Here is a 56,607-nt window from a genome sequence, read left to right on the forward strand (position 1 = left end):
CTTTGATGGGCAGAGCGTCGGGCACGGAGCCCACCACGTCGCCGGTGCGGCGGCTGGTGCTGCTCCGGCACGCGAAGGCGGAGCCGCCGTCGGAACTTCCCGACGAGCAGCGCCCGCTCGCGTTGCGTGGCCGGGACCAGGCGGTGAAGGTCGGTGCGGCGCTGGTCGCGTCCGGCCTCGTCCCCGACGCCGTCCTCGTCTCCGGGGCGGTGCGCACCCGTCAGACGTGGGACCTCGCACGCAAGCACCTGGGAGAGCCGCCGGTGGCGTTCACCGACGACCTGCTGGGAGCGATGCCGCGCGGAGTCCTGGCGCTGGTGCGCGAGCTGGACCCCGCCACCCGGACCGTGCTGGTGATCGGTCACGAGCCCGCCATGGCGGGCACCGCCGAGCTGCTGGCCGGACCGGGGTCGGAGGACGGCGCGCTCGCCCAGGTGCGCGTCGGCGTCCCGACGGCGACGTACTCGGTGCTGGAGGCCGACGAGGACTGGGCGAACTGGGACCGCAGGACGGCCCGCCTCACCGAGGTGACCCGCCCCGCCTGACCGAAACCTCGTCAAGCCTGCCCCGTTGAGTGCGGGCTATCTGTGGCCGGAGACGTCTCCGGACCGCAGATAGCCCGCACTCAACGTGTCAGAGGAGTGCCAGGACTCCGTCCAGGCGGCCCTCGATCGAGTGGGGCGCCTGCTCGCGCACCACGGGCTTGGCGTTGAACGCCACGCCGACGCCGGCGATCTCGATCATGCCGAGGTCGTTCGCGCCGTCGCCCACGGCGACGGTGTGCTCCAGCGGGATGTCCAGGGACGCGGCCCACTCGCGCAGCGTCGCGGCCTTGGCCGCACGGTCGATGACGGGGCCCACGGTGCGGCCGGTCAGCACGCCGTCCGCGACCTCCAGGCGGTTGGCGCGGAGCAGGTTGATCCCGAGCTCCTGGGCGACCGGTTCGACGATCTCGGCGAAACCACCGGACACCAGCCCGAACGCCCAGCCCCGGGCCTGACACTCGGCGACCAGCTCACGGGCGCCCGGCGTGAGCTCGACGGCGGCGCGCACCTTGTCCAGCGCGGCGACGGGCACGCCGGCCAGGGTCGCGACACGCTCGCGCAGGGACGCGGCGAAGTCGAGCTCGCCCCGCATCGCCCGCTCGGTCACCGCCGCGACCTCGTCCCGGGTGCCGGCATGTTCGGCGATGAGCTCGATGACCTCCTGGCGGAAGAAGGTCGAGTCCACGTCGGTCACGATGAGTCGCTTCACGGGACCAGTGTGCCGGAGCGGCGCGCTGTTCCGCCGTGCCGTCCACGTGCTGCGCACGACCGGCACCGCGGCCGCCGAGATGGCCGAACGTAGGGATAGCCGCACTCTGAGCGCTCAGAGTGCGGCTACCCCTACGTTCGGCGCCCCGTGCGGCGGGACGTCAGTCGACGATCGTGCCCTTCGGGACCACCGTCAGCCCCGACTCCGTGACCGTGAAGCCGCGCGCCCGGTCCTCGTCCGGGTCCACGCCGATGCGGGCCCGCTCGTTGATGATCACGTTCTTGTCGACGATCGCCCGGTGCACGTGCGCGTACCGGTGCACCTGGACGTCATCCATGAGCACGGAGTTGGACACGTTCGACCACGAGTGCAGGTGCACACCCGGGGAGAGCACGGATCCGGCGGCCTGCGCGCCCGAGATGAGCACGCCCGGCGACACGATCGACTCCGCCGCGTGCCCCATGCGCCCGGGGCCGGCGTGCACGAACTTCGCCGGGGGCAGCCCCGTGTAGCCCGTGTACAGCGGCCAGTCGTAGTTGTAGAGGTTGAAGATCGGGTGCACGGCGATGAGGTCGGTGTGCGCGTCGTAGAACGAGTCGATCGTCCCGACGTCGCGCCAGTACCCGCGGTCGCGCTCGGTCGAGCCCGGCACGTCGTTGCGGATGAAGTCGTACACGCCGGCCTCGCCGTCGGCCACGAAGGCCGGGATGATGTCGCCGCCCATGTCGTGCCGCGAGTCGGGGTTGGCAGCGTCCTTGGTGACGGCCTCGACCAGCGCGTCGGCGTCGAACACGTAGTTGCCCATCGAGGCGAGGATCTCGCCGGGGGAGTCGGGCAGGCCCGTGGGCTCCGTGGGCTTCTCCAGGAACTCGCGGATCTTCGTCGGGTCAGCGGGGTCGACGTCGATGACGCCGAACTGGTCGGCCATGCCGATCGGCTGCCGGATCGCGGCGACCGTCGCCCGCGCACCCGAGTCGATGTGCGCGTCCACCATCTGGGAGAAGTCCATGCGGTAGACGTGGTCGGCGCCGACCACGACGACGATGTCGGGCCGCTCGTCGTCGATGATGTTGAGGCACTGGTAGATCGCGTCGGCGCTGCCGAGATACCAGTGCTTGCCCACGCGCTGCTGCGCGGGGACGGGCGCCACGAAGTTGCCCAGCAGGGGCGACATGCGCCATGTCTTGGAGATGTGACGGTCCAGCGAGTGGGACTTGTACTGCGTCAGCACGACGACGTGCAGATAGCGCGAGTTGACGATGTTGGACAGAGCGAAATCCACCAGGCGGTAGATGCCGCCGAAGGGCACTGCGGGCTTGGCGCGGGCGGCGGTCAGCGGCATCAGCCGCTTTCCCTCGCCGCCGGCGAGGACGATCGCAAGGACGCGGGGGGCGGAAGCCATACGGGTGACATTAAGCCCTTTTGGCCTGGTCCGTCAGGTGACGCGCGGTGAGTTCACGCACGCTAGGTTGGCAGGGTGCCCGACGTCGCCGCAGCCCCAGGCTTTGCCCCCCGCTCACTTCCCGCTCCCGCGCCCCGTACCGGAGGTCGACCCGACGGCGGCCTCCGGGTCGACCTGCTGGCCCGCGAGTTCCCGCCCCACGTCTACGGCGGTGCGGGCGTCCACGTCGCCGAGCTGGCCGCAGTCCTGGCGCAGCACGCCGACGTGCGGGTGCGCTGCTTCGACGGTCCCCGGGACGCCGCGACGGAGGCGTCCGGCGTCACCGGCTACGTCACCCCGAAGGCGCTCGCGGGCGCGAACGCCGCGCTGGCCACCCTGGGCACGGACCTCGTCATGGCCGACGACGTCGCGGGCGCCGACCTGGTCCACTCGCACACCTGGTACGCCAACATGGCCGGCCACCTGGGCGGGCTGCTCCACGGCGTGCCGCACGTGGTCACCGCACACTCCCTGGAGCCGTTGCGGCCCTGGAAGGCGGAGCAGCTCGGCGGCGGGTACGCGCTGTCGTCGTGGGCCGAACGCACCGCCTACCTCGGCGCGGCCGGCGTCATCGCGGTGTCGGCGGGCATGCGGGCGGACATCCTGCGTGTCTACCCCGAGCTCGACCCGGAGCGCGTGCACGTGGTGCACAACGGCATCGACCTGTCGGGCTGGCGGCGCCCCGACCCCGACGACGCGGCGGCGCAGGCCGCGGCGGCCGCCACCGTACGCCGGTACGGGATCGACCCGGACCGGCCGGCGGTCGTGTTCGTCGGCCGGATCACCCGGCAGAAGGGCCTGCCGTACCTGCTGCGGGCGGCCGCCGAGCTGCCGCCGGAGGTGCAGCTCGTGCTGTGCGCCGGTGTGCCGGACACGCCGGAGATCATGGCCGAGGTGGTGGCCCTCACGGAGCGCCTGCGCGAGTCCCGGACCGGCGTCGTCTGGATCGAGGAGATGCTCCCGCGGCCCGACCTCGTGGCAGTCCTCGCGGCCTGCACGGTCTTCGTCTGCCCGAGCGTCTACGAGCCGCTCGGCATCGTGAACCTCGAGGCCATGGCCGTGGGCCTGCCCGTGGTCGGCACGGCCACCGGTGGCATCCCCGAGGTGGTCGACGACGGCGTGACGGGCCTGCTGGTCCCCATCGAGCAGGCCGACGACGGGACGGGCACGCCGCTGGACCCGGACCGGTTCGTCGCCGACCTGGCGGCCGCGCTGACCCGGGTAGCGACCGACCCGGAGGGCGCAGCCGCGATGGGTGCCGCGGGGCGGCGTCGGGCCGAGGAGCGCTTCACCTGGGCGGCGATCGGCGACCGCACGATGGAGGTCTACCGGCAGGTGCTCGCGCAGGCCTGAGGGCCGTGGTGGACCTCGCCTGACAGGTCTGGTCGGCCTGGCGGCCAGGGGAGGGCGGCCTGGCATCAGAGGGCGGCCAGGAACGCCCTCCGGTCCGCTCGGGTCCGGAGGCGGTGGTACGCCAGGTGCGCGTACTCCGGGTCCGACGCCGCCGCCGCGTACCTGACGCGCTTGTCCTCGTACGTGGTCCAGGCCCAGCGGATCACGGAGTCGTGCGCGAAGAGCGCGTCCCAGGGCTCGCGGTTCCCGTTCCACAGCTCCACCCGGCTCGCCGTCCGGCGGATCGTCCGCGTCACGAGGCGGCGCATCACGGTCGCACGCGACGGGTCCACGAAGACGAACGTGTCGGCCCGCTCCCGGATCAGGTCGGCGGCGCCCACCCCCGAGTAGTTCCCGTCGATCACCCAGGCGTCCTGGCCGACGGCGGACCCGACGTCGGCCAGGAACTCCTCGCGCGGCGTCCAGCCGGGGCCCCAGTAGAGCGCGTCGAGCTCGGTGTGCGGCAGGCCGAGCCGTCGGGCGAGCTCGCGGGCGAGCGTCGTCTTGCCCGACCCCGACGTGCCGACCACCCACACCCGCTGCACGGCGTCAGCGCACCTCGCCGTAGGTCGCCGCGCTCATCGCGTGCCGGGCCGTGCGGTCCACCTCGCGCAGTGCCGTCGACCGCTGGTCGACCTGGAAGACGTTCACCGCGCCGCCGTCGTCCACGGTGCCGAGTGCCACGATCGCCCGCAGGCGGTTGGCCAGGTCCAGCACGCGGGCGCGGCGGCCGTCCAGGTGCGGCACCGGCCAGGACGACGTGCTGGCGGACCGGATGCGCTCGATGGCGTCGGCGGCGTCGTCGCGCCAGCGGGCGACGTCGAGCTGGTCCAGGGCGTCGGTGGCGGTCATCAGGCTCGTGCGGAGCTCGCGCTCGGCGTCGGCGACCGAGCCGATGGCGCCGAGCACCAGCGTCGTCCACGCGGGCACCTCGAGCACCCGCCACGACACCATGTGCCCGGGTTCGATGTGGCTGCCGAAGGCCTGGACCCGTGGGACCGCCGCCCAGCTCCCGGCGGGCGTCGTGACCACCACGCACTCGCCCGCCTCCGTGGCCTCGAGGTTGGCGGCCGCCGGCACCCCCGCCGGATCACCCGGCGCGGGCAGGAGCGCGCACACCTCGCGCGGCCCCGTCGTCCAGGCCGTGAAGAGGGTGCCGAGGTCGGTTCCGTCGGCAAAGCCGGGCAACCCCTCCACGGTGTGCGGCTCGTCGTCGCCCACCACGGACTTCACAGCGTCCGAGGTGTCGCCTATGCCCTGCAGCCACAGGGCGAGCAGCACGCTCCGTGGGAGGTCCTGATCGGTGTCCACCGCAGCACTGTAAATGACTCCTCCTCGGGTAGTGTCGGGTCCCATGAGTTCCGTTCTCCACCTTGCGGGCGTCACCGTCCGACGCGGCACCTCGACCATCCTCGATTCCGTGGACTGGCAGGTGAACGAGGGAGAACGGTGGATCGTGCTCGGCCCCAACGGCGCCGGCAAGACAACTCTCCTCCAGATTGTCGCAGCACGCCTCCACCCGACGTCGGGCACGGCCACCGTGCTCGACTCGACCCTCGGCAAGGTCGACGTGTTCGAGCTGCGTCCCCGGATCGGCCTCTCGAGCGCGGCGCTCGCCGAGCGCCTGCCGACGGCGGAGACGGTGCGCGACGTCGTGCTGACCGCCGCCTACGGCGTCACCGGCCGCTGGCGCGAGACCTACGACGAGCTCGACGAGCAGCGCGCCAAGGATCTGCTGGCGGCCTTCGACGTCGACCACCTCGCCGACCGCACCTACGGCACCCTCTCCGAGGGCGAGCGCAAGCGCGTGCAGATCGCCCGCGCCCTCATGACCGACCCGGAGCTGCTGCTGCTCGACGAGCCGGGTGCGGGCCTCGACCTGGGCGGCCGCGAGGAGCTGGTCGCGGCGCTGTCCGGGCTCGCGAACGACCCCGCCTCGCCGGTCCTGGTGCACGTGACGCACCACGTCGAGGAGATCCCGCCGGGCTTCACGCACCTGCTGCTGATGAAGCAGGCGGGCATCCAGGCCGCCGGACCGATCGAGGAGGTCCTCACCGCGGACAACCTCTCGGCAGCATTCGGTATCCCGCTCATCGTGGCGCACGGCGGCGGGCGCTGGCTCGCTCGCGCCGCCCGCTGACCCGACGTCCATCGGCGCGCCGGCAACATGCGCGCACGTTGCCGAACCTGAAATACGCGGCACATTAAAGAGACCAAGTTGAAACACCGATCTCGCTACCGCAGTGTCAGTGGACCTTGGTAAAGTCCGGGCAAAGGTCCGAGGTGGCGGTAGATTCACCGCGAGGACCCGTCGACGGAGAGGTTCCGTCGGCGACCGGTCGCCAGCCGGAGTGGACGCTCGGAGGGAGCACCCATGGCCTGGTTGTGGTGGGTAGGCGCAGCGCTGATATTCGCGTTGATCGAACTGCTGTCACTGGATTTCGTCTTCATCATGTTTGCGGGTGGCGCGCTGGCCGCAGGCGTGGCGAACGCAGCCGGCGCCCCGTTGTGGGTTCAGGCGATCGTCTTCGTGGTGGCATCCGTGGTGCTGCTGGTGACGCTGCGACCCACGCTCATCCGCCATCTGCGCAACAACACGCCGAAGGCGCCCACCAACGCCGAGGCGAACGTGGGGCGTACGGCGTCGGTGGTCCAGGAGGTCAGCACCGCGTCGGGGCTGATCAAGCTGAGCGGAGAGGTGTGGAGCGCACGGGCCGTACCCGGCTCGCCTCTGCTGCCCGCCGGCACTAGCGTTCGTGTGGTCCAGATCGACGGCGCGACCGCCGTCGTCGAACCGGCATAGCAGCCTGGCGCCTGGGCGTGACTCGTGGAGCAGTCCCGGCGTGAAGCAGTCCCAGTCAGAAGCTTGAATTCGTCCGTGCGGGCCAAGGTGCCCGCGTAAGGAGACGTCGTGGAGTCATTCGGGCAAGTCCTGCTCTATCTGATCATTGCCCTGGTCGTGATCGTCGGCATCGTCGCGGTGATCCGCGCGGTGCGGATCGTCCCTCAGTCGGTGGCGCTCGTCGTCGAGCGCCTCGGTCGGTACTCGAAGACGCTCGACCCCGGCCTGCACGTGCTGGTGCCGTTCGTCGACCGGGTCCGAGCCGGTGTGGACCTGCGTGAGCAGGTCGTGTCGTTCCCGCCGCAGCCGGTGATCACCAGCGACAACCTGGTGGTCGAGATCGACACCGTCATCTACTTCCAGGTGACGGACGCCAAGTCCGCCGTCTACGAGATCGCCAACTACATCACGGCGATCGAGCAGCTGACCGTCACGACTCTGCGTAACGTCATCGGTTCGATGGACCTGGAGCAGACGCTCACCAGCCGTGACCAGATCAACGGCCAGCTCCGTGGTGTGCTGGACGAGGCCACCGGGCGCTGGGGCATCCGCGTCAACCGTGTCGAGCTCAAGTCGATCGAGCCGCCGCCCTCCATCCAGGGCGCGATGGAGCAGCAGATGCGCGCCGAGCGTGACCGCCGTGCCGCGATCCTGACCGCGGAGGGCATCAAGCAGTCCGCGATCCTCACCGCCGAGGGTGAGAAGCAGTCGGCGATCCTGACGGCCGAGGGTGACGCGCAGTCACAGATCCTGCGGGCCGAGGGTGAGTCGCGCGCGATCATCCAGGTCTTCGAGGCCATCCACCGCGGCAACGCCGACTCGAAGCTGCTGGCCTACCAGTACCTGCAGATGCTGCCGCAGATCGCGAAGGGCGACTCGAACACGACGTGGGTCATCCCCACGGAGTTCACCGCCGCACTGGGCAGCATCGCCAAGGGCTTCGGCGGCACGCCCGGCACGCCGGGCATCCCGGACGACAGCCCGCACGACGACGGCCCCTCGAGCGGCGGACCGCGCACGTCGGTCCTCGACAAGCCGCTGCTGCAGGACCCGGGCGAGGCTCTCGCCGAGGCGCAGCGCCAGGCGGAGGCCGCCGTGGCCGACGCGACGAGCGCGGGCACCCGGTCGGGCGAGCCGTTCGACCCGGGCCACGAGCGCGGGCAGCGGCCGGGCGGTGGCTCGACGCCGCCCCCGCCGGTGCCCCCGGCACCGCCGGCCGGCTGAGCCGGCCGCCCGCCGTAGCACCAGGGCGAGGTAGAACCGCAGCGAGATAGAACGAGGGTCGGAGCACTGATCGGTGCTCCGACCCTCGTTCTGTTGTGCCCTGGTCTTCTCGGGAATCCGCTCTGCGGATAAGAAGTTGCGGAGTGAGTGCTCACTCATTTACGGTCGCGGTATGGACATCGCACGACGGCGGGCAGCGCCGATGGCGCCGGAGGACCGCAAGGCGGCAATCATCGACTCGGTGCTCCCACTGGTCGGGGAGCGGGGGAACGACGTCACCTCGCGCGAGCTGGCGCAGGCCGCCGGTGTCGCGGAGGGCACCCTGTTCCGGGCGTTCGGCGACAAGACGGCGCTGGTCGGGGCCGTAGCGGTCGAAGGGCTGCACCGCGCGGCCGGGCCGGAGCAGACGCTGGCCGAGCTCACGGCGATCGACCCGGACCTCCCGCTGGAGCGGCGGCTGGCCCTCGTGATCGAGGCCGGCCGCGACCGGATGGCGGAGGTCATGCGGTGGATGTCGGTGCTGCGGCACCTGCGCGTCGCCATGCCCCCGGTGGACGACGACGCGACGCGAGAGCGCATGAGCGCGTTCCGCGACGAGCTCATGGCCCAGCGCGCGAGCCAGCACGAGGCCACCGTCGAGGGCATCACCGCGGTACTGGCGCCCGACCTGCACCGCCTGCGGGTGCCCGTCGAGGTCGCGATCTCGCTCGTGGAGTCAGCGATCGCGGGCACGCACTCCCGGTTCGACGACCTGTTCCCGGCGGTCCCCGCCGACGTGCTGGCCGACGCCCTCGTGAACGGGCTGGCCAACACCCTCACGGACGACCTCGCCAACACCCTGGTGGACGAGATCGCCGGCCACGAGATCGACGGCACCGGGAAAAAGCCTGGCCCCGACCGTCCGGATGCTGCAACCTCCAGTACCGCGGCGCCCAGCGCACCAACCCCTGGTTCTCCAACCCCCCGCCCCGAAGGGAACTCCCTGTAATGCTTGTCACGCTTGCCCGGAAATACTTGGGCCCGTACCGCTGGGCGGTGGTCGCGGTGCTCGTCCTGCAGCTGGTGCAGACGCTCGCGGCGCTCTACCTGCCCAGTCTGAACGCGGACATCATCGACGACGGCGTGGTGGCCGGCGACATCGGCCACATCTGGCGCACCGGCGGCTGGATGCTCGTCGTGTCGCTGGGCCAGGTCGCCGCCTCCGTGGTCGCCGTCTACTTCGGCGCGCAGGTCGCCACGGCCTTCGGCCGGGACATCCGCCGTGACCTGTTCCACACCGTGCAGACGTACTCGGCGCGGGAGATGGCGCAGTTCGGAGCGCCGACCCTGATCACGCGCGGCACCAACGACGTGCAGCAGGTCCAGATGACGGTGCTCATGACGTTCACCATCATGGTGATGGCGCCGATCATGCTGGTGGGCGGCGTGATCCTGGCGCTGGCCGAGGACGTCACGATGTCCGGCCTCCTGCTGGTCATCGTGCCGGTGCTGGCGGCCACGGCGGGCGTCATCGTGTGGCGCATGGTGCCGCACTTCCGGCGCATGCAGAAGCGCATCGACGCCATCAACAGCGTGCTCCGCGAGCAGATCACCGGCCTGCGGGTGGTCCGAGCGTTCGTGCGCGAGCACCGCGAGAAGGAGCGCTTCGGCACGGTGAACGAGGAGCTGTTCGACACCTCGCTGCGCGCCGGGCGCCTGATGGCGCTCACGTTCCCCGTGGTCATGCTCATCATGAACATGTCGTCGGTGGCGGTGCTGTGGTTCGGGGCGCGTGAGATCGAGGCGGGCGGCCTGCAGATCGGCTCCCTGACTGCGTTCCTCAGCTACCTCATGTACATCCTCATGGCCGTGATGATGTCGACGATGATCTTCATGATGATCCCGCGTGCCGCCGTCGCGGCCGAGCGGATCGGGGAGGTCCTGGAGACCACGTCGTCGGTCGTCGACCCGGAGTCGCCCGTGGAGCTGTCGGGTGTCTCGACAAGCTCGACCGACGGAGGAGGCCCGCGCGGTCGGGTCACCTTCGAGGACGTCGAGTTCGGTTACCCGGGCGCGGAGGCGCCGGTGCTGCACGACCTGACGTTCGCGGCCGAGCCGGGCCAGATCACCGCCATCATCGGCTCCACGGGGTCCGGCAAGTCGACGCTGCTCAACCTGGTGCCGCGGCTGTTCGACGCGACAGCCGGCACGGTCCGCATCGACGGGATCGACGTGCGCGACGTGACGCAGCGCGACCTGGGCTCGCTCATGGGGCTGGTGCCGCAGAAGGCGTTCCTGTTCAGCGGGACGGTCGCGGACAACCTCCGGTACGGCAAGCCCGACGCCTCCGAGGAGGAGATGTGGGCGGCGCTCGAGGTGGCGCAGGCGCGCGACTTCGTCGAGGCGCTGCCGGAGGGCCTGGAGGCGGTGGTCGCGCAGGGCGGCGCCACGTTCTCCGGCGGACAGCGGCAACGGCTGGCCATCGCCCGGGCGGTGATCCGCAAGCCGCGGATCTACCTGTTCGACGACAGCTTCTCCGCGCTCGACTACGCCACCGACGCGCGGCTGCGGGCGGCCCTGCGGCCACAGACCCGTGACGCGACGGTGATCGTCGTCGCGCAGCGGGTGGCGACCATCCGCGACGCCGAGCAGATCCTGGTGCTCGACCAGGGCCGCATCGTCGGCCGGGGCACGCACGCGGAGCTGCTGGCCGAGAACCCGACGTACCAGGAGATCGTGACGTCCCAGATGAGCCTGGAGGAGGCCGCATGATCGACGATGGCGGAGCCTCGATCGTGCGGGCCGACCGGGTGCGGGTGTCCCGCATGACACAGGAGGAGGCAGCGTGAGCGCGCAGGACAAGCCCGAGGGCGCGACAACGGGTGCGACGGGTGGCGCGGCGCCGGCGGGCACGGCCGGTCCGGCCACCGCGCCGGCGGCGCCGCCCCGCGGTCCGGCCGGCGGGCCCGGCCGTGGTCCGGGGCCGATGGGTGGCATGGGCATGCCCGTGGAGAAGCCGATGGACTTCAAGGGCTCGCTGCGCCGGTTCGCCGGCTCGCTGCGGCCCGAGCGGCTGAACGTCGTGATCCTCATGGTGCTGGGCATCGGCTCGGTGGCGCTCACCGTGCTGGGGCCAAAGCTGCTCGGTGACGCGACGAACGTGATCTTCGCGGGCTTCGTGGGCGCACAGCTGCCGTCGGGCGGGACCACCGAGCAGGCGATCGAGGCGCTCCGCGCGCAGGGTCAGGATCAGATGGCCGACCTGCTCTCCGGCGTGCCGGGCGTGGTGCCCGGGCAGGGCATCGATTTCACGCTGCTCATGCAGACCCTCAGCTGGGTCGTGGCGGCCTACGTCGGAGCGTTCCTGTTCGGGTGGCTGCAGGCGCGTATCACCACCGGCGTCGTGCAGCGGACCATGCGGAACCTGCGCGACGAGGTGGAGGCGAAGCTGCACCGCATCCCCCTGTCCTACGTCGATGCCAAGCAGCGCGGCGAGATCCTGTCGCGCGTCACCAACGACATCGACAACGTGGCCCAGACGACCACACAGACCCTCGCGCAGCTGGTGACGGCCGCGCTCACCGTGGTCGGCGTGCTGGGCATGATGTTCTGGATCTCGCCGGTGCTGGCGCTCGTGGCGCTGGTGACGGTGCCGCTGTCCGTGATCATGACCATGCAGATCGCCAAGCGCAGCCAGCCGCAGTTCATCGAGCAGTGGGCGGCCACCGGACGGCTCAACGCGCACATCGAGGAGTCGTTCACCGGCCACGCGCTCGTGAAGGTCTACGGGCACCAGGAGACCACCGCCGAGGCGTTCGCCAAGGAGAACGCGGCGCTGTACGGGGCGAGCTTCAAGGCGCAGTTCATCTCGGGCACCATCCAGCCCGCCATGGGCTTCCTCGCGAACCTGAACTACGTGATCGTCGCGGTGATCGGGGGGCTCCGCGTGGCGTCGGGCACGCTGTCGCTGGGTGACGTGCAGGCGTTCATCCAGTACTCACGCCAGTTCACGCAGCCACTCACACAGGTCGCCTCGATGATGAACCTGCTGCAGTCCGGCGTCGCCTCCGCGGAGCGGGTGTTCGACCTCCTGGACGCGCCCGAGCAGTCGGCCGACCCGGAGGAGTCGCAGAAGGTGGAGCCGGTGCGCGGGCGGGTCGCGTTCGAGGACGTCACGTTCTCGTACACGCCCGACCAGCAGCTCATCACCGGGCTCAACCTGGTCGCGGAGCCGGGCCAGACCATCGCCATCGTCGGCCCCACGGGCGCCGGCAAGACGACGCTGGTCAACCTCCTGATGCGGTTCTACGAGGTGGACGGCGGGCGCATCACGCTGGACGGTGTCGACACGCGCGACATGTCGCGCGACGACCTGCGCTCGTCGGTCGGGATGGTGCTGCAGGACACCTGGCTCTTCAAGGGCACCATCGAGGAGAACCTGCGCTACGGCGTGCCCGATGGTGTGACCGTGGGTGAGGAGGAGTTCCTCGCCGCCACCCGGGCCACCCACGTGGACCCGTTCGTGCGGACCCTGCCCGACGGCTACGACACCGTCGTGGACGAGGAGGGCTCGTCGGTCTCGGCCGGCGAGAAGCAGCTGCTCACGCTCGCGCGGGCCTTCCTCGCCGACCCGGCGATCCTGGTGCTCGACGAGGCGACCTCGTCGGTGGACACCCGCACCGAGGTGCTCGTGCAGGAGGCGATGAACCGCTTGCGCAAGGACCGGACGTCGTTCGTCATCGCGCACCGCCTCTCCACGATCCGCGACGCCGACGTGATCCTCGTGATGGAGCACGGCGACATCGTGGAGCAGGGCTCGCACGAGGACCTGCTCGCGGCCGACGGCGCTTACGCGCGGCTGTACGCGAGCCAGTTCGCGGCCCCGGTCGTGGAGGAGCCGACGATGCCGTGACCGGTGCCCGGCTGCTTGAGCCCAGGGGGTGACCCTGGGTCTGCGGGGTGGGTAGCTCTGGGTAGACATCGTCTACTCGGAGCAACCCACCCCGCAGACGTACGTCCTCCCCGGGGCGTGGTGTCCACCGTTTCGTCGGCCGTGGGGCATTTCGTTGACCGCGAGGCCATATCGTGTTTCGATAATATCGAGAAACGATATGGTGACGAGGACGGGGTGACGACGACGATGATCAAGCGACTCAACGACTACCGACAGAACTTCGAGGTGATGGCGCTCGCGGGCGGCCTGGGGGTCCTCGCCGGCCTCGGGTTCATCGTTCGTGACCTGGTGCGGATACTGCCCAACCGGGACGTCCCGGTCCCTGTAGATCTTGCGGACGTGCCACACGAGGTGCTGCTGGGTGGCACTGCCGCAGCGCAGGCGACGGAGGCGGTGATCCGGGTGTCCGAGCTGGGACCGGTGCCGTACACGGCCGTGCTCACCGCTGCGCTGCTGCCGACGCTGGTGCTGATGCTGGTGGCCGTGTGCTTCGCCGTGCTCGGCAGGTCGTTCGCGAGCGGCGACTTCTTCGCGCCGGGCGGCCTGCGGGCGATGAAGGTCACGTCGATCACGCTCGTGTTCGGCTCCGTGGTGATCCCGACCCTGCAGGTGATGGCCGCGAACAGCGCCCTGGCGAGTGTCGGCGTCCACTTCGGCCAGAGGATGGGCACCGACTGGGTGCTGTTCGCAGCGGGCATACTCCTCGGCACCGTCTGGTATGCGTTCCGGCGTGGCGCTCGCCTGGAGCGGGACACCGAGGGCCTCGTCTGATGCCGACCGAGGACGACGGCCGCGTCCACTGCCGGCTCGACGAGCTGCTCGCGGAGCGCGGTATGACGCTGGCGCGGCTGGCGGAGCTGGTCGGGGTCACGGTGGTGAACCTGTCGGTGCTCAAGAACGACCGCGCCCGGGCGATCCGGTTCTCCACTCTGACGGCGATCTGCGACGTCCTCCAGTGCGAGGTGGGTGACCTGCTCGTGGTGACGCCACGGCAGTGACTCCATGGCAGTGACTCCATGGCAGTGAGGCCCGGCTAGGGTCGGCGCGTGACCTCTCTCTTCACCGCGCCCGACGAAGGACGCACGCCCGACCCCAGCCTGGCGCACCGCCGCGCCGACGCCACGGTGACCCTGCGCGGACCGGACGGTGTGCCGCTGGCCGGCCACGACGTCGTCGTACGGCAGACGCGGCACGCGTTCCTGTTCGGCTGTATCGGATTCGACCTGGTGGACCTCGCCAACGGCACGTCGCAGGACCCGGAGTACGACGGCCGGCTCGCCGACGCATGGTTCGACGTCTTCAACCAGACGACGCTCCCCTTCTACTGGGGCACGTTCGAGCCCGAGCGTGGGGCACCGCAGACGGAGCGCCTGCTCGGCGCGGCACGCTGGTTCGCGGAGCGCGGCGTCGTGGTCAAGGGACACCCGCTGGTGTGGCACACGGTCCAGCCGCGCTGGCTCCGCGACCTGCCCGACGCCGAGGTGGAGCGCCTGCAGCGGGAGCGCATCCGGCGCGACGTCGGGGCGTTCCGCGGCGTGATCGACACGTGGGACGCGATCAACGAGGTGGTGATCATGCCCGTGTTCACCGCGGAGGAGAACGCGATCACGCCTCTCGCGCGCCGTAAGGGCCGCGTCGAGATGATCCGGATGGCGTTCGAGGAGGCGCGTGCCGAGAACCCGGGCGCGACGCTGCTGCTCAACGACTTCGACATGTCCACGGCGTACGAGTGCCTCATCGAGGCGGTGCTGGAGGCCGGGATCCGCATCGACCGGCTCGGCCTGCAGAGCCACATGCACCAGGGCTACTGGGGCGAGGAGAAGACCCTGGCGGTCCTGGACCGGTTCTCCCGGTACAACATCCCGATCCACTTCACGGAGACCACGCTCATGTCGGGCGACGTGATGCCCGCGCACATCGAGGACCTCAACGACTGGCAGGTCGAGTCGTGGCCGTCGACGCCGGAGGGGGAGGAGCGCCAGGCCGACGAGGTGGAGCGCCACTACCGCACCCTGCTGTCGCACCCGAGCGTGGAGGCGATGACCTACTGGGGCCTGTCCGACCGCGGGATGTGGCTGAACGCCCCGGGCGGGCTGCTCCGGGAGGACGGCTCGCGCAAGCCCGCGTTCGACCGGTTGCGGGAGCTGGTCAAGGGCGAGTGGTGGCTGCCACCGACGGCGCTGCGCACCGACGCCGAGGGCCGTGTGCGGTTCGGCGGGTTCCTCGGGGACTACCGGATCGAGGCGGCCGACGGCGAAGCGGGTGCGGCCGAGGTGACGCTGGAGGTGCCGGGCGCCCTCGACGTGTCTGCCGAGCTCTCGCGGGGGTAGGTCTCGACAAGGCTCGATCAGCCATGGCCAGGCTCGACCACCGAGGTTCCGTCGGTCGAGCCTGTCGAGACCCGTCTTGTCAGGACGGAGGTCCGGGCAGGCTCGACCAGCGAGGCTCGACCCGGTGGCTCAGCGCGCGGCGGCGGCCGCGTGCGGGTCCGTGGCGTTCAGCGTCGCGACCACCTGGTCGTAGTCGCCGCGGACCTCGCCGTAGCGCAGGAACCTGACCCGCTCGACCTGGATCTCGTGCGCGTCCGGGTGGGCCTCCAGAAGCGACATCACCTCGTCGGCGAACTCGTCCAGCGGCATCCCGTGCTCGCTCGTCTCCTGACCGGGCATGATCGCGGTCCGCACGGACGGCGGCACCAGCTCCGTGACGGAGACGGTGGTGCCCGCGAACTGCAGACGGATCGTCTCCGAGAGCATGTGGATCGCCGACTTCGTCGCGTTGTACGTCGGCGTCGGCCGGAGCGGGGCGTGCGCCAGGCCCGAGGACACCGTGAGGATCGTCGCGTCCGGCCGGGATGCCAGGTGCTCGGTGAACGCGGCGATCAGGCGGATCGGGCCCAGCAGGTTCGTCGTGACGACCGCTTCGGCGTCGGCCAGGAAGCCCGGCGTGCGCCAGTCCTCGAAACGCATGATCCCGGCCATCGGTACCAGCACGTTGACGTCGGGGAACCGCTCGATGACCTCGGCGGAGGCGGTCCGGATCGAGTCGGGGTCGGTCGTGTCGATGCGGACGCCGGCGAGGCCGTGGTCGGCGGCCAGAGCCTCCAGCGCCGCGGTGCTCCGCCCGCCGACGATCACGGTGTTGCCCCTGGCCTGAAGACGCAGTGCGAGGGCGAGGCCGATACCGCGGGTCCCGCCGGGAAGGAAGATGGTGTTACCGGTGATGTTCATGTCGCTACCGTGCGCCGCCCGCGCCGACGGCGGGAGAGACCTGGCGAACCAGGGACCCACGGTCCCTGGCACCCGTCGGGGGCGCGGCGCACGATAGGCACATGAACCGTGCAGCCCTCGCCGACTTCCTCCGCCGACACCGGGAGGCCCTGCGCCCGTCCGACGTCGGGCTCGTGCCGGGGCCGCGTCGGCGGGCACCGGGACTGCGCCGGGAGGAGGTCGCGGCCCTGACCGGGATGTCCGTGGACTACTACGCGCGCCTCGAGCAGCAGCGCGGGCCGCAGCCGTCGGAGCAGATGCTCGCCGCCCTCGCGCGCGCACTGCGCCTGACCGTCGAGGAGCGGGACTACCTGTTCCGGCTCGCCGGGCACGGGGTGCCGCGGCGCGTTCCGCTCGACTCCCATGTGGCGCCCGCCCTGCTGCGGGTGCTCGACCGGCTGGAGGACACCCCGGCGCTGATCCTGTCGGGGCTCGGGGAGCCGCTGGTGCAGAACCGCCTCGCCGAGGCGATCTTCGGCACCCCGCCGGCCACGGGCCTGGCCCGCAGCTCCGTCTACCGCTGGTTCATGGAACCCGGTTCCAGGAACGTCTACCCGCCCGAGGACCACGAGCGGCAGGGCCGTAGCCAGGTCGCCTCCCTGCGGGCCGCCCACGCCGCGGCGGGCCCGGGCTCGCCCGCCGACGAGATGCTGCGCGTGCTGCTCCGCGAGAGTCCGGAGTTCGTCCGCCTGTGGGAGCTGCACGAGGTGTCGCGGCGCTTCGAGGACCACAAGACGCTGGTGCACCCCGAGCTCGGCCGCATCGACGTGGCCTGCCAGGCGCTCTTCACCGAGGACCAGTCGCAGGCGCTCCTGGTGCTGACTCCCGAGCCGGGCAGCGAGGCGGAGGAGAAGATCCGCCTGCTGGCGGTGCTGGGGCACGAGACGTTCGCGTAGGGCTGTAGTGCGAGGATCGTCCCGTGCACGACAACGACCGCTGCCCCTGCCTCTCCGGTGACACCTACGGCGCCTGCTGCGGGCGCTACCACTCCGGAGCCGCCGCCGCCCCGACGGCCGAGGCCCTCATGCGCTCGCGGTACTCCGCGTTCGCGACCGGGAACGACGCGTACCTGCTGGCGACGTGGGCCCCGCACACGCGGCTGGCCGCCATCGAGACCGGCGACGAGCAGTGGCGGCGCCTGGACGTCCACCGCACGGAGCGCGGCGGCCCGTTCGACTCCACCGGGGTCGTGGAGTTCACCGCCTTCTACCGGTACCCGGCCACGGGCGAGCGCGGCAGCCTCCACGAGACCAGCCGCTTCGTGCGCGAGGGTGGCCGCTGGTACTACGTGGACGGCGCTCGCGAGGCCCGCGATCGTTAAGGCGAGAGGGACCGGTGCCGGGCCGGTGGGATGCCGGTTCTGAGTCGGTGCTGGGTCGGCGGGGGAGCAGCACCCGAGCCGCACGCCCGAGTGCCCTAGATCCAGCCCTCTTCCCAGGCGCGGTGCGCCGCCGCGTGGCGGGTCGCGACCCCGAGCTTGGCCATCGCCGACGACAGGTAGTTGCGCACGGTGCCGGGCGCGAGGTGCACCGCGGCCGCGATCTCCGAGACCTGGGCCCCGGTACGCGCTGCCCGCAGAACCTCCAGCTCGCGGTCCGAGAGCGGGCACTCGTTCTCGGTGAGCGCGGACGCGGCGATCTCCGGGTCCACGTATCGGTGCCCGACGGCGACGTCGCGCACGATCTGCGCCAGCCGGGCCGCCGGCGTGGACTTGGGGACGAACCCGCTCACGCCCGCGGCGAGGGCCCGGCGCAGGACGGCGGGGCGGGCGTGCCGGGTCACGATGATGATGCGCGGCGGCGTGCCGTCGGCCGCGGCGAGGATCTGCGCGGCCGCGTGCAGCCCGTCGGTGGGCGGCATCTCCAGGTCGAGCACGGCGACGTCGGGCCGGTGCTGCGCGGCGAGCCGCACGGTGTCCGTGGTGGTGGCGGCCTGGGCCACGACCCGCAGGTCGTCCTCGAGGTCGAGAAGGGAGCAGAGCGCCCCGCGCAGCAGCTCCTCGTCGTCGGCCAGCAGCAGGCGGATCATCCGGCCACCGTAGCCGTGACCACGAACCGGTCGCCGTCGCCGCACCAGGACAGGTGCCCGCCGATCGTGTCGAGCCGTTCCGCGAGGGACACCAGCCCCGTCCCGTCGCCGGCCCTGGCTGAATCGTTCGGCTCGGCCGTCTCGTTCGGCTCGGCCGCACGCGCGCCGTCGTTGTCGAGGACGAGGCGGGCCCCGGCGCCCTCGGGCACCAGGACGATCGTGGCGCGGGTGGCTCTGCTGTGCCGCAGGAGGTTGGTCGTGGCCTCGCGCACCACCAGGCCGAGGAGGCTGCGCGGCGCCTCGGGGAGGGCCGCGGCGAGCTCGGCGTCGACGTCGGTCCGGACCTCCACGCCCGCCGCCGTCAGGACCTTGGACGCGTTGGCGATCTCGGCGTCCAGCGTGGTGCGCCGGTAGCCCTGCACCAGGGCGCGGGTCTCGCGAAGGGCGTCCCCGGCGAGCTGCTGCACCTCGCGCATCTGCTCGGCCGCCTGTGCGGGGTCGGCCTCCGCGAGCCGCGCCGCGAGCTCGCTCTTCAGGGCGATCACCTGGAGGTGGTGGCCCTGGATGTCGTGCAGGTCGGCGGCGAACCGGAGGCGCTCGTCGGCCACGGCGAGCTGTCCGGCGAGCTGCCGGGCGTCGTCGAGGTGGGCGGCGACCTGCCAGCCGCGGAGCATGCCGAGCATGGCCGGGCCGAACGCCAGCACCATCAGCGCGGGCATCCAGACCGCGTGGCCGACGTCGGGCTCGCCCGTGGACAGGGCGGTGACCAGACCGACCGCCGGCAGGACGACCAGGGCCGCGCCCAGGGCCGCCCACGCCCGCCGAGCGGGCAGGAACATGACGAGCACCGAGAGCGTGGCGGCCGGCGCGATCGACCAGATCCCGAAGTTGCCCAGGGCGAGCGGCACCGCCGCGGCGACCGCCGTCACGCAGCAGGCGGTCACGAGCCAGCCGGTCGACGGCGCCTCGTTCCGGATCCGCCGGCCCAGCAGGACGCCGCACGCGACGATCGTCGCCGCCGTCGACAGGCCCGTGAGGGCGCGCAGTCCCGCGGGGACGTCCGGGTCCAGCACCCAGTCGCCGACGGCGAAGCCCAGCACGCAGGCGACCGTCCCCGCGAGACCCCACCAGACGTTGCGGCGGAAGCCCGCGAGGCCGCTGCTGTCGTCGTCGCCCACGACGGCCGGTGCGCTGCCCATGGCGACATCCTGCCAGCGCCGACGGCGCGGCGGGGTGGCCCGCGTGCGCTCGATGACATCTGTCATATGACCTCGTGACATCCGCCCGCGCTCAGGTGCGGTAAGGCACTACTGGCCGCGGTCGCCGTCGGACAGCGTGGAGACCAGCGCGGCGAGGGACGCCGCACGGACCGAGGGAGACGGAGACATGGCGGAGATGACGACGGCGACGACAGCGACGACAGCGACGACGGCGGACCCAGCTGGGCTGGCCGGCGTGGGTGTGGCGCACGAGGGGCACGCTCACCCGGCGGCTCACGCGGCAGCGACCCCCGGGCGCAAGGTGCTGCGGTTCCTCGCGCACCTGGCCGAGATGGTCGTCGTGATGGTCCTCGGGATGATGCTCCTCGCACCGGCGTGGGACTGGGCGGGGGCGGCGATCGGGGTCGAGGCCGCGCTGGCCCGGCCCGACGTCGCCGCGGTGGTGATGGTCCTGGACATGGTGGCCGCGATGACCGTGTGGATGCGGGTGCGGCGGCACGGCTGGTCCGCGATCTGGGAGATGAACGCGGCGATGGCGGCGCCGTTCGCGGTGCTGCTGGTGCTGTTCTGGGCGGGCGCCACCAGCGCCGGCGACATGATGCTGTGGGGCCACGTGCTGATGGTCCCGGCGATGGCGGGTGCGATGCTGCTGCGGCCGGCGGAGTACACGGAGCACGTCCACGGGTTCGACCTGGTCTGGCTGCGACGCCGGTGGCCGGTGCTGATCGGGCTGGCGCTGCTCGCCGGCACGATCACCGGCGGTACGGGCGACCTGCCGGCGTGGCTGATCCTGGCGATAGCGCTGGTGTACCCGGTGGTGGGCGTCCTGCGGAACCGGATCCGGGGTCGCTCCATGGTGCTGCTGCAGGCGACGGGGCTCGCGGTGTTCGCGGGCATCAGCCTGCTGGCCGGCGCCTTCGTCGGGCAGGAGACCGGGGCGTACGTGCTCGCGGCCGGGCTCGTGGGACACGGCGTGTGGGACGTGTTCCACCACCGGGCGAACGCGGTGGTCTGGCGCTGGTACGCCGAGACCTGCATCGTCTACGACCTGCTGCTGGCCGCGGCGGTGCTCGCCTCGACGATCGGGTCCTGACCTGACCGAGACCCCGGGTGGCGCCGCGCAGCTGCCGGGGGAAGGTCCATGCGAACGGGCTGTGTTGCTGGGAGTAGACCTGGGAGTAGACAGGGTCCACTCCCAGCAACACAGCCCGCACTACATGTGTCTCCCCGGACGCCCCGGCGCCTCGACAGGGTGCGCGACGCCGGGACGCCGCGGTGTCGAGGCGGCGGGTCGCCGCCCAGCGGGGAAGCGGGAAACGCTCACAGGGTCCAGCGCTGGTTGGCCCCGCCGTTGCACGGGTACTGCTTCAGCCGGGTGCTGTTCGCCGTCGACGAGGCCGGCACGTCGAGGCACTTGCCCGAGTGTCGCGGGCCTGCTCGATCGCGGGGATGAGCGCACGATGTACGCGGGCAGCGCGTGGCGGCGCGCGTGTCGCCACCGGGGCCCCCTATTTTTGGGCGCTATGGAGAGCGCGCCGCCCGGCATCCCGACCAGCCCGCAGCCCCACATCCTCGAGCTACGGATCCACGGCATCGCCAACGCGCTGCCGTACGGAGCGCTCGACCTGCCCCGTGGCGAGGTGGTCCAGTCGGACGGCGACGGCCTGGGCAGCTTCTGGACCCCGAGACCGGATGTCGAGGCACGGGACAAGGCGCTCCCGCCGGGCCACGTCCACGCCATCCGGCCCGACGTGCGCCGCGAGGCCTACTCCTGGGGCGCGATGGCGCGGCTCGCCGGCCTTCCGTTCGCCGGAGTGCTCGGCGTCCTCGGGACGCTGGTGGCGCGCCTGCTGTGGGCGGCGATGATCCCGTTCGGCCTGGCGAACGCCGCGTACTGGGCACGCCGCATACCGGCCCCGGAACCCGGCGCGCACGGGCACGGGCAGGCGCACGAGCGCGGCACCGGGCGCCGGGCGGCCGGCAGCCTGCGGCCCGAGGCGACCGCCGCCCTGACCCGGGTGTTCGCCCTCGGGCTGACGCTTCTGTTCGTCTCGGCGGTGGCGACCGTCGCGCTGTCCGTGATCGGCACGCGCTGCATGGGCCTGGCGCCGGTGGAGCCCGACGGCGTGACCCCTGTCTGCGCGCGCGTCCCCGACCTGCTCCACGGCCTGGCGCGGCTGGACGTCGGCGACCGCCTGGCCCTCCTGTCGCTCGTGCCGGTGCTCCTGGTCACGGTGCTGGTGCTGGTGGCGCACAGCGGCCAGGTCCGGTTCGAGTCGAAGTTCTCGGTGATGCGCGCCGGGCGTACGGTGCCGCCGTCGGGCCCGCCGCTGCACCGGGCCGGGTTCTGGTCCCAGCGCACCGGCTCGGGCCTGCTGTGGGCGCACCTGGGCGCGGCCCTCGCCCTGACGGGGCAGTTCCTCACCTGGACGCGGTACGCCGACGCCGGGCTCCCGATGCCCGGTCTGCCCGTGGTCGCCCTGGTGGTGATCCTGGCCGCGTGCGTGTTCGTCGCCCTGCGCACGGACGACGACGGCGTCCAGGCCGTCGTGTCCCGCAGGAAGGGCCGCGCCGGGCTCGGGGTGTTCGCGGCCGGCCTGCTGGTGTGGCTGGTCGCTTGTTACGCCTGCCTCGCCGGACCGCAGCCGAAGACCATGCCAGCGCTCATCGGCATCGACCTCGTGCCCGCGCTGCTCGGCGTCGGGCTCACGGGGATCGCGGCGACCGGCCTGGCCTGGCGCACCACGCGCAGCACGCGGGGCGTCGCCGCCTGGACCCTGGTACCCGTGATCGCCACCGCCTGCGTGGCGGTGGTGCTGGTGGCCGAGCCGGACGCCCCGCTGCGCCATCTGCTCGTCGGCGTGGCGGTGCTCGCCGTCCTGAGCCCGCTCGCGGTGGTGGCGGCGGCGACGCTGCTGCGGCGCCGCGTGTACGAGGGCTGGAACGGCGCGGGCCCCGGTGTGTTCCTGCTGGTGTCCGCAGCGGCCGCGGCGATCTACTCGAGCCTGCTCGTGCTGGGCGTCCAGTGGTTCCTGCGCCACGGGAAGGGCGTGGAGCCCCGCCAGCTCGGCGACGGCATGGTCGGTATCGGGCGTGGTGTGCCCGACCCGGACCTCGTGCGGGTGCCGCCCGTCTACACCGAGTTCGGTACCGCGTCCGTCGTGATCGCGCTGGTGTTCGTGGTGCTGCTGGGGGTGGCGATGGCCGGCCCGTACGTGATGGACGCCGTCCGCTCGCGAGGGCTGTGGATCCCCAAGGCGCCTCGCACGGTCGGTCCGCCCTACGGTCCGGCAGTGCCGGCCTGGCGGGCGGTCGCCGACGCCCCGGACCCCGACGGTGGCCCGAACCCCGTGCTGGAGCGGGTCCTGCGCGGCCGACAGGTCGCCGCGATGTCGCACCGGGCGGAGCTCGCCGGGGGTGCGCTCGCGGCGGCGGCCTACGTCGCCGCGCTGGTCGCGCACGTCCCGCTGATCGCCCAGCACAGCGACACGGGTGACTTCCAGGTGCCGTCGTGGCTATCCGGCCTGGCGGTGCCGGCTCTCGGTGTGCTCGCGGCGACCCTGGTGGCGAGCGCCCTGGCGGGCACCACCAGGGGCGGTCCGTCGCGTCCGTGGGGTCTGGTGTGGGACCTCTTGTGCTTCCTGCCCCGCAGCGCCCACCCGTTCGGCCCGCCGAGCTACGCCGAGCGTGCGGTGCCCGAGGTGCGCTCACGGGTCGACGCCTGGCTGACCGGCGCCGACATCGCCGACGACGCCGAGCGCGAGCGGGTGGCCCCGACCCGGCGCGTCGTGCTGTCGGCGCACTCGATCGGCGCCGCGCTGGCCGCGGCGGTGGTCCTGATCCGCGCGGGCAACCCGGTGCCCGACACCGTCGACGGACGGGTCGGCCTCCTGACCTACGGCACGCAGCTGCGCCCGTTCTTCGGCCGGTTCTTCCCGGACCTCATGGGCCCGACGACGACCGGCACGCCGCCGTGCGCCGGACCTGCCTGGTCGGCGGACCCGTGGGGCGGGCAGACCGCTGGTGGTTCCGGACCCGGGGCGGCCCAGGCGGCGCCGTTGACGCCGGAGCGCCCCGAGCCCGGCTCGGGGGTACAGGCCACGCTGATGTCACTGCTGACCTGCGGTACGAAGCCCGCGTGGGTGAACCTGTGGCGGCGCACCGACTTCATGGGCTTCCCGGTGGTGGGCTACGGGCTGAACGACGTGGACCGCGGTGCGGAGGAGATGGACCGGTCGGCCTATCTCTTCGCCGTGGCGGCCCACTCGGGATACCAGACGTCGTGGGCGTACCACGTGGCGCTGGACGAGGTGGTCTCTCGGCTGGCGCCGGCTGGGCCGTCGGGTGCCCAGCCGGCGGTCACGCGGCGAGGGGAGCCGGGCTGACGACGTCGCGCAGCCGGGCCAGTGCCGTCTCGAGGATCTGAGCCACGCGCTCCTTGGTCACGCCCAGGCGGCGGCCGATCTCGTCGAGGGTCCGCGTGGTGCCGTCCAGGAGGCCGAAGCGCATCTCCAGGACCCGGGCCTCCACGGCGTCGAGGTGCCGCAGGGCCTGCCGGACACGGCGGCGCAGCATCGTCTGCTCGGGCGTGGGGCCGTTCTGGTTCGCTGCCTCGGCGTGCTCGGCGGCGGCGACCGCGCGAACGATCGAGCGGCGCACCCAGCGGGTGGCGTAGGCGGCGAACGTGCCGTGCGCGGGGTCGTACGAGTCCGCGGCGCGCACGAGACCGACATTGCCCTCCTGGACGAGGTCCATGAACGGCAGGCGGCCGGAGTAGGTGCTCGCGACGGCCGGTACGAGACGGAGGTGGGCGAGGACAAGACGCTCCTTTGCGTATTGCCCGTCCTTGACCTGAGCTTCGAGCCGCACGCGGAAGCTGGGGGAGACCGCAGTGGAGTGGAGGGTGCGTGCGGCGTCCGCTCCGGCGATCGCGCGCTCGAGGAGGGACTCGAGCTGCGCGTCGTCCAGGGACGGCGTGCGCTCGATCATCGCAGCGTAGGACGGGGGCAACGCGGGGTGCGGACTGTGTTCCTTGCTGCGGCGCGCGCGGGACGACCGGGAATTTCGGGTAGTTCTCATCGCAACTCTCCTCACGAGCGGGACGAACTTTCCTTGCCCGGAGCATATGGAGTCTTGGGGCCGGGGGGAAGCATGGAGGATTTCGCTGTGAGAGATAACGGGACGATAACGGCGTGCCAGCGCGGTTCCGCGCGGAACCCGGGTTCCAGTCGCACGGCAACCCGGTTCCGACCACGGGTCCGCACGGGGTCCACATGACAAGCATGGGGCCGTCCCGGGACACTCGTGCCATGGGCCCGCGCGCGTTCCGCTGGGTGTTGCACGTCGACCTCGACCAGTTCCTCGTCGCGGTCGAGGTGCTGCGGCGCCCGGAGCTCGCCGGGAAGCCGGTGATCGTGGGCGGGCGCGGCGACCCGACCGAGCGGGCGGTGGTCTCGACCGCGTCCTACGAGGCGCGTGCGTCCGGTGTCGGGTCGGGCATGCCGCTGCGTGTCGCGGCACGCAAGGTCCCGGACGCAATCATCCTGCCCGTCGACCACGAGGCCTACCTCGAGGCGTCCGGGCACGTGATGGACACCCTCCGCGGGCTCGGCATGGTGGTGGAGGTGCTCGGCTGGGACGAGGCGTTCCTGGGCTGCGACGCGGACGACCCGGAGGCGGTCGCCCACCGCGTGCAGGAGGCGGTCCTCACCGCCACGGAGCTGCACTGCTCGGTCGGCATCGGCGACAACAAGATCCGCGCGAAGATCGCCACCGGGTTCGGCAAGCCGTCGGGTGTCTTCCGCCTCACCGAGGAGAACTGGTTCGAGGTGATGGGGGCCCGGCCCACGATCGACCTGTGGGGCGTGGGCACCAAGGTGTCCAAACGCCTCGCCGCCCACGGCATCCTCACCGTGGCGCACCTCGCCGCGGCCGACGGCGAGGTGCTCGTCGGCGAGTTCGGACCCCGCATGGGCGCCTGGTACGGCGACCTGGGCCGCGGGCACGGCTCCGCCGTCGTCGACGACGCGCCCTGGGTGGCACGGGGGCACAGCCGCGAGACCACCTATCAGCAGAACCTCACCACACCCGAGCAGGTGGAGGCGGCCCTGCGGGACCTCGTCACGCAGGTGCACGCCGACACCGAGGCGGAGGACCGGCCGGTCCTCCGCATGGGGCTCAAGGTGCGCTACGCACCCTTCTTCACGCAGACCTGGTCGAAGAAGCTCCCGGCCCCGACGCGGTCGCTCGGCGAGATGACCACCGCCGTTCTTGCCCTCGCGGCGGGGATGGAGCCCGGTCGCGAGGTGCGTCTGCTCGGCGTGCGCGCGGAGATGGTCATGCCCGACGGCGGCGACACGACCGAGCGCACGCCCGTCCGCGGACGGATCTGACCGGCGGATCCGACCCTGCCCGACATCGGTTCACCGGTCAGGGAGAATGCTCGGGTGACCACCCTCGACGTCGTCCGCGTGGACGACCCCGCCGACGAGCGCCTCGCCGACTACAACAGCCTCACCGACGTGGTGCTGCGCTCCAAGCACGAGCCGGCCAAGGGCCTCTACATCGCCGAGAGCTCGACGGTGATCCGGCGTGCGCTGGCCGCCGGACACCGGCCGCGCTCGTTCCTCATGGCGCCGAAGTGGCTGGACTCGATGAGCGACCTGATCGCGGAGACCGGCGCGCCCGTCTACGTCGCCGAGGAACCGCTGCTCAAGGAGATCACGGGCTTCCACCTGCACCGCGGGGCTCTCGCGGCGATGCACCGGCCGCCGCTGCCCGGCGTGCACGAGCTCCTGGCGGGCGCTCGCGGGGGAGCGGGGGCACGCCGCGTCGTGATCCTCGAGGACATCGTGGACCACACGAACGTCGGTGCCGGCATGCGTGCGTGCGCGGCCCTCGGTGTCGATGTCGTGCTGTTCACCCCGAGCTGCGCGGACCCCCTGTACCGGCGGGCTGTCCGGGTCTCCATGGGCACCGTGTTCCAGGTCCCGTGGACGCGGATCGACCCCTGGCCCGGCGGCATCCAGGCCTTGCACGAGCACGGCTTCAAGGTGGCGGCGCTCGCGCTGGAGGACGACTCGATCTCGTTGGACGACCTGGTGGCCGACCCGCCCGACAAGATCGCGCTGGTGCTCGGTACCGAGGGAGACGGTCTGAAGGCTCGCACGATCGCGGAGTGCGACATGACGGTCCGCATCCCGATGACCGGGGGAGTCGACTCCCTGAACGTCGCGTCGGCCGTGGCGGTCGCCGCCTGGGCGACGCGGGTGCCGGACAGCGATAGCTGAACGGCTACCGTGGCCATCGTCGGCGGATAGGCTCGCGCAGTGCTCAAGGAACTGGACGCCATCAACTGGGAAGGTTTGCGCGGCGCCTACGGGCCCGCGGGCGACGCGGCCGAGATCTTGCGACGGCTTGCTTCGCCCGACAAGGGGGTCGCGGGTGAGGCGCTCGATGAGTTCTTTTCCTCGATCTGGCACCAGGGAACGGTCTATCCCGTGACCGCGGTCGCGGTGCCATTCATCGTGGAACTGGCCGCGGGTCGTGCTGTTCACCACCGGGATGCTCTGTGCTTCGCATTGGGCGCGTTCGGAGATCCGAACATGAGCGACGGCAGCGCCCTGCCCGCGGTGCGGGCGGCCTTGCGAGCCCACTCGGACTCGCTCCTGCCGCTGCTGGAGGACCCCGAAGAGGCTGTCCGTGAGGCTGCCACCTACGTAGTCGCCCACTCGGGTGGCGGTGACAAAGCTGCGTCGGCTCTGGTCGCGCGGCGGGAGGTAGAGGACGACCCGCGGGTCCAGGCGGGCATTGTGCTGAGCCTGTGCGCTGTCGAGCCTGCTGTCGGGCTCCCAGTGGCCGAGGCCGCGGTGCAAGATCCGTTCCCGGTTCCGCTCGCTGCGGCCCACGCGCTCCTCGACGCCGGGCGCGCGGTGCCTGGCGAGGCGCTGGAACACCTCGCGGCCGCGATCGGGCGGGAAGCGGAGTGGAGCGGCGCCTGGACGGAGTCCTTCACGCGGTTCGACGGTGTGATCGAACGCCTCGACGCTGTTGCCGCGCGGACTGTTGTCACGATGATGGGGACTGGCTCTGCGCAGAGTCGTGTCCGTCAGGCGGAGAACCTTGCCCGCCGCTCGCGTGCTAGCCGGTCGGCCGCGCGGGAGTCTGTTGGGCACCTCCGCGAGCTTCTGGCCGACGACGACACGGGCGTCGTGGCGGCTGCTGTCGCTGCAGCTGCCGATGCTGGTCACGCGGTGTCGAGCCTGGCGCCGGAACTGGCGCACCTGGCACTCGGCGATGTCGCTGACCACCGCGGTCCTGCGAACATGGCGATCGCTGTCCTGACTCGGCTCCGGGACGACCGCGTCATTCCAGCGCTGAGCGCTGCATGGGAACGCGGTCAGTCGCCGGACGCGCTGCGGCTGCTCGGCGACAACATCCCGTCCTTCGACCCCGACTTGCTGACCGTTATCCGCGACCGGCTGGCGACCGTACTTGATGCCTCGGCGAGCGAGCGCGACCAGTGGGCAACTCCCACAGGCTGGCCGGACGGTCCTGCTCCGCTTATCGCGGTCCTCGGGGGCTGGGGGCCGGCTGCGGCGCCCGCCCTCGACGTCCTCGTCGACGCGCTCCCCGTGGCTCCGCATGCCGTTCCCATCGCACTGGCTGCGATCGGCCCAGCTGCCCGTGACGCAGAGGCTCCGCTCCGTGCGGCGGCCGATGTCGACGGGCTTCCCGCGCTGCGGGCTGCCGACGCCTTGCGCCAGCTGTGTCAGGATCCGGCGCCGCTCGTTGCGGTGGCGGCAGGGCTCCTGGACAGCGGCCATCGGTTCACCGACTGGGATCTGAACTTGGTCGCCGAGGCCGGACCTGACGCGGCGTCGCTGGTCCCCCGCCTGCGCACATACCTGACGGGACGCGCTGCCGAGACCTACCCGGACCGTGAGCTCCAGGTCGCTGCTGCTCGCGTGGTCTGGCGCGCAGTCGGGGGCATCGACGTCGTGGCCCCGACTCTGGACGCGGTGCTGCGAGCGGGGGAGAGGTCCGCGGCCCGAGCGGCTGAGTTGTTGGCGGAGCTTCCGTCTGAACTCCTCGGAGCGTTTGTCCCAGTGTTGCGCGATCTCGTAGAACGCACTGAGCCCTTCCACGGCGCTGCGCGGGTTCCGGCGGCCCGCGCGCTCTGGCGGGCCGGCGCTGCTACAGCTGGTCTTGTTCCGCTGCTCCTTGAGGAGATCGCGGGCCCGTGGGGCAGCTTCGACGGCGTGGACCTGCTCGCTGAGATGGGCGACGCCGACGCCATTCCCGGACTGCGCGCGCTTGCGGAGCGGGACACCCGCGTCGTGACCTCCGGCAGCTGGGACAGTCTCGTCTGGGAGGACGACACCCTGCGTCGGAGACTCCTCGATGCGATCACCACGCTACAAATCATGAGCCGGAGCACGGGCAACCGAGGGTGAACGTGGTCCCTCCGACGTCCAACACGCCGCACTGACTAGGTGGCTTGATCTTGGTAGCCAGCTCATCAGTGCAGATCGAGCAGTAGAACGGAAACTCGCCCTGCTTCGAGTTCGATTGCGGGCCAGTGCATCTCCTTTGTCGGCGGGCGACACATCCCGTCGTCGCATCGGGAATATCCTCGAGGTGCCGGGCGTTGAGTGGGTGGTTGCAGTACGCACACCCGGGTCGTGTAATTCGGGGTGGGTCTGTACGGGCGGTGTGTTTACCGCAATAATTGAACAGCGATCGTTGGTTGAGCTAGCCAGCGGTGGTGGGTTCGAAACCCTTACCCTGATAGGGACGCTCGCGGCCGTCATCCCCTTTGCCTTTGCCCACATGTTGAGCGAAGCCCGGGCGCGAAAGCGCTCAGCAAGGAGGAAGAATATGACAGGTGAAACCTCATCAAGGTTGCAGCAAATCCGCCGATCCCTAGGTAGTTTCTCGCAGTCCATGCTGGTAACGATCTGGACAGTAGGCACGGGGGCTCTGGCGAGTCCGCTGGCATCCTGAGTCAACGATCACTGACGACAACGCCCTCCGGCGAACCGGAGGGCATTGTTTGTTTGTACGGATCGTGTACGTCCAGAAGCCGAGCTTCGGCCAGACTCTCAACCGGAGCATCCGATCAAACTCGGGCAGGACAATGCGCCGCTATCTGGAGGTCGGCCGTTTAAGGGAGAAGTCCAGGACGCGGACAGCGATCACATGGGCGTGGTCGAGGCCACGTCGGTCCTGATGGAGAGTCGTCGTGTCGAGGCGCTGTCAGATGAGCACCTCTCGAACGGCGCCTCCTGTCGTCGACGAGAGCAGCCGGAGAGTAGGGACATAAGAGGGGCTCCGGGTGTCGTCCCACTCGTAGGCGGTGACACGTATCCGCTGCACGGTGATGTCTCCGGTAACCAGTGACGCGGGCCGGTAGGAACCACGCCGCGAAGAGTCCGCGCCCAGTCCCTAGTTCGCCCGATCACCGTCGTTGGTTGCCTCGATCTCGTGCGGCCGCTTCGCGGCTGTGCGCTCGTCGGCAGTCAGTCGTGATCGGGCTCGGCAGGCGGCGCGTCCCGGTCAGCTTTCCCGCGCGTGTAGAAATCCTGAGCGCTTGGTGATCCGCAGGCCCGGCAGATCTGCTCCCAGGTGGCGCCGTCCTCACGCGCGGCCCGCATGGCACGCGCGGCCCGCATGGCCTGCCACCGGCCGTCGATCAGATCCTGGACGACAGCGGCGTTGGTCCCCGAGAGCGTAGAGCGCAGACACCATGGTCATCTCGTCGAGCCGGCGGCGTCAGCGGCCGGATCCGAATATCTCGGTCGTTCGAGGGACCGGCCGTGCAAGGCCCAGCTTCGTCATCGACGAGAGAGGGCTCTTGCTGTCCGAGCTCCTCCCAGTGAGGACATTGTGCACCGTTCCTACCGAGATGCCGATCGATCGTGCGATGGTGCGGATCGGCTCGCCCTGCTCGCGAAGCGACAGGATTCCGGCGCGCCTGTCGCCGTTGACCACTGTTGGTCGGCCGCCAACATCACCACGTTCGCGCGCCGCTTGCAGACCGGCCTTGATCCTCTGACTGAGGAGTCTGCGACGCAGTTCGGCGATTTCTCGGCCGTGGTCCAGGAAGAGTGATCGTTCGGTGTGATCGCCGGCGGCCATGCCTTCGAGAGGACCTGGGTGGCGACAACGGTGCAGCCCGGGGTCGATATCGTGACCCGGTGAGTCGACTCCCTGAACGTCGCGTCGGCCGTGGCGGTCGCCGCCTGGGCCACGCGCGTGCCGACCGGCAACAGCTGAGCCGTCCGGAGGTGGGTCACGTGGGCAACGAGAGCGGTCCGGCACTGCGGTCGACGCGTGCGCAGTGGGCCTGGCTGCCCGGGCTGGCGGCGGCGGGGTGCCTGGTCGCAGCAGTTGTGGTCGGCGGGCATCCTGTCGCCGGCCCGGTCGTCGCCGGAGTCTCTGTCGTTCTGGTTGTCGTTCTGGTTGTCGTGCAGGGTGCCGGGCTCTTCGGGCGGCGTGGTCGCCCGCCGTCTGGTGCTCCGAGCGGCGCCGCACTCGCGGTGTGCCTCGTGGCGGCGATATGGATGCTGCGGGGCGCCGGAGTGGCGCTCGAGGCTGTGGGGGTGGCCGGTGCGACCTCGGTGGCGCTGTGGCCGATCCCGCTCGTCGGTGCCGTCGGGCTGTACGTGCTGGCGAGCCGGGTACGAGCACTGGGACTCGTGGACGACTGGTTCCGCCGGGGCACGATGAACAGGTCGGGACTGTGGTTGACCGCCGCGATCGTGCCGGTCTCGGCGCTGGCTCTTGTGGTGTGGTCCTGGGCGGTGGGCGAGGACGGCAGTGGGCATGACTCGTACCGCCAGCTCCTCGCCGACCAGGGTCCCGTCGTCGTCGTGCTGGGGGCGCTCGCGTTCTCGTTCGTCAATGCCGCTGCCGAGGAGTGCGCGTACAACGGGGTCGCACAGCGGGCGTTCGGTCGCGACATGCGCGGCGTGGTCGCCGTCGTCCTCGCTGCCGTGATGTTCGGCGCGTCCCACTGGTACGGGTTCCCGAGCGGCTGGTGGGGGGTCTTCCTCGCGGCAGGGTACGGGCTGGTCCTGAGTGCGTTGCGTCATGTCTCGCACGGGCTGCTGCTTCCGTGGGTGGCACATGTCCTCGCGGACCTCACGATCGTTGCCGTGCTCCTGATGATCTGGTGACGTCCGTGGTCCCCGCAGGCGGTTGTCCCCCGTGCGGACTACGGAGAAGTGTCCCCACCGCGGGGACCCGCCGCGCGGCGGTCTTCCATAGGTTTCTGGCAACGGCGTGAGTGCGTCGTGGCACGCCGAACTGGAAGGCACGACGTTGAAGACGATGCGACGGTCAGCGGGAGCCGGTACCCGCCGGAGACTTACCAGGATGATGATCGCGGGGGCGCTCACCGTCGCCGCGCTGGCGGCCTGTGGCACGGCCCCGGGCGTAGGCACGGCGGTTGCGGACGCACCACTGGTCGTCGCCGAGGCGGCCGCCACGCCGCGCATCACCTGGGGAAAGTGCCCGCCGCTGGCGGAGGGTGCCCCGAGCCGTGACCCCCGGCTCACCTGCGGAACGGTGCGGGTTCCGCTCGACTACCGCAACCCCGGTGGGGAGAAGATCGAGGTGGCCGTCTCGAAGCTGCCGGCGGCGAAGTCCCGCGACCGCCGCGGTGTGCTGCTGCTGAACCCGGGCGGCCCGGCGTCGCCCGGCCTCGACACACCGGGTGCCGTGGCGCTGACCTTGCCGCCGTCGGTCCTCGCGGCCTACGACCTGATCGGTTTCGACCCCCGTGGGGTCGGGCACAGCACCCCGCAGAGCTGCGGCTTCGACGACCCGTCTCTCGCCGGCCTCTTCCCGTACCCAGCCGCGGACGGTTCGATCACCACGAACGTCGACCACGCCCGCGCCGACGCCGAGCTGTGTGCGACGAACGCCGGCGAGAAGCTCCGGTACTTCACCACCGCCAACACGGCCCGCGACATGGACCGTATCCGCGCGGCGCTCGGTGAGAAGAAGATCTCCTACTGGGGCCAGTCCTACGGCACGTACCTCGGCGTCGTCTACGAGTCACTGTTCCCGAAGCGTGCCGACCGGGTGGTCCTCGAGGGCAACGTCGATCCCACGAAGGTCTGGGCCGACGCGAAGGACAACTGGGGCAAGGCCATGTCGGAACGCTTCCCCGACGCGGCGCGGGTCGCCGCGGCTCAGGACGCCACGCTCGGTCTGGGCGGCACCGTCGACGAGGTGACCCAGACCTACCTCGCACTCGCCGAGCGCCTGGACCGCACTTCCGCGCCCGTCCCCGGCACCCCACAGGCCCTGACGGGTTCGATGCTGCGCACCGTCACCTACAGCCTCCTGCTGGACAACGCGACTCTCCCGGTGCTCGCCCAGTTCTGGAAGGCGGCCGCCGGGCTGGCCGACGGCACGCTCACCGAGGCGGACGGCCAGGTGCTGCAGCAGGTGTTCACGGCACCGCCGCCGACCCCGGGCGTGCCCGCTGACAACCAGGCGACCATGTTCCTCGCACTGACCTGTGGTGACGCATCCTGGCCGGCCGACGTCGGCGAGTACGCCCGCCGCACCGCCGAGGACCGCGCGGCCTGGCCGCTCACCGCGGGGATGCCCGCCAACATCTGGGCGTGCGCGTTCTGGCCGAAGCCGATCGAGGCACCCGTCCGCGTGACCGACAAGGGACCGCGCAACACGCTGATCCTGCAGAACCGCAGGGACAACGCCACTCCGTGGGAGGACGGCCTCGGGCTGTACGAGGTCCTCGGCAGGCGAGCGGCGTTCGTCGGCGCGGACAACGGCGGGCACTACGTCTACGGCCAGGGCTCCGCGTGCGTGGACGAGGCGACGGTGAGGTTCCTGACCACCGGCCGGCTGCCGCACAAGAAGGTCATCTGCACCGACGTCGCCTGATCCGGTCCCGGACGGTCCCGACCTCTACGGGCCGGGACCGTCCGTCCGAGCGCCGTGGTGGCAGTGGCGTCCTTGGTCGGCGCCCGGGCGGCGCGCGCCTGAGCTGGGTTCAGAGCAGCTGGGTTCAGAGCAGCTGGGACCGACGGCGGGGCTCCGCGGCCTCGCGCTTGATCTCCTCCTGGCGCTCGTGCCAGCCCCTGAACTTCTCCTGTGCCTCGAGCTCGGCGGCGCTCGGCGCCAGGCCGACCACGAGGAGCAGCAGGATCGTGCTGATGGTGACGCCGATGATCAGCGGGCCGAGCAGCGCGGCGACGGACACGCCGCCGTCCGGGACGATGACGGTGCCGGTGACGACCTCGGCGCGCATGGCGGCCATGCCCGTGTAGTGCATGCCGGAGACGGCGATGCCCATGATGAGCGTGGCGCCGGTCCCGGCGACGAAGTTGTGCACCTTCGCCGAGAGCCAGAGTCCCGCGGTGGCGGCGACGATACCGATGAGCACCGACATGACCACGGTGGGCAGGTCGTAGGTGACCTCGACACCCACGTGCAGCGCGCGCATACCGAGGTAGTGCATCGCCGAGATACCCAGGCCGGTGACGGTGCCGCCGGCGACGAGCGCGAACGGCCCGACGCCCGCTGTGCGGATGATGAACAGGCCGAGGCCCACCACCGCGATGGCGAGCAGGCCGCTGGCGATCGTGAGGGGGACGTCGAAGCGGGTCTCGGTGCCCCGGATGTGGAACCCGAGCATGGCGACGAAGTGCATCACCCAGATGCCGGTGCCCCCGATCGAGACGGCGCCGAGGGCGAGCCAGCCGGTGCTCGCGAGGCCGTGGGAGACCCGCGCCCGCGCGGTGCAGGTCAGGCCGACGGCGCACCCGGCGCACGAGAGCAGGAACGAGAGGATGGGCGTGACCCAGCCCAGCGCGAAGTGGTCGATCATGGTGAGGCTCTCCAGCGAGTACGAGGGAAGCGTGCGGCCTGCCGTGGACGGTGGGCGACGACGGCGGGGGTGGCCAGACCGTTGCCCAGGCCGATCGCTACCAAGTAAAGAGGTCAGTGGGGTGAGATGCACTCTTTGTACAGGGTTAACTTCGCGATGGCTGGGGTGATCTTTCCTGAACCCCAAGGTCCTGTTTCCCGCCCGCTGCCTCTTCGTGATAGAGGGCTTCGGCTACCTCGTCAAGGTGACGTCCGACGCATGGAAGGGGTGGCACAGGGCGCACAAAGTTAGGTTAGGCTCACCGTCGTGACCACCAAGACCGAAGGGCTGGCAGTCAAGCCCTCGCGAATGTTCGACGTCGAGGTAGCGCGCGTGACGCGCCTCTGCCCCTCCTTCGTCCGCATCACGTTCCGCGGGCCGGACCTGGACAAGTTCGCGGACAACGGCCGCGACCAGCGCATCAAGCTGCTCCTCCCGTCAGCCCGTGGCGGCTGGGACGGCCTGCGCCGCGACGACCCCGACTGGTACGCCGCGTGGCGCTCGCTCCCGGACGAGCAGCGCAACCCGATGCGCACCTACACGGTCCGCACGGTGCGCCAGGACATGCGCGAGGTCGACGTCGACGTCGTCATGCACGGCGACACCGGGCCGGCGTCGCGCTGGGCGCTCAATGCGGTCGCGGGCGACCCGCTGGTCATCATGGGCCCCAACGCCGAGTACGAGGGCGTCCACGGTGGCGTCGAGTTCGCTCCGCCGTTGTCCAGCCACGCGCTGCTGCTGGCCGGTGACGAGACCGCCGTGCCCGCCATCGCCGCCATCTGCGAGTCGCTGCCCGCCGATGCCGTGGGCGAGGTCTTCCTGGAGGTGCCCCACCCCGAGGACGGCTGGACGCTCGCCGCTCCTGAGGGCGTGCGCGTGCACTGGCTGGCTCGCGACGGGCGCGAGCACGGCGATGTGCTGATCCCCGCCGTACAGGACGCCGCGGACCGGCTGCTCGCCATGGGTGTGCGGCCGTCGTCGGACACGGCTCCCGCGCTGACCGCTGCGGGCGTGGACCTGTCGGGCGAGGTGGACGACGTCGACATCGACACCGGGATCCTCTGGGAGGTGCCGGTCGACGAGGCGGGCCGCCCCCTGGCGCAGGACACCGTGCTGTACGCGTGGCTCGCGGGCGAGGCGGGCGTCATCAAGACGCTGCGCCGATACCTCGTGAGCGAGTGCCAGGTGGACCGCAAGTCCGTGGCCTTCATGGGCTACTGGCGCAAGGGCCGCGCGGAGAACTGACCTCGGCGGCTACCGATACCCGCATTCCCTCCGTCGCCCCCGTGCCTCTCCTCATACGTTTCCTCCCGCGCGCAGGTGCCCGATATCGCGTTGGCCCCCAAGAGCCGAGGTCAGTGTGGTAAATATCGGACCCTGACGTTCGGGAGGACGTATGGGTGCGACGAGGCAGCCTGCACAGAAGACCGAGCGCCGGGAGGGCTCCCGGCCGTGGTGGGGGGATCACCGGACGACGGTGTTCGCGGTGTTCGGCACGGTGGCCGGGATCTGCACTGCCGCGATGGGCGTCGTCGACCGGAGCACCCAGATCGTGCTCCTGGTCGTCTCCATCGGCCTCTTCCTGGCCGGCCTGGCGGGTCTCGTCAGGGTGTCGACGTACACGCGCTGGTTCGCGGCGGCGTGGAAGTGGGCACGGGGACACCGGATCGTCGTCGTCGTGGTCACCGTCGCCGTGCTGGTCGCCTCGACAGGTGTGGCGTTCGGGTTGCAGTCGGCCCGGTCCTGCGAGGACCCCACGGAGGTGGCGGTCATGGTCCCGGAGGACGGCGCTGCCGGCTTCACCGCGGTGGCGGACGCCTTCGAGCGGGACTCGGTCACCCCGTTCTCCTGTCCCCGGTACCACGTGACCACCTTCGGCATGGGCTGGCCCGCGCTCCGCACCGCGTTCGAGTCGGGCTGGGGAGCGGCGGCCGGCCAGGACGGTGCCGCCTCGCTGGACCTCGGTCCCCGGCCGGACGTGTGGCTGGCGGAGTCCCGGGCGCAGGCGGACATCGTGGCCCCGCGCGGGGCGGGTAACGGCTTCACGGTCTCCGGCCCGGCGCTCGTGGCCGGCTCGCCGCTGGTCCTCGCCGTGCCGGAGCCGTACGCGGAGGCCTTGGGGGCGACGACGAAAGAGGGCGACACGGCCCAGAAGCTGATGGCGGCCGCGGAGGCGGCGGGGCTCGACGTCGTCCGGGCCAGCCCGGACGCGTCCTTCGCCGCCGCGCTGCACACCGAACGGCTCTACGCCGAGACCGAGACCGGGGAGCGGGAAGCGCTGGAGCTCGACCTGGGGCACGCCCTCGAACGGGCAGGCCTGCCGCTCGGGACCGACGGTGCGCTGCTGTGCCGGCTCGACGAGCTGTCCCGGGTCGAACCGCCCCCGGTGGCGGTCCTGACCAGCGAACGTGCGATGGTCGACCGCGGCGCGGCCTGCCCGGCCTCGGCCGCCGGCGGCAGCGACGCCGCCCTGGTCCCGTTCTACCCCCACTCCGCCGTCGGCCTCGACTACCAGGCCCTGCGGCTGACCTGGTCCGACGCGGAGCCGTCCGGGCGCAGGGCCGACGCGGCGTCGGCCTTCGTCGAGTGGCTCGGGACGAGCGACGGGCAGGTCGCGCTCGACCGGCTCGTGGGCGTGCGACGCCTGGGCGGACAGCGGCCGTCGGGCGACGACGGCCCCTTGCCCGGCCTGCAGGACGCGCCGGTGGTCGAGCCCGGCAAGGGGGTCGTCGCGCACACGCGCGTGACGTCGGCGGAGGAGCAGTACCGCGCGGCCCGTCGCCCGGCCCGGGTGCTGGTCCTGGTGGACGCGTCGGCGTCCATGGGCCGCCCGGCGGACGGTGACCGGCTGCGCATCCACGTCGCCGAACGCGGCGTGCTCGGCGCGCTCGGCCACCTCAGCGGGTCCGACCAGGTGGGGATCTGGTCCTTCTCCGGGGACGCCGGGTCGAGCCCCCGGCCCATCCTCGGCATGACCGCGAGCGACGTGGCCGAGCGCGAGGCGCCGGAGCTGCTGCGGGAGGAGCTGCGGCCCGACGGCCGCACGCCCCTCTACGACGCGATCGACGCCACGACGTCCGAGCTGGTCCGGCGGGACCCGGACGGCGCGTCCCGCAAGCACCTCACCGCGGTGGTCGTCCTGACCGACGGGGAGAACCTGCCGGGGGAGGGAGCGGGCGCGGAGCTCTCGGCGGCCGACCTGATCCGCTCCGCCCGCACGGAGGCGGCGTCGGGCGTGCGGGTCTACATCGTGGCGGTGGGGGAGGCGTCGTGCCAGGTGAGCGACCTGCGACAGATCGCGGCGGAGTGGGACGGCGAGTGCTGGGACTCCTCGTTCGGCGAGCTGGAGGACACGCTGGCCAGCCTGTTCGGACAGCTGGGAGGTCGGTGACGTGACCGGTGGTGCGGCGGGCAACGGGCATGGGAACGGGCATGGGAACGGGCATGGGAACGGGCATGGCAACGGGGCGCACGGCGTGATCACCCGCAGGGGTTTCATCGTGGGCGGCGCGGTCGGGCTCCTGGCCGGGGCGGGGCTCCCGCTGGGCCTCGAGCGGCTGTTCGGTGGTGCCGCCGACCTGGAGACGTTCTCCCAGGGCGACCACCTCACCATCCTCAGCGGCCGCGACCAGACCGACGGCGGGCAGCGCCGGCTGCTCGTGGAGCTCTGGAACCGGGTGCACGAGCGGCACCCCGCGCAGATCGTCGAGGTGTCGAGCAACGCCGACCTCGCCTACAGCACGATGCTGTCGGCCGCGCAGGCCCGCGAGCCGCGCTACGACGTCTACAACCTGGACATCCCGTGGGTGCCGCAGTTCGCGCAGAGCGGCTACCTCCGGGAGCTCGACGGCGCGACGCGCGGCGGGTTCCTCGGCGAGCCGTGGGCGGCCGGCACCTGGGACGGCGGTACGTACGCGCTTCCCTTCAACTCCGACGTCGGGCTGCTGTACTGCAACCTCGACCTGATCGCCGAGTACTACGAGCAGGAGGTACCGGCGACCGACCCGATCCCCCTGCACCACGGCTGGGCCGGCCTGGAGACGTTCGCGCACGAGGTCTTCGCCGAGGTCGGCGGTGACGCCGAAGGGCTGAGCCGACCACCGGTCGACACGGCGATCGCTCTCCAGCTGGCCGACTACGAGGGCTTCACGGTCAACCTCTGGGAGATCCTGCTGGGCACGGGCGCCGTCTCGGTGGACGCGACAGGGCGACCGGTCTTCCAGGATGTCGACATGATCGGCGACACGGTCGACGGCCTGGCACGGCGGCTGCGTGCGTCGGCGGACGGGCCGAGCGGGACCGCGGCGTCGCTCGCGTTCGACGAGCAGGGCTCGCTGGCCGCCTTCGCCGCGGGACGCGCCGTCTTCCTGCGGCACTGGCCGCGGGCGCTGCGCCTGCTGCGAGGGAGTGACGCCGCGCCGTTCCGGGTCGGGTTCATGCCCGTACCGGGCGGAGGCGTGCTCGGCGGGCAGAGCCTCGCCGTGGCGGCGGCCTCCCGGTACCCGGTGGCGGCGCGGCGCCTCGTCGAGTTCCTCACCGACGAGCGCAGCCACCAGCTCATCTTCGAGCGCGGGGGGTTCGCCGCGAGCCGCGAGGCGCCGTACCGCGACCCCGAGGCGCCCTGGGCGCTGGAGCCGGCGACGGACGGGCTCTCCGCCTCACTCGTGGACTACGCGACGGGGAAGGGGGCCGAAGGCACCAACGACCCGGAGCGCAAGGCCAACGACGCGTTGCGGCTGGCGATGGACGGTGCGTCGCCCCGCCCTCGTCTGCAGCACTACGTGGAGCTCAGCGAGGAGTTCCGCCGGCACGTCCGGGCGGCTCTGTCGCCGGCGGGCTCGGCCGCAGGTGGCGAGGTGCCGTTCGACGGCGCGCGGTTCGCCGAGCGTATGGAGGCCGCGATGGACGGCAAGGTCGGGTCGGGCTGATCTGGTGCGCTGACCTGACGCGCGGGAACCAGGTCTTGACGAGCGTCCGCGCCGATGCTGCACTTAACACACTGGGCAATTAACAGGATGCACAAATAACCGGAAGGCTCAACACCTTGTCCGACGTCGACACGCTCAGCGCCACCTTCGCGGCGCTCGCCGACCCCACGCGGCGAGCCCTGCTGGCACGGCTGCGGCAGGGGGAGGCGACGGTGACGCAGCTCGCCGAGCCGTTCGCGATGAGCCTGCCCGCCGTGTCGCGGCACCTGAAGGTGCTGGAGCGGGCCGGGCTCGTGAACAAGGGGCGGGACGCGCAGTGGCGCCCGTGCCGGCTCGACGCGGCGCCCTTGCGCGAGGTCGACGAGTGGGTGAAGGGATACCGGGCGTTCTTCGAGGAGCGGTACGACCGGCTGGCAGCGCAGCTGGCCGAGCGCCGCGCGGAGCACACGGAGGAAGCGTGACCATGGAAGCCACCAACCAGTCCGGAGGCCAGTCCACCAGCCAGTTCGCCGGCCAGCCCGCCCAGTCCCGCGGGTTCACGATGACCCGCGTCCTGCCCGCGTCGCGCGACGCCGTCTGGGCGGCATGGACGGAGCCCGAGAGGCTGCGCTGGTTCGCCGGTGTCGAGCCGGGCGTCGACTTCGAGCCGAGCGTCGACCTGCGGGTCGGCGGCGCATGGCGTGTGCACCTGTACCAGCCCGACGGCGAGGACTACTTCACCGGCGGCATCTACCAGGAGATCGTGCCGAACGAGCGCCTCGTGTTCGCGTGGGGTGCCGCCGGTGGCTGGCCCGAGCTCGACCCGTCGCGGGTCGACGACGTGCCCGTGGTCACGATCGAGCTGGCCGACGGCGCGGACGGCACGGTCATGACCACGAGCTTCGGCTTCGCCGACACGGTGCCCGACGCCGACGTGGCGAAGTGGTTCGACCTCGGCATCCGCGCGGGCTGGAGCGACACGATCGGCCGCCTGGCGCCGGCGCTCGCGTCGACCGCCCCGTAGGCCGCTCGGCGAGCCCGGCGCGGGACGGTGCTGTCAGCGCTCCACGCCGAGGTCCTCGATCACCTCGACGCCCGGCATCGAGCACAGCAGCGGCCCCGGCATGAGGAGCTTGGACCTGCGGATGCCGGAGCCCATGAGCGCCGTCGTGCCCGCCTCGGCGAACCGGGAGTCGACGAGCACGCGGTACCCCTCGGGGAGGCCGACGGGCGTGATGCCGCCGTACTCCATGCTCGACTCGGCCACGGCGCGGTCCATCGGCAGGAACGAGGCCTTGCGCACGTCGAGCAGCTTGCGTACCCGCTTGTTGACGTCGGCGAACGTGCTGGCCGGCACGACGCACGCCGCGACGCGCTCGTCCTCGCCCCGCTTGCCGGCCACGAGCACGCAGTTGGCCGACGCCTCCGGGGGCAGGCCGTGCAGCTCGTTGAGCGTGGCCGTCTCGGCGTGCTCGGGATCGATCTCCGTGACGGCGACCTGGCTCGCGACCCGCGGGTCGGCGTCGGCCCAGGTGGTCAGGGCCGCGAGCACCGGCTCCGCGAGGAGCTCCGGGTGCTCGAGCGCCGGTGCCCAGGCGAGGTCGCCCAGCGTGGGCAGGGTGGCGTTCTCGCTCATCGGCTGTATGTCGCCGTCAGCGTGGCGCGCCCCAGCAGGTGGAAGTACACGTTGAACGCCACCTGCGCGTTGGTGTTGTCCGGGCCCAGCCCCAGCTCGCCCGGCTCCACGTCGAGAGCGTGCACGGCGAAGATGTACCGGTGCGGGTGGTCGCCGGGCGGCGGGCCGGCGCCCTCGAAGCCCGGGGTGTGACCGTCGCTGTACGTGTGGAACGCCCCGGCGGGCAGGCCCGAGCCGTCAGGAGTGCCGGCGCCCGTGTCGAGTGACGTCACGTCGGCCGGGATGTCCACGACGGTCCAGTGGTGGTAGCCCATCGGCGTCGGCGCGTCGGGGTCGTAGCAGGTCACGACGAACGACTTGGTGCCCTCGGGGAAGCCGCTCCACTCCAGCGCGGGGGAGATGTTCTGGTCGTGCGCGGCGTGCGCGTCCGGCATGCGCTCGCCGTCGGTCAGGTTGCTGCTCGTCAGCGAGAAGGACGCGGGAGCGGGCAGCAGCGTGTAGGGGTCCGGCGGGTAGGGGCGAGTGAAGTCCATGACCCCACTCTGCCGAATCGCCGGTCCGGGTGCCAGCGACTGCGGTCCTGACCCCGACCTGGCCGAGCCGGTGGTGCTGGCCCCGGCCCGGATCGGTGCAGCATGATCGGCGCATGATCATCAGGTCCTCCGCCGCGCTGGTGCGGCCGGGCATGCTCGACGAGTTCCGCGGCTTCGTCGAGGCCGGCAGCACGGTGTTCGCGACGTTCGACGGTTTCCTCGGCGACGAGATCGTCGTCGGACCGGACACCCTGACCTACGTGAGCCGCTGGCGGGACACCGCGGCGCTCGTCGGATTCGCCGGTCCGGGCTGGCGTACCGAGCCGGTCGTGCTGGAGGACGAGGACCGCTTCCTGGTCGCGCCGCTGCGCGTGCGGCACGTCGAGCTCCGGCAGGCGGGGCCGGACGACGCTCCCGGCATCGCCGACGTCTGGCACGCCGCCTGGGGCGACGGGCACCACGGCCTCGTGCCGCCGACGCTCGAAGCGGTCCGCACGCGCGAGTCGTTCGGGCCGCGGGCGGCGAGCCGGGTGCCGAGCACGACGGTGGCCGTGGCCGACGCGCAGCCTGCGGACGGAGGACCGGCCGACGGCGGTGTCGTCGGCTTCGTCACCGTCCACGACGACGAGGTCGAGCAGGTGTTCGTCTCGGCGACACACCGCGGCTCCGGCCTCGCCGCGTACCTCCTGTCCGACGGCGAGGACCGGGTCGCCGCGGCGGGGCACGCAGAGGCCTGGCTCGCCGTCGTGGCAGGCAACGGGCGGGCGCGACGGTTCTACGAACGCCAGGGCTGGTCGGACGCCGGACCGCTCGACTACCAGGCGGAGACCACAGCGGGCCCGGTTCCGGTTCCGGTGCGCCGCTACGTGAAGCGTCTGGCGGGCGAGTGACGACGCCACACGCCGGGAAGTGGTCCCTGGCCGCCGGCAGGTCGCTGGCGGACTCGCCGCCGCAAGGTCGACGAGCCGGGCGAACCGGCAGTTCCACTGCGCTGACGGAGTTCCTCGACGGCTGACGGCGCCGGCCGGTAGGTCCGGCCGAGCAATTGACCGAACTCACTGACTTCGGTCCGTTGCTCTGAGATCGGTCAATCAACCGACCGATCTCAGAGCAACGGACCGATCTCGACGAGCGGCCCGGTGCAGGGGACCGATCTCGACGAGCGGCCCGGTGCAGGGGACCGATCTCGACGAGCAGCTCGGTGCAACGGACCGATCTCACCGGGCCGCGACCCTCACAGCCGTTCGGGGCCGGTCAGTCCACCCGCAGCAGGTGGCGGAACGCCGTCCGGGCACGCTCCGGGCTCGGCTCGTCGCCCGTGATGAGGTCCGCGTACGTGAGCGACTCGGACACCCGGACCAGCAGGTAGGCGAGCTCCTCGGGGGTGATGGTGCCGCCGAACGGCTTCTCGCCCAGGTCGCGCACCACGAGCCACTCGACGGTGGCGACGAACCGTTGCTGGATGGGACTGTCCGCGGTCGTGAGCAGCCGCAGGGAGCGGGCCGGCTCCCTGCGCAGGAACGCGCGGAAGTAGTCGGCGACGATGAGGTCGTGCGCGAAGGTGGTCAGCAGCCCCGCCAGCCGTTCGGCGCCGGTCAGGTGCTCGTTCGCGCGCTCGGCCTGCACGAGCGTCGGCACGGCGAGCGACCACAGCACCTCGCTGAGCAGCGCGTCCCGGTTGCCGACCCAGCGGAACACCGACGTACGGTCCACACCGAGCTGCGCGGCCAGCGGGCCCATGTCGATGCGGTAGCCCTCGATGAAGGTGTCGCGGGCGAGGTCCAGCACGCGCTGTGCCTCGGGGCGGGTGGCCAGTCGAGCGGAGAGGCGGCTCGGCGCGGCTTCCAGTCCGACGGTCGCGATCGACGTCGTTGTCATGGCGGCTATCCAACCGCGACCGGGGCTCCGGTGCAACAATATGCGAAATGATGCATACGGGACATCCGCGGAAGATGCGCACTCTATCCCGCGGAAAGGCGACGTGCTACGGTGCTCCACACAAACCGACCAGACGGTACGGAGGTATGCGTGGCTGACAACGTCGTCGCCGGTGAGGCCGAGAACGGGCCCGGGCGCAGGTTCGAGCGCAGGTTCGAGGGCAGGGTCGCGCTGATCACGGGTGCGAGCCGGGGGATAGGCCTCGCCATCGCCCACCGCATCGTGGCGGAGGGTGGCCGGGTGGTGGTCACCGGGCGCTCCGCCGACACCCTGAAGGAGGCGGTCGCCGAGCTCGGCCCGGACCGTGCCCTGGGCATCGCGGGCAAGGCGGACGACGCCGGGCACCGCGCGGACGCCATCGCGCAGACGATCGACCGCTTCGGGCGCCTGGACCACCTCGTGAACAACGCCGGGATCAATCCCGCCTACGGGCCGCTCGCGCAGCTGGAGGCCGGCGTGGCCCGCAAGATCCTCGAGGTGAACGTGATCGCGGCACTGGAGTGGACCCGGGAGGCGGTCGCTGCGGCCGCAGGGGCGGCGTCCGCAGACAGCGCTGCGACCGCGACCGGCGTGCCGCTGCGCTCGATCGTGAACATGGCGTCGATCGCGGGGACGGCGGCCGGCCCGAACATCGCCTTCTACGGCGTCTCCAAGGCGGCCCTGATCAACCTGACCGTCCAGCTCGCCGACGAGCTCGCCCCGGCCATCCGCGTCAACGCGCTCGCGCCCGCGGTGATCAGGACGCGGCTGGCGCGTGCCCTCTACGAGGGTCGCGAGGAGGAGGCGTCCGCCGCCTACCCGCTGCGCCGGCTCGGGGTCCCGGACGACGTCGCCGGCCCCGCCGCGTTCCTCCTGTCCGACGACGCCGCCTGGGTGACCGGCCAGACGCTGCTGGTCGACGGCGGCGCCAGCGTGCGTGCCGCGTGGTGAGCCGTCCGGTGAATGCGGTGGCGACGGTGAAGGATGTGCCCATGCGCACCACGAACGTCCAGGACCAGGTCCTGCGAGCCGCTCTCGACCTCTTCTCCACGCAGGGGTACGCGACCACGAGCGTCCAGGAGATCGTCGCTGCCGCCGGCGTCACCAAGGGGGCGATGTACCACTACTTCGCCTCCAAGGACGACCTGCTGTTCGCGATCTACGACCGGCTGCTGTCCCTGCAGAAGGCGCGCCTCGAAGAGATCGTCGCCGCGGGTGCCGAGCGGGGCGACGGTGTCGAGGAGGTGCTGCGCGCGGTCTGCGAGGACGTGATCTCGACGTCGATCGAGTTCCTGCCCGAGGGCACGGTGTTCACGCGCAGCCAGCACATGCTCACGCCCGAGCGCCAGAAGGAGGTCAAGCGGCGTCGGCGCGAGTACCACGAGGAGTTCGAGGCGCTGCTCCGGCGGGGCATCCAGGAGGGCCTGTTCCGCGACGACGTGCCCACGGCGATGCTCATCGCGCACTTCTTCTCCGACGTGCACTACCTGTCCCAGTGGTACTCGCCCACCGGGCCCGCGACAGCGGGCCAGGTGGCGGAACAGATCACCGAGCTGTTCCTGCGCGGCATCCGGGCGACGACATGAGCAGTGACATGAGCACCGGCACAGAACTCAGAGAGGAACGACACGTGAGCGTACCCACGGCGATGAAGGCGTGGCGGGTGGTCTCCCACGGGGAGCCCGAGCAGGTGATGGAGCTGCACGACGTTCCGGTGCCCGAGCCGGGTCCGGGCGAGGTGCTGCTGCGGGTGCGGGCGGTGGCGGTGAACTTCCCCGACGTCCTGCTGGCCCGCGGTGAGTACCAGGAGCGGCCCGAGCTGCCCTTCGTGCCGGGTATCGAGCTGTGCGGCGACGTCGTCGCGCTGGGCGACGGCGTGACCGAGGGCGAGCGGGTGCGGGTCGGCGACCGCGTCGTCGGCTCGAAGATCGGGGTGCTGGCGCAGTACGCGACGGTGCCGGTCGAGGCGGTGCACCCGGCGCCGTCCTCCCTGGACGACGCACAGGCCGCTGCCCTGACCATCGCGTATCAGACCGCATGGTTCGGGCTGCACCAGCGGGGCGGGCTGCGGGCCGGCCAGACGCTGCTGGTGCATGCCGCTGCGGGCGGCGTGGGTACCGCCGCGTGCCAGCTCGGCCGGGCTGCGGGAGCCCGGGTGGTCGGGGTGGTGGGCAGCGAGGCGAAGGTGGAGGCAGCCCGCGCCGCGGGTGCCGACCAGGTGTTCCTGCGCGACGACGACTGGGTCGCCGAGCTGCGCAAGCCCGGCGTCGACGTGGTGTTCGATCCGGTGGGCGGCGACTCGTTCGAGCGTTCGACCCGGTGCATCGCGTTCGAGGGCCGGATCGTGGTGGTCGGGTTCGCGAGCGGGCAGATGCCGAAGGTGCGGGCCGACCTGGCGCTCGTGAAGAACTACGGCGTGCTCGGCCTGCACTGGGCGCTGTACCAGAAGCGGCGGCCCGACCTCGTGGACGCCGCCCACGCCGAGCTGGACAAGCTGGCCGCGTCCGGCGCGGTGCGCCCGGTGCTGAGCGACGTGGTCGGGTTCGACCAGGCGCCCGCCGCGGTGGCGCGGCTGGCCGGCGGCGCGACGACGGGCCGGCTCGTGGTCAAGGTGGCCGACGACGCGGTGGCCGAGGAGGTGGCGGCATGACCGGGCCGAGCGTCACCGCGATGCACGACCTGACCGGGCAGGTGGCACTGGTGACGGGTGCCGCCCGCGGTATCGGCGAGGCATACGTGCGCATCCTGCACGACGCCGGGGCGAGCGTGGTGATCACCGACGTCCTGGACGCGGAGGGTCAGGCGCTGGCCGACGCGCTGGGGGAGCGGGCCCGGTTCGTGCACCTGGACGTGACCGACGAGGAGGCGTGGGACCGCGTGGTCGGCCAGGTGGTCGACGAGCTGGGCCGCGTGGACGTCCTGGTCAACAACGCGGGCATCGCGAACGCGGCCCCGATCGAGCACTTCACGCTCGCCAAGTGGAACGCGGTGATGGCGGTCAACGCGACCGGCGTGTTCCTGGGCTGCCGGGCGGTGGTGCCCACGATGAAGGCCGCCGGACGCGGCTCGATCATCAACATCTCCTCGGTCGAGGGCCTACGGGGCAGCTGGAGCCTGCACGGGTACACCGCCTCCAAGTTCGCGGTGCGTGGCCTGACCAAGTCGCTCGCGGTCGAGCTGGGCAAGGACGGGATCCGGGTGAACTCGGTGCACCCCGGCCTGGTCCTCACCGAGATGAGCGTGAAGATCGACCCCGACGCGCTGGTGATCCCGCTCGGCCGGCCCGGCGTACCCGCCGATCTCGCCGGGACGATCCTGTTCCTCGCGAGCGAGGCGTCGGCGTGGATCTCCGGTCAGGAGATCGTGGTGGACGGCGGCATGACGAGCGGGATCCCGCACCGCGGCTGACCGGCGGGACACAGTGGGCAGGTAGTGGGGCGGGCAAGCGGTGGCGGGCAGGCGGCGGGTAGGCGGGTAAGGAGGCGGGTGGATCAGCAGGCCGGTGCCCCGGGCAAGGAACATACCGGCCGGTCGGTTTTTCAGATAGAGTTCTGGCACGTTGCAGTGCCGCAACCGTCCGACACGAAGAGGTGCCGATGACAACGACGACCAGCGAGACAGCGTCCAGCAACACAGCAGACAGCCCGCCCCGGCTGGAGGTGTCGGGGCTGACCGTGACGTTCGGCGGCCTCACCGCCCTGGACGACGTGTCCTTCACCGTGGCCGACGGCGAGATCGTCGCGCTCATCGGCCCCAACGGCGCCGGCAAGACCACCGTCTTCAACGCCGTGTGCGGCCTGGTCCGCACCCGGCGGGGCGAGGTCCGGGTGGGTGGCGTGCCCGCGCCGTCGTCGACCACGGGGCTGCTGGGGGCCGGGGTGTCCCGGACCCTGCAGGGTCTGGGGCTGTTCGAGCACCTGACCGTGCTGGAGAACGTGCTGGTGCCGCTCACCAGCGTCGGCGCGAGCACGAGCACGAGCGTGGACACCGCCCAGGAGGTGCTCGGCGCCCTCGGCCTGAGCGCCCTGGCTGCCGTCCCCGCCGGGACGCTGCCCTACCCCGAGCGCAAGCGTGTGGCGCTGGCCCGCGCCCTGGTCACCCGGCCGCGGCTCCTGCTGCTGGACGAGCCGGCGGGCGGGCTCGGGGCCACCGATATCGACCAGCTCGCACAGACCGTGCGCACGGTGTCCGACGGCGGGTGCGCCGTGCTGCTCGTGGAGCACCACGTCGACTTCGTGATGGACGTGGCCGACCGCGTGGTGGTGCTCGACTTCGGGCACGTCATCGCGTGCGGGACGCCCGACGAGGTCCGCCGGGACCCGGCCGTCGAGGAGGCGTACCTGGGGGTGCCGGTCTCGGCCGGCGGGGCGCTCGGACGGGAGGAGCGCTCGTGAGCACCCTGACGATCGAGAAGCTCACCGTCGGCTACGGCGACGGCGCCCCCGTCCTGGACGGCCTGGAGCTCGAGGTGCCCGACGGCGCCGTCGTCGCCCTGCTCGGGGCCAACGGCGCGGGCAAGACGACCCTGCTGCGCTCCCTGATGGGCCTGGTGCCCGCCCGCGACGGGCGCGTGCTGCTCGACGGCGCCGACCTGACGGACCTGAGCACCGAGGACCGGGTGCGGCGCGGCCTGGGCCTGGTGCCGGAGGGTCGCAGCGTCGTGGTCGAGCTGACCGTCGCGGAGAACCTCCGGCTCGGCGCCCTCTGGAAGAAGGGGCGGAAGAACAAGGGGCCGGCGCGCGAGGCCGCCGTCGGGCAGATGTACGAGCTGTTCGAACCGCTGGCCAGGCGCCGCGACGCCGCCGGCCACACCCTGTCCGGCGGCGAGCGGCAGATGCTCGCGCTGGCCCGCGCCCTGGTCGGCGAGCCCGACGTGCTCCTGCTCGACGAGCCCTCCCTCGGGCTCGCGCCCCTCGTGGTCGCCCAGCTGCTCGGCGTGCTGCGCGACCAGGCGGCGGCCACCGGCCTCACCGTGCTCCTGGCCGAGCAGAACGTCACCGGCGCGCTGTCGGTCGCCGACCGCGGCGTCGTCCTGTCCCTCGGGGAGGTCGTCGCCGACCGCCCGGCCGCCGAGCTGGCCGCCGACCCCGCCCTCCGTCATGCCTACCTGGGCTTCTGAGATGGCTTCCGAGATGGCTTCCGAGATGGCTTCTGAGATAGGTCCCGCCATGGAAAGACTCGTGTTCCTCCTGTCGACCGGGCTGGCGCGCGGCGCCGTGCTGGCGCTCTTCGCCCTGTCGCTCGTGATCGTCTACCGGGCCGCGCGGGCGGTGAACTTCGCCCAGGCCGCCATGGCGATCGTGCCCGTGTACGTCGCGTTCGCGGTCACCGCCGCCAGCGGCTCGTACTGGTTCGGGCTGGCATCCGCGCTGGTGGTCGGCGCGCTGCTGGGCGCCGTCGTCGAACGGTGGCTCCTGCGCCTGGTGCCCCAGGACAACCCGCTGCCCGGGATCATCGTGGCCATCGGCCTGGTCATGGTGCTCCAGGCCGGGCTCGCCATCGCCTTCGGACCCGACCACCGGCCCGTGCACGCACCCTTCTCGCAGCGACCCTTCGAGATCGCCGGTGTGGGCGTGCTCAGCCCGTACGACCTGTTCGTGCTGGTCGTGGCCGCCGTCGTCATGGGCGCTCTCGCGATCCTGTTCAACCGCACCACCATCGGCCTCCAGCTGCGCGCCGCCGCCTTCGCCCCCGAGACCTCCCGGCTGCTGGGCGTCCGCGTGCCCCGCATGGTCACCCTCGGCTGGATGCTCTCCATCGCCACGGCGGCGCTCGCGGCCCTGCTGCTGGTCCCCACGGGCCTCGGCCTGGACCCGCACGCCGCCGACGTGCTGTTCGTCAACGCCTTCGCCGCCGCCGTCATCGGCGGGCTCGACTCGCCGGTCGGGGCGCTGGTCGCCGGCCTGGTGGTGGGCGTGCTCGCGAGCCTCGTGACGGGGTACGCGTCAGCCGCCACGGCGCCGCTGGCGGTGCTCGCCCTGCTCACGGTCGTGCTGCTCGTGCGACCGCACGGGCTCTTCGCGGCGAGGGAGGCGCGGACCGCATGAGCGCCCATGACCTGAAGACCCGCCTGAGGACCCGTGACCTGAGGACCGGTCCGAAGACCCGAGGGACGAAGCTGCTGCTGCGAGCCGGCCTGCTCACGGTGCTGGCCCTGGGCGCCACCTTCCTGCTCGACCCCTACCGCAACTACCAGCTCGCGACCTCTGCCGGGGTGTTCGCCGCCGTCGCCGGCCTCACCCTGCTGGTGGGCCTCACCGGGCAGCTCTCCCTCGGGCACGCGGTGCTGATGGCCGCCGGCGGGTACGGGTACGCCCTGACCGCCACCTGGGTGGCCGGCACGCTGGCGGGCGCCGACGGAGAGGTGGCCGACGGCGTCGTCGGCTGGCTGCTGCCCCTGCTCGCCGGGGTGGCCGGGGCGCTGGTCACGGCGGGGGTGCTCGGCCTGCTCCTCGGGCTCGCGGCGGCCAGGCTGCGTGGTCCGTACCTGGCGGGCCTGACGCTCGCCCTGGTGATCGCGCTGCCGTCGGTGGCCAGCACCATCCCCGCGCTGTCGGGGGCGCAGGGCGTCAGCGCCCCGTTCGTCCCCGTGCCCGACGCCCTGTCCGCCCTCATCGCGGTGGAGCAGTGGCACGCGTGGCTCGCGATCCTGGTGACCGCGTGCGCGGTGACGCCCCTGGTCGCCCTGCGTTCGGGGCGTGCGGGCCTGCGCATGCGCGCGGTGCACGACGACGAGACGGCGTCCCGGCTCGCCGGCGTCGACCCCGGCCGGGTCAAGACCGGGGCGTTCGTGATCAGCTCGCTCGCCGCGGGCCTGGGCGGCGTCGTGCTCGCGATCGTCACGCAGCAGGTCAGCCCCGGGGCGTACGGCCTCGGGTTCTCGCTACTGCTCGTCGTGGCGGCGGTGGTGGGCGGGCTCGGCTCGCTCGGCGGCGCCGCCATCGGCGCGGTGCTCGTGACGGTGCTGCCCTGGGTGGTCGACCAGGCCACCGCGGGGCTGCCCGCCGATCTCAGCCACCGCCTGCAGGGAAACCTCGAGATCGTCCTGTTCGGCGTGGTCGTCATCGTCGTCACGATCCTCTGGCCGGGCGGGCTCTCCCGGCTTTTGCAGACCACGAAGTTCTTCCGGAACACGAAGCTTTTCCAGAACACAGAGAGGTGATCGGAATGCGCACCACACGATCCATGAGCACGGTGGCCGTCCTCGGCCTGGCTGCCGCCACGGCGCTGTCGGCCTGCTCCACCCCGGCGGCCGCCGAGGTGCCGGGCGTCACCGACGACAAGGTGGTCATCGGCACCCACCAGCCGCTCACCGGCCCGGCCGCGGCCGGCTTCGCGTCGATCTCGGCGGCGACCGCCGCCTACTTCGAGCACGTCAACGCGAACGGCGGCATCCACGGCCGCCAGATCGAGTACGTCGTCAAGGACGACGGCTACAACCCGGCCAACACCCAGACGGTGGTCCGTGAGCTGGTCCAGGAGGAGGAGGTCTTCGCGATCGTCAACGGCCTGGGCACACCCACGCACTCCAGCGTGCTCGACTACCTGGACCAGAACGGTGTGCCCGACCTGTTCGTCGCCTCCGGCTCCCTGACGTGGAACCAGCCGGACAAGTACCCGAACACGTTCGGCTTCAACGCCGACTACGTGACCGAGGGTGCGGCCCTGGCGCAGCACGCGGTGGACACCGACCCGGACGCCGTCGTCTGCGTGCTGGGTCAGGACGACGACTTCGGCGAGGGCATCCTGCAGGGTGTCGAGCTGGTGGTGGGTGACGGTGAGGTCGCGACCAACCAGACCTACTCCACCGCGGACCAGGACGTCACCGCGCAGCTGGGCGCCATGAAGGAGGCCGGCTGCACGCACAACGTGCTCGGCACCATCAACGGCTTCACGGCGCTGGCCGTGGGCACCGCCGCGCAGATGGAGTGGTTCCCGAAGTGGCACGTCTCGTCGTCGGGCGCGGACTACCCGACGCTCGTCGAGTACCTCGGCGAGGAGGGCACGCCGGCCCTGGAGGGCCTGGTCTCGGTGAACTACCTGCCCAACAGCCCGTCGTCCGAGTGGTACGAGCTCTTCTCGGAGATCAACGAGGAGTACAACGACGGCGCGCCCTACACGGGCAACACCACGTACGGCATGAGTGTGGGTTACCAGTTCGCCGAGGCGCTGGCCGCGGCGGGCGAGAACCCGACGAGGGAGTCGATCGTGGCGGCGGTGGAGTCCGGTGAGCTCGTGGGCAACGGCATCGCGCCGCTGACCTTCTCCGCGGACGACCACTTCGCCCACCGCACCGTCCGGATCGCCGTCGTGGCCGACGGCATGCAGGACTTCACGGACACCGCCTACGAGGTGTCCGAGAGCGGCGCCGCCCCCGTGGAGCCGGAGCAGGCTCCGCTCGAGAACGAGGGCATCCCGGCCACGGAGTGACCCGGCCCGACCTGAAACACAGCACGAAGGGGGAACCATGACGCACGAACTGCCCGGCCTGGAGGTCGCGGGCCTGGCCAGGTGGCTGGCCCGGGAGCATCCGGAGCTGGTCGGGCACGTCCGGTCCGACGCGGGTCCGTCCGCGGCCCCGGACCTGACGGCGAGCCTCATCACCGGCGGGCGCAGCAACCTCACCTACCGGGTCGACGGCGCCGTCCGGCCGCTGGTGGTGCGGCGCCCGCCGCTGGGGCACGTGCTGTCCAGCGCGCACGACATGCGGCGCGAGCACCGGGTCATCACCGCCCTGGCGGGGACGATCCCGGTGCCGCGCACCGTCGCGGTGGTGGACGACACGAGCGCCGCCGAGGTGACGGGCACCGTGTTCTTCGTCATGGAGCACGTGGCGGGCCGGATCCTGGCCCGCCCCGAGCACAACGCGGCCTGGACCCGCGACGGGCTGGGCCGGCTCGGCATCGAGCTGGCCGAGGTCCTCGCTGACCTCCACACCACCGACCCCTCGACGGTGGGGCTCGCCGACTTCGGCCGCCCCGCCGGGTACCTGGCCCGCCAGGTCAAGACCTGGCGGCGCCAGTACGACGCCTCCCGGTCGCGGCCCCAGCCGGTCCTGGACTCGCTCCAGGAGCGGCTGGAGGCCGCGGTGCCCGACGACGGCGTCCGCACGGGGATAGTGCACGGCGACTACCGGCTCGACAACGTGCTGGTGGCCGGCCCGCCCGACGCCCCGCGCGTCGCGGCGGTGCTGGACTGGGAGATGGCCACGCTCGGCGACCCGCTCGTGGACCTGGGCATGCTCGGCATGTACTGGCACATCAGCGGCCTGTCCACCGACGCGGGCGTCGACGTCGTCGCCGGCGCGATCGTGCCCGGCGCCGGCTACCCGGACTTCGACGAGGTCGTCGACGCCTACGCCGCCCGCGCCGGGATCGCCGTGCCCGACCTCTCCTGGTACCGCGCGTTCGCCTGCTACAAGCTCGCGGTCATCCTCGAGGGCATCCACTACCGGTACACCGGCGGCCAGACGGTCGGTGACGGGTTCGACACGATCGGCGCGCTCGTGGAGCCGCTGGCCGCCGAGGGGCTGGCCGGGTTCGCCGGCTCGCCGTCCGGACCAGGGACAGCATCCCGACCAGAGACAGCATCCCAATCCCGCCCAGGGGCAGCATCCGGACCAGACACAGCAGGAGGAGCCTGATGGACTTCGCACCCGACGCGACCACACGGCAGATCACCGACCAGGTCCGGGACTTCGTGCAGAGCGAGGTGCTGCCCGCCGAGCCGGTGCTCGCCGAGCAGCTCGCCGCCACCCCCGGCGTCTGGTCCTTCCGGCCCGTGGTCCGCCACCTGCAGGCCACGGCACGCGAGCGTGGCCTGTGGAACCTGTTCCTGCCGCCCGGCGCGCCGGTCGGCGCGCGCGGCGGCGGCCTGACCAACCTGCAGTACGCCCCCGTCGCCGAGCTCACCGGATACAGCCCCAAGCTCGCGCCCGTCGCCATGAACTGCGCCGCCCCCGACACCGGCAACATGGAGCTGCTCGCGCACTTCGCCACCCCCGAGCAGCGGGAACGCTGGCTCGACCCGCTGCTGGACGGCGCGCAGCGATCGGCGTTCTGCATGACCGAGCCCGCCGTCGCGTCGTCGGACGCCACGAACATCGCCACCCGGCTGGTGCGCGACGGCGACGAGTACGTGATCAGCGGCCGCAAGTGGTTCGCCACCGGGGCGATGAACCCCGACTGCGGCCTGCTGATCGTCATGGGCAAGACCGACCCCGAGGCGCCCCGGCACCGGCAGCAGTCCATGGTGCTGGTACCCCGCGACACCCCCGGCGTCACCGTCGTGCGCGGTCTGAGCGTCTTCGGCTACGACGACCGGGACCACGGCGGGCACGCCGAGATCGTCTTCGACGACGTCCGCGTCCCGGCCGCCAACTTGCTCGGCGGCGAGGGCGAGGGTTTCGCCATGGCGCAGGCCCGCCTCGGACCCGGCCGCATCCACCACTGCATGCGCGCGCTCGGCACGGCGGAGCGCGCCATGGACCTCGTGCGCGAACGTGCCGCCGAGCGCGTCGCGTTCGGCGGCCCCCTCGCCGACCAGGGTGTTGTCCGCGAGTGGCTCGCCACCGCGCGCATCGAGATCGAGTCCCTGCGCCTGCTCGTGCTCAAGACCGCCTGGCTCATGGACACCGTGGGCAACAAGGCCGCCATGACCGAGATCCAGGCCATCAAGATCGCCGTACCCCGCGCCGTCGGGCAGATCCTGGACCGTGCCGTCCAGGTCTTCGGCGCCGCCGGGGTGTCCGGCGACCATCCCCTGGCCGAGCTGTTCGCGGGCGTCCGCACCCTGCGCCTCGCCGACGGCCCCGACGAGGTGCACCTGGCCTCCCTCGGCCGGGCCGAGCTCCGTCGCCGCACACCGTTCCTGGACCGGCCCGGCCCCGCGCGTCCCGCACCATCCACCCCTCTGGAAGGAGACCCGACATGACCCACACGCCCGACCCGGCCGTCGACGGGCCCGGTTACGGCACCCTCTCGATCGCGAGCATCCTCGCCGAGACCGCCCGCCGGTTCCCCGAGCGCACCGCCCTCTGGTTCATGGGGCAGAGCACCACCTACGGCGACCTCTGGGACCAGACCCGCGCCTACGCGGGGGCGCTCGCGGCCCGCGGGATCGGGCCCGGCTCGCGCGTGGCGATGATCGTGCCGAACGTGCCCGACTTCGCGCGCGTCTACTACGCGACGCTCGCGCTGGGCGCCGTCGTGATCCCCGTGCACCTGCTGTTCCGCAGCGACGAGATCGAGTTCGTCCTGCAGGATGCCGGGGCCGACCTCGTGGTGGTCGCCGCGCCGATGCTGGCGGAGGCCGCGCCCGCGGCCGCCAAGGCGGGCGTGCCGATGGTCACGGTGCTGGTGCCCGACGCCGTCGCGCGCCAGATGGCCACGCAGGGGACGGACATCGCGCGGCTGGAGGACGAGGCGGCCGGCGCGACGCCGATCGAGCGGCAGGCGGGCGTCAGCCCGCTGGCCGCCGCCACGATCCTGTACACGAGCGGCACCACCGGCACCCCGAAGGGCGCGGTGGGGTCCCACCTGGCGATGGTCGAGCAGGTGCACTGCTCCCTGATCGACTCGTTCGACCTGCGGCCCGACGACGTGGTCTACGGCGGCCTGCCGTTCTTCCACTCGTTCGGCCAGATGGCGGTGCTGAACATCGCCTTCCGCCGTGGCGCGTCCATCATCCTGCTGCCCAAGTTCGACCCCGACGAGGCCCTCGAGCTCCTGGTGGCCCACGGCGCCACGGTGTTCACGGCGGTGCCGACCAACTTCGCCGGGATGGTCGAGGCCGCTCGGCGCTCGTCCGCCCGCCCACCGCTGCGGTACGCGGTGTCCGGCGGGGCGGCCCTGCCGGTCGCCCTGCTCGAGGCGTTCGAGGAGGCGTACGGCGCGCAGGTGCACGAGGGGTACGGCCTGACCGAGACCTCGCCGTCGTGCACGTTCAACGTGACGTCCGAGCCCATCCGGCCCGGGACCGTCGGCCGCTCCATGTGGGGCGTCGACGTCGCGGTGGCCATCGCCGAGATCGAGGACCGGGTGGAGCTGCTGTCGAGCGGGCTCGGCGAGATCGTCGTGCGCGGGCACAACCTGATGAAGGGGTACCTGGGCCGGCCGGACGCCTCGGCGGCCGCCGTCGTGGACGGCTGGTTCCGCACCGGCGACCTCGGGACCGTGGACGCGGACGGCATCGTCACGATCGTGGACCGCAAGAAGGACATGATCATCCGCAACGGCTACAACGTGTATCCCACGGAGGTCGAGGCGGTGCTGGCCCGGTACCCCGGCGTCGTGATGGCAGCGGTGTTCGGGGTGCCCGACGAGAAGCGCGGGCAGGAGGTGCACGCCGCCGTCGTACCGTCCTACGGGGTCGAGATCGACCCGGACGCTGTGGTCGCCTACATGAAGGAGCACGTGGCGGCCTACAAGTACCCCCGCGTGGTGCACGTGTCGGCGGACCTGCCGCTCGGTCCGAGCGGAAAGGTGCTCAAGCGCGAGCTGACGGCCCGCCACTCGACGTCGCCGGTATAGCGGGATGCACCGGCCCGCGGCAGCCCAGTGATTGGGCCCGAAGATGTGCGGTTTTCGGGCCCAATCACTGGGCTGCCGGAGGAGCGCGGCGGGACCCGGCCGCTCAGGACCCGGGCAGGCCCAGGTGCTCCTCGACCGCCTTCCGGACCTGGTCCGGGACCGGCACCGGGCGGCGGGAGGCCTGGTCCACGAACACGTGCGTGAAGCTGCCCGTGGCGTACGGCTCGTCGCGGTCGGGCGCGCCCGACCGCAGGATCGCAAGGTCCCAGGTCAGCGACGTCCGCCCGAGGCGTCCGACGGCGACGTCCACCTCGATCTCGTCCGGGAACGACACCGGGGCGAGGAACTCGCACGAGGAGGCTCGCGCGAGTCCGATCACGTCGCCCGCCGGGTCCATGCCGGTGTGCCGGATGAGCCACATGTTCACCGCCGTGTCCATCGCCTCGTAGTAGACGGTGTTGTTCATGTGCCCGTACTGGTCGTTGTCGTTCCAGCGCAGCGGGAAGGGGTGTCGATAGCCCATCGAGAGGTCTCTCCTTCGAGATCGGGGGTCGCTGAACCGCAGCGTAGCCCGGC

General features: G+C 71.8%; 52 protein-coding genes and 1 pseudogene. 38 read left to right on the plus strand and 15 right to left on the minus strand.

The annotated features are described in order from the left end of the window. Window positions 1-5: 5 nt before the first annotated feature. Window positions 6-545: a SixA phosphatase family protein gene (locus tag LUU90_RS14580; RefSeq protein ID WP_275004159.1), complete on the plus strand. Its 540-nt coding sequence runs from the start codon at window positions 6-8 to the stop codon at window positions 543-545. An 88-nt stretch (window positions 546-633) separates the two neighbouring features. On the opposite strand, the gene serB is transcribed toward LUU90_RS14580, so the two are convergent. Beyond that, entirely contained in the window at window positions 634-1,254 is a 621-nt protein-coding gene (gene serB / locus LUU90_RS14585) for a phosphoserine phosphatase SerB (protein ID WP_275004160.1), read from the minus strand. Between the two features lie 160 nt (window positions 1,255-1,414). Further along, window positions 1,415-2,656 (minus strand): glucose-1-phosphate adenylyltransferase, encoded by a 1,242-nt coding sequence (glgC, locus tag LUU90_RS14590; protein WP_275004161.1) that lies wholly within the window; start codon window positions 2,654-2,656, stop codon window positions 1,415-1,417. Window positions 2,657-2,830: 174 nt separating this feature from the next. Between glgC and glgA the strand changes: the two genes are divergently transcribed. Next, window positions 2,831-4,048: a glycogen synthase gene (gene glgA / locus LUU90_RS14595; protein WP_275004450.1), complete on the plus strand. Its 1,218-nt coding sequence runs from the start codon at window positions 2,831-2,833 to the stop codon at window positions 4,046-4,048. Window positions 4,049-4,113: 65 nt separating this feature from the next. Here glgA and LUU90_RS14600 read toward each other — a convergent pair whose 3' ends face one another. Continuing rightward, complete coding sequence (locus LUU90_RS14600; RefSeq protein WP_275004162.1) at window positions 4,114-4,632, minus strand: hypothetical protein; 519 nt, start codon at window positions 4,630-4,632, stop codon at window positions 4,114-4,116. A gap of 4 nt (window positions 4,633-4,636) precedes the next feature. Further along, entirely contained in the window at window positions 4,637-5,398 is a 762-nt protein-coding gene (locus tag LUU90_RS14605; RefSeq protein WP_275004163.1) for a hypothetical protein, read from the minus strand. A gap of 43 nt (window positions 5,399-5,441) precedes the next feature. Between LUU90_RS14605 and LUU90_RS14610 the strand changes: the two genes are divergently transcribed. From LUU90_RS14610 to LUU90_RS14650, 9 genes are all read left to right on the plus strand, one after another. Further along, window positions 5,442-6,227, plus strand: a complete 786-nt coding sequence (locus LUU90_RS14610; RefSeq protein WP_275004164.1) for an ABC transporter ATP-binding protein — start codon at window positions 5,442-5,444, stop codon at window positions 6,225-6,227. 234 nt (window positions 6,228-6,461) lie between these two features. Further along, window positions 6,462-6,890, plus strand: coding sequence for an NfeD family protein (locus LUU90_RS14615; protein ID WP_275004165.1), 429 nt, complete (start codon window positions 6,462-6,464; stop codon window positions 6,888-6,890). 108 nt (window positions 6,891-6,998) lie between these two features. Continuing rightward, entirely contained in the window at window positions 6,999-8,153 is a 1,155-nt protein-coding gene (locus LUU90_RS14620) for an SPFH domain-containing protein (RefSeq protein WP_275004166.1), read from the plus strand. A gap of 172 nt (window positions 8,154-8,325) precedes the next feature. Beyond that, window positions 8,326-9,141, plus strand: a complete 816-nt coding sequence (locus tag LUU90_RS14625; protein WP_275004167.1) for a TetR/AcrR family transcriptional regulator — start codon at window positions 8,326-8,328, stop codon at window positions 9,139-9,141. After that, a complete protein-coding gene (locus tag LUU90_RS14630) occupies window positions 9,141-10,904 on the plus strand; it encodes an ABC transporter ATP-binding protein (RefSeq protein ID WP_275004168.1) in 1,764 nt (587 codons plus the stop codon). Before LUU90_RS14625 ends, LUU90_RS14630 begins: the two co-directional genes overlap by 1 nt. 73 nt (window positions 10,905-10,977) lie before the next feature. Further along, window positions 10,978-13,044, plus strand: a complete 2,067-nt coding sequence (locus LUU90_RS14635; RefSeq protein WP_425596234.1) for an ABC transporter ATP-binding protein — start codon at window positions 10,978-10,980, stop codon at window positions 13,042-13,044. Between the two features lie 216 nt (window positions 13,045-13,260). Then, complete coding sequence (locus tag LUU90_RS14640; protein WP_275004169.1) at window positions 13,261-13,857, plus strand: hypothetical protein; 597 nt, start codon at window positions 13,261-13,263, stop codon at window positions 13,855-13,857. After that, complete coding sequence (locus LUU90_RS14645; RefSeq protein WP_275004170.1) at window positions 13,857-14,084, plus strand: helix-turn-helix domain-containing protein; 228 nt, start codon at window positions 13,857-13,859, stop codon at window positions 14,082-14,084. Before LUU90_RS14640 ends, LUU90_RS14645 begins: the two co-directional genes overlap by 1 nt. A 48-nt stretch (window positions 14,085-14,132) precedes the next feature. Continuing rightward, a complete protein-coding gene (locus tag LUU90_RS14650) occupies window positions 14,133-15,416 on the plus strand; it encodes an endo-1,4-beta-xylanase (protein WP_275004171.1) in 1,284 nt (427 codons plus the stop codon). A 129-nt stretch (window positions 15,417-15,545) separates the two neighbouring features. Here the strand turns inward: LUU90_RS14650 and LUU90_RS14655 are convergent, their stop codons facing one another. After that, entirely contained in the window at window positions 15,546-16,316 is a 771-nt protein-coding gene (locus LUU90_RS14655) for an SDR family oxidoreductase (protein ID WP_275004172.1), read from the minus strand. A 101-nt stretch (window positions 16,317-16,417) separates the two neighbouring features. Between LUU90_RS14655 and LUU90_RS14660 the strand changes: the two genes are divergently transcribed. Both LUU90_RS14660 and LUU90_RS14665 read left to right on the plus strand, forming a co-directional pair. Next, complete coding sequence (locus LUU90_RS14660) at window positions 16,418-17,251, plus strand: helix-turn-helix transcriptional regulator (RefSeq protein ID WP_275004173.1); 834 nt, start codon at window positions 16,418-16,420, stop codon at window positions 17,249-17,251. Window positions 17,252-17,274: 23 nt separating this feature from the next. Further along, window positions 17,275-17,676, plus strand: a complete 402-nt coding sequence (locus LUU90_RS14665) for a YchJ family protein (RefSeq protein ID WP_275004174.1) — start codon at window positions 17,275-17,277, stop codon at window positions 17,674-17,676. A gap of 95 nt (window positions 17,677-17,771) precedes the next feature. Here LUU90_RS14665 and LUU90_RS14670 read toward each other — a convergent pair whose 3' ends face one another. Together LUU90_RS14670 and LUU90_RS14675 are read right to left on the minus strand one after the other, a co-directional pair. After that, window positions 17,772-18,383 carry a response regulator transcription factor gene (locus LUU90_RS14670; protein WP_275004175.1) on the minus strand — a complete coding sequence of 204 codons (612 nt, stop codon included), beginning with the start codon at window positions 18,381-18,383 and terminating at the stop codon, window positions 17,772-17,774. Beyond that, window positions 18,380-19,648 (minus strand): sensor histidine kinase, encoded by a 1,269-nt coding sequence (locus tag LUU90_RS14675; RefSeq protein WP_275004176.1) that lies wholly within the window; start codon window positions 19,646-19,648, stop codon window positions 18,380-18,382. The genes LUU90_RS14670 and LUU90_RS14675 overlap by 4 nt, the downstream gene beginning before the upstream one ends. Before the next feature lie 121 nt (window positions 19,649-19,769). On the opposite strand from LUU90_RS14675, the gene LUU90_RS14680 reads away from it, so the two are divergent. After that, the gene (locus LUU90_RS14680; RefSeq protein ID WP_275004177.1) at window positions 19,770-20,696 is read left to right on the plus strand and encodes a hypothetical protein; all 927 of its coding nucleotides are present in this window, start codon (window positions 19,770-19,772) and stop codon (window positions 20,694-20,696) included. 227 nt (window positions 20,697-20,923) lie between these two features. On the opposite strand, the gene LUU90_RS26495 is transcribed toward LUU90_RS14680, so the two are convergent. Continuing rightward, the gene (locus LUU90_RS26495) at window positions 20,924-21,115 is read right to left on the minus strand and encodes an RICIN domain-containing protein (protein ID WP_425596243.1); all 192 of its coding nucleotides are present in this window, start codon (window positions 21,113-21,115) and stop codon (window positions 20,924-20,926) included. Window positions 21,116-21,126: 11 nt separating this feature from the next. On the opposite strand from LUU90_RS26495, the gene LUU90_RS14685 reads away from it, so the two are divergent. Further along, on the plus strand, window positions 21,127-23,988 hold the full coding sequence (locus tag LUU90_RS14685; protein WP_275004178.1) for a hypothetical protein: 2,862 nt from the start codon (window positions 21,127-21,129) through the stop codon (window positions 23,986-23,988). Here LUU90_RS14685 and LUU90_RS14690 read toward each other — a convergent pair. Continuing rightward, window positions 23,963-24,592: a sigma-70 family RNA polymerase sigma factor gene (locus tag LUU90_RS14690; protein ID WP_275004179.1), complete on the minus strand. Its 630-nt coding sequence runs from the start codon at window positions 24,590-24,592 to the stop codon at window positions 23,963-23,965. The genes LUU90_RS14685 and LUU90_RS14690 overlap by 26 nt on opposite strands. A 320-nt stretch (window positions 24,593-24,912) precedes the next feature. Between LUU90_RS14690 and LUU90_RS14695 the strand changes: the two genes are divergently transcribed. From LUU90_RS14695 to LUU90_RS14705, 3 genes are read left to right on the plus strand one after another with little or no spacing between them, the layout of a single operon-like run. Beyond that, entirely contained in the window at window positions 24,913-25,995 is a 1,083-nt protein-coding gene (locus tag LUU90_RS14695) for a DNA polymerase IV (RefSeq protein WP_275004180.1), read from the plus strand. A 54-nt stretch (window positions 25,996-26,049) separates the two neighbouring features. Further along, entirely contained in the window at window positions 26,050-26,892 is an 843-nt protein-coding gene (locus LUU90_RS14700) for a TrmH family RNA methyltransferase (RefSeq protein WP_275004181.1), read from the plus strand. A gap of 39 nt (window positions 26,893-26,931) precedes the next feature. Beyond that, the gene (locus tag LUU90_RS14705) at window positions 26,932-29,058 is read left to right on the plus strand and encodes a hypothetical protein (RefSeq protein WP_275004182.1); all 2,127 of its coding nucleotides are present in this window, start codon (window positions 26,932-26,934) and stop codon (window positions 29,056-29,058) included. Between the two features lie 1,318 nt (window positions 29,059-30,376). On the opposite strand, the gene LUU90_RS14710 is transcribed toward LUU90_RS14705, so the two are convergent. Next, window positions 30,377-30,742, minus strand: coding sequence for a helix-turn-helix domain-containing protein (locus LUU90_RS14710; RefSeq protein WP_275004183.1), 366 nt, complete (start codon window positions 30,740-30,742; stop codon window positions 30,377-30,379). Between the two features lie 59 nt (window positions 30,743-30,801). Here LUU90_RS14710 and LUU90_RS14715 point away from each other — a divergent pair, with 59 nt between their 5' ends. Together LUU90_RS14715 and LUU90_RS14720 are read left to right on the plus strand one after the other, a co-directional pair. After that, entirely contained in the window at window positions 30,802-31,782 is a 981-nt protein-coding gene (locus tag LUU90_RS14715) for a CPBP family intramembrane glutamic endopeptidase (RefSeq protein ID WP_275004184.1), read from the plus strand. Window positions 31,783-31,981: 199 nt separating this feature from the next. After that, entirely contained in the window at window positions 31,982-33,523 is a 1,542-nt protein-coding gene (locus tag LUU90_RS14720; protein ID WP_275004185.1) for an alpha/beta hydrolase, read from the plus strand. A 124-nt stretch (window positions 33,524-33,647) separates the two neighbouring features. Here LUU90_RS14720 and LUU90_RS14725 read toward each other — a convergent pair whose 3' ends face one another. Further along, window positions 33,648-34,469 carry an MHYT domain-containing protein gene (locus tag LUU90_RS14725; RefSeq protein ID WP_275004186.1) on the minus strand — a complete coding sequence of 274 codons (822 nt, stop codon included), beginning with the start codon at window positions 34,467-34,469 and terminating at the stop codon, window positions 33,648-33,650. 306 nt (window positions 34,470-34,775) lie between these two features. Between LUU90_RS14725 and LUU90_RS14730 the strand changes: the two genes are divergently transcribed. From LUU90_RS14730 to LUU90_RS14750, 5 genes are all read left to right on the plus strand, one after another. Next, entirely contained in the window at window positions 34,776-35,753 is a 978-nt protein-coding gene (locus tag LUU90_RS14730; protein ID WP_275004187.1) for a siderophore-interacting protein, read from the plus strand. Window positions 35,754-35,904: 151 nt separating this feature from the next. Continuing rightward, window positions 35,905-37,899 (plus strand): vWA domain-containing protein, encoded by a 1,995-nt coding sequence (locus tag LUU90_RS14735; protein ID WP_275004188.1) that lies wholly within the window; start codon window positions 35,905-35,907, stop codon window positions 37,897-37,899. An 85-nt stretch (window positions 37,900-37,984) separates the two neighbouring features. Continuing rightward, window positions 37,985-39,436 (plus strand): extracellular solute-binding protein, encoded by a 1,452-nt coding sequence (locus tag LUU90_RS14740; protein ID WP_275004189.1) that lies wholly within the window; start codon window positions 37,985-37,987, stop codon window positions 39,434-39,436. Between the two features lie 116 nt (window positions 39,437-39,552). Then, the gene (locus tag LUU90_RS14745; protein ID WP_275004190.1) at window positions 39,553-39,897 is read left to right on the plus strand and encodes an ArsR/SmtB family transcription factor; all 345 of its coding nucleotides are present in this window, start codon (window positions 39,553-39,555) and stop codon (window positions 39,895-39,897) included. Window positions 39,898-39,899: 2 nt separating this feature from the next. Next, complete coding sequence (locus tag LUU90_RS14750) at window positions 39,900-40,439, plus strand: SRPBCC family protein (protein ID WP_275004452.1); 540 nt, start codon at window positions 39,900-39,902, stop codon at window positions 40,437-40,439. A gap of 33 nt (window positions 40,440-40,472) precedes the next feature. Here LUU90_RS14750 and LUU90_RS14755 read toward each other — a convergent pair whose 3' ends face one another. Both LUU90_RS14755 and LUU90_RS14760 read right to left on the minus strand, forming a co-directional pair. Beyond that, window positions 40,473-41,051 carry a YbaK/EbsC family protein gene (locus LUU90_RS14755; protein ID WP_275004191.1) on the minus strand — a complete coding sequence of 193 codons (579 nt, stop codon included), beginning with the start codon at window positions 41,049-41,051 and terminating at the stop codon, window positions 40,473-40,475. Beyond that, window positions 41,048-41,584 carry a YbhB/YbcL family Raf kinase inhibitor-like protein gene (locus LUU90_RS14760; RefSeq protein ID WP_275004192.1) on the minus strand — a complete coding sequence of 179 codons (537 nt, stop codon included), beginning with the start codon at window positions 41,582-41,584 and terminating at the stop codon, window positions 41,048-41,050. Before LUU90_RS14760 ends, LUU90_RS14755 begins: the two co-directional genes overlap by 4 nt. A gap of 113 nt (window positions 41,585-41,697) precedes the next feature. Here LUU90_RS14760 and LUU90_RS14765 point away from each other — a divergent pair, with 113 nt between their 5' ends. After that, a complete protein-coding gene (locus LUU90_RS14765) occupies window positions 41,698-42,474 on the plus strand; it encodes a GNAT family N-acetyltransferase (RefSeq protein ID WP_275004193.1) in 777 nt (258 codons plus the stop codon). A 364-nt stretch (window positions 42,475-42,838) separates the two neighbouring features. Here LUU90_RS14765 and LUU90_RS14770 read toward each other — a convergent pair whose 3' ends face one another. Next, on the minus strand, window positions 42,839-43,462 hold the full coding sequence (locus LUU90_RS14770; protein WP_275004194.1) for a QsdR family transcriptional regulator: 624 nt from the start codon (window positions 43,460-43,462) through the stop codon (window positions 42,839-42,841). Between the two features lie 150 nt (window positions 43,463-43,612). Between LUU90_RS14770 and LUU90_RS14775 the strand changes: the two genes are divergently transcribed. From LUU90_RS14775 to LUU90_RS14830, 12 genes and pseudogenes are all read left to right on the plus strand, one after another. Continuing rightward, window positions 43,613-44,452 carry an SDR family oxidoreductase gene (locus LUU90_RS14775; protein WP_275004195.1) on the plus strand — a complete coding sequence of 280 codons (840 nt, stop codon included), beginning with the start codon at window positions 43,613-43,615 and terminating at the stop codon, window positions 44,450-44,452. Between the two features lie 41 nt (window positions 44,453-44,493). Then, a complete protein-coding gene (locus LUU90_RS14780; RefSeq protein ID WP_275004196.1) occupies window positions 44,494-45,087 on the plus strand; it encodes a TetR/AcrR family transcriptional regulator in 594 nt (197 codons plus the stop codon). Between the two features lie 44 nt (window positions 45,088-45,131). Continuing rightward, window positions 45,132-46,151: an NADPH:quinone oxidoreductase family protein gene (locus LUU90_RS14785; protein ID WP_275004197.1), complete on the plus strand. Its 1,020-nt coding sequence runs from the start codon at window positions 45,132-45,134 to the stop codon at window positions 46,149-46,151. Then, on the plus strand, window positions 46,148-46,909 hold the full coding sequence (locus tag LUU90_RS14790; RefSeq protein ID WP_275004198.1) for an SDR family NAD(P)-dependent oxidoreductase: 762 nt from the start codon (window positions 46,148-46,150) through the stop codon (window positions 46,907-46,909). The genes LUU90_RS14785 and LUU90_RS14790 overlap by 4 nt, the downstream gene beginning before the upstream one ends. Window positions 46,910-47,097: 188 nt before the next feature. Further along, window positions 47,098-47,895, plus strand: a complete 798-nt coding sequence (locus LUU90_RS14795) for an ABC transporter ATP-binding protein (protein WP_275004199.1) — start codon at window positions 47,098-47,100, stop codon at window positions 47,893-47,895. After that, window positions 47,892-48,398 (plus strand): annotated as a pseudogene (locus LUU90_RS14800) (ABC transporter ATP-binding protein); the annotation flags it as partial. The gene LUU90_RS14795 and the pseudogene LUU90_RS14800, both read left to right, overlap by 4 nt. Window positions 48,399-48,669: 271 nt before the next feature. After that, entirely contained in the window at window positions 48,670-49,548 is an 879-nt protein-coding gene (locus LUU90_RS14805; protein WP_275004202.1) for a branched-chain amino acid ABC transporter permease, read from the plus strand. Next, window positions 49,545-50,663, plus strand: a complete 1,119-nt coding sequence (locus LUU90_RS14810; protein WP_275004203.1) for a branched-chain amino acid ABC transporter permease — start codon at window positions 49,545-49,547, stop codon at window positions 50,661-50,663. The genes LUU90_RS14805 and LUU90_RS14810 overlap by 4 nt, the downstream gene beginning before the upstream one ends. Before the next feature lie 5 nt (window positions 50,664-50,668). Further along, entirely contained in the window at window positions 50,669-51,931 is a 1,263-nt protein-coding gene (locus LUU90_RS14815) for an ABC transporter substrate-binding protein (RefSeq protein ID WP_275004204.1), read from the plus strand. A 37-nt stretch (window positions 51,932-51,968) separates the two neighbouring features. After that, window positions 51,969-53,144, plus strand: coding sequence for a phosphotransferase family protein (locus LUU90_RS14820; RefSeq protein WP_275004209.1), 1,176 nt, complete (start codon window positions 51,969-51,971; stop codon window positions 53,142-53,144). Continuing rightward, on the plus strand, window positions 53,144-54,433 hold the full coding sequence (locus LUU90_RS14825) for an acyl-CoA dehydrogenase family protein (RefSeq protein WP_275004210.1): 1,290 nt from the start codon (window positions 53,144-53,146) through the stop codon (window positions 54,431-54,433). The genes LUU90_RS14820 and LUU90_RS14825 overlap by 1 nt, the downstream gene beginning before the upstream one ends. Beyond that, window positions 54,430-56,031 (plus strand): AMP-binding protein, encoded by a 1,602-nt coding sequence (locus tag LUU90_RS14830; RefSeq protein WP_275004211.1) that lies wholly within the window; start codon window positions 54,430-54,432, stop codon window positions 56,029-56,031. Before LUU90_RS14825 ends, LUU90_RS14830 begins: the two co-directional genes overlap by 4 nt. A 103-nt stretch (window positions 56,032-56,134) precedes the next feature. Here the strand turns inward: LUU90_RS14830 and LUU90_RS14835 are convergent, their stop codons facing one another. After that, window positions 56,135-56,554: an acyl-CoA thioesterase gene (locus tag LUU90_RS14835; RefSeq protein WP_275004212.1), complete on the minus strand. Its 420-nt coding sequence runs from the start codon at window positions 56,552-56,554 to the stop codon at window positions 56,135-56,137. Window positions 56,555-56,607 lie beyond the last annotated feature (53 nt).

The sequence above is a fragment of the Promicromonospora iranensis genome, from assembly GCF_028994775.1.
Lineage (GTDB): Bacteria > Actinomycetota > Actinomycetes > Actinomycetales > Cellulomonadaceae > Promicromonospora > Promicromonospora iranensis_A.

Bases quoted from the DNA above. Each gene is read 5' to 3' on its own strand.
- LUU90_RS14750 (WP_275004452.1), top strand. From the start codon at position 39,900: ATGGAAGCCACCAACCAGTCCGGAGGCCAGTCCACCAGCCAGTTCGCC.
- LUU90_RS14660 (WP_275004173.1), top strand. From the start codon at position 16,418: ATGAACCGTGCAGCCCTCGCCGACTTCCTCCGCCGACACCGGGAGGCC.
- LUU90_RS14675 (WP_275004176.1), bottom strand. From the start codon at position 19,648: ATGACAGATGTCATCGAGCGCACGCGGGCCACCCCGCCGCGCCGTCGG.
- LUU90_RS14625 (WP_275004167.1), top strand. From the start codon at position 8,326: ATGGACATCGCACGACGGCGGGCAGCGCCGATGGCGCCGGAGGACCGC.
- LUU90_RS14670 (WP_275004175.1), bottom strand. From the start codon at position 18,383: ATGATCCGCCTGCTGCTGGCCGACGACGAGGAGCTGCTGCGCGGGGCG.
- LUU90_RS14830 (WP_275004211.1), top strand. From the start codon at position 54,430: ATGACCCACACGCCCGACCCGGCCGTCGACGGGCCCGGTTACGGCACC.
- LUU90_RS14805 (WP_275004202.1), top strand. From the start codon at position 48,670: ATGGAAAGACTCGTGTTCCTCCTGTCGACCGGGCTGGCGCGCGGCGCC.
- LUU90_RS14815 (WP_275004204.1), top strand. From the start codon at position 50,669: ATGCGCACCACACGATCCATGAGCACGGTGGCCGTCCTCGGCCTGGCT.
- LUU90_RS14630 (WP_275004168.1), top strand. From the start codon at position 9,141: ATGCTTGTCACGCTTGCCCGGAAATACTTGGGCCCGTACCGCTGGGCG.
- LUU90_RS14825 (WP_275004210.1), top strand. From the start codon at position 53,144: ATGGACTTCGCACCCGACGCGACCACACGGCAGATCACCGACCAGGTC.
- LUU90_RS14720 (WP_275004185.1), top strand. From the start codon at position 31,982: ATGATGATCGCGGGGGCGCTCACCGTCGCCGCGCTGGCGGCCTGTGGC.
- LUU90_RS14580 (WP_275004159.1), top strand. From the start codon at position 6: ATGGGCAGAGCGTCGGGCACGGAGCCCACCACGTCGCCGGTGCGGCGG.
- LUU90_RS14645 (WP_275004170.1), top strand. From the start codon at position 13,857: ATGCCGACCGAGGACGACGGCCGCGTCCACTGCCGGCTCGACGAGCTG.
- LUU90_RS14710 (WP_275004183.1), bottom strand. From the start codon at position 30,742: ATGGCCGCCGGCGATCACACCGAACGATCACTCTTCCTGGACCACGGC.
- LUU90_RS14760 (WP_275004192.1), bottom strand. From the start codon at position 41,584: ATGGACTTCACTCGCCCCTACCCGCCGGACCCCTACACGCTGCTGCCC.
- LUU90_RS14615 (WP_275004165.1), top strand. From the start codon at position 6,462: ATGGCCTGGTTGTGGTGGGTAGGCGCAGCGCTGATATTCGCGTTGATC.
- LUU90_RS14755 (WP_275004191.1), bottom strand. From the start codon at position 41,051: ATGAGCGAGAACGCCACCCTGCCCACGCTGGGCGACCTCGCCTGGGCA.
- LUU90_RS14770 (WP_275004194.1), bottom strand. From the start codon at position 43,462: ATGACAACGACGTCGATCGCGACCGTCGGACTGGAAGCCGCGCCGAGC.
- LUU90_RS14725 (WP_275004186.1), bottom strand. From the start codon at position 34,469: ATGATCGACCACTTCGCGCTGGGCTGGGTCACGCCCATCCTCTCGTTC.
- LUU90_RS14780 (WP_275004196.1), top strand. From the start codon at position 44,494: ATGCGCACCACGAACGTCCAGGACCAGGTCCTGCGAGCCGCTCTCGAC.
- LUU90_RS14765 (WP_275004193.1), top strand. From the start codon at position 41,698: ATGATCATCAGGTCCTCCGCCGCGCTGGTGCGGCCGGGCATGCTCGAC.
- LUU90_RS14690 (WP_275004179.1), bottom strand. From the start codon at position 24,592: ATGATCGAGCGCACGCCGTCCCTGGACGACGCGCAGCTCGAGTCCCTC.
- LUU90_RS14790 (WP_275004198.1), top strand. From the start codon at position 46,148: ATGACCGGGCCGAGCGTCACCGCGATGCACGACCTGACCGGGCAGGTG.
- LUU90_RS14610 (WP_275004164.1), top strand. From the start codon at position 5,442: ATGAGTTCCGTTCTCCACCTTGCGGGCGTCACCGTCCGACGCGGCACC.
- LUU90_RS14820 (WP_275004209.1), top strand. From the start codon at position 51,969: ATGACGCACGAACTGCCCGGCCTGGAGGTCGCGGGCCTGGCCAGGTGG.
- glgC (WP_275004161.1), bottom strand. From the start codon at position 2,656: ATGGCTTCCGCCCCCCGCGTCCTTGCGATCGTCCTCGCCGGCGGCGAG.
- LUU90_RS14655 (WP_275004172.1), bottom strand. From the start codon at position 16,316: ATGAACATCACCGGTAACACCATCTTCCTTCCCGGCGGGACCCGCGGT.
- LUU90_RS14795 (WP_275004199.1), top strand. From the start codon at position 47,098: ATGACAACGACGACCAGCGAGACAGCGTCCAGCAACACAGCAGACAGC.
- LUU90_RS14835 (WP_275004212.1), bottom strand. From the start codon at position 56,554: ATGGGCTATCGACACCCCTTCCCGCTGCGCTGGAACGACAACGACCAG.
- LUU90_RS14685 (WP_275004178.1), top strand. From the start codon at position 21,127: ATGGAGAGCGCGCCGCCCGGCATCCCGACCAGCCCGCAGCCCCACATC.
- LUU90_RS14735 (WP_275004188.1), top strand. From the start codon at position 35,905: ATGGGTGCGACGAGGCAGCCTGCACAGAAGACCGAGCGCCGGGAGGGC.
- LUU90_RS14680 (WP_275004177.1), top strand. From the start codon at position 19,770: ATGGCGGAGATGACGACGGCGACGACAGCGACGACAGCGACGACGGCG.
- LUU90_RS14810 (WP_275004203.1), top strand. From the start codon at position 49,545: ATGAGCGCCCATGACCTGAAGACCCGCCTGAGGACCCGTGACCTGAGG.
- LUU90_RS14695 (WP_275004180.1), top strand. From the start codon at position 24,913: ATGGGCCCGCGCGCGTTCCGCTGGGTGTTGCACGTCGACCTCGACCAG.